59 protein-coding genes (1 of these 59 only partly in view) are annotated in these 55,178 nt (G+C 58.4%); 37 read left to right on the top strand and 22 right to left on the bottom strand.

The window, feature by feature from the left end; all coding sequences use genetic code 11:
• Window positions 1–160 precede the first annotated feature (160 nt).
• From BMZ40_RS12150 to BMZ40_RS12125, 5 genes are all read left to right on the top strand, one after another.
• Window positions 161–1,312, top strand: coding sequence for an ABC transporter substrate-binding protein (locus BMZ40_RS12150; protein WP_092376034.1), 1,152 nt, complete (start codon window positions 161–163; stop codon window positions 1,310–1,312).
• Between the two features lie 496 nt (window positions 1,313–1,808).
• The gene (locus tag BMZ40_RS12140; protein ID WP_092376028.1) at window positions 1,809–2,426 is read left to right on the top strand and encodes a carbonic anhydrase; all 618 of its coding nucleotides are present in this window, start codon (window positions 1,809–1,811) and stop codon (window positions 2,424–2,426) included.
• Window positions 2,427–2,435: 9 nt separating this feature from the next.
• Window positions 2,436–3,191 carry a copper resistance protein NlpE N-terminal domain-containing protein gene (locus BMZ40_RS12135; protein ID WP_092376026.1) on the top strand — a complete coding sequence of 252 codons (756 nt, stop codon included), beginning with the start codon at window positions 2,436–2,438 and terminating at the stop codon, window positions 3,189–3,191.
• A 98-nt stretch (window positions 3,192–3,289) separates the two neighbouring features.
• The gene (locus BMZ40_RS12130) at window positions 3,290–4,042 is read left to right on the top strand and encodes a pseudouridine synthase (RefSeq protein WP_092376075.1); all 753 of its coding nucleotides are present in this window, start codon (window positions 3,290–3,292) and stop codon (window positions 4,040–4,042) included.
• 12 nt (window positions 4,043–4,054) lie between these two features.
• Window positions 4,055–4,621, top strand: coding sequence for a TlpA family protein disulfide reductase (locus BMZ40_RS12125; RefSeq protein ID WP_092376023.1), 567 nt, complete (start codon window positions 4,055–4,057; stop codon window positions 4,619–4,621).
• Here BMZ40_RS12125 and BMZ40_RS12120 read toward each other — a convergent pair.
• A complete protein-coding gene (locus BMZ40_RS12120; RefSeq protein WP_092376020.1) occupies window positions 4,618–5,034 on the bottom strand; it encodes an NUDIX hydrolase in 417 nt (138 codons plus the stop codon). The two genes, BMZ40_RS12125 and BMZ40_RS12120, sit on opposite strands and share 4 nt — an antisense overlap.
• Window positions 5,035–5,105: 71 nt before the next feature.
• Between BMZ40_RS12120 and BMZ40_RS12115 the strand changes: the two genes are divergently transcribed.
• The 4 genes from BMZ40_RS12115 to BMZ40_RS12100 are packed head-to-tail and all read left to right on the top strand — an operon-like array spanning window position 5,106 to window position 7,096.
• The gene (locus BMZ40_RS12115) at window positions 5,106–5,507 is read left to right on the top strand and encodes a hypothetical protein (RefSeq protein WP_092376017.1); all 402 of its coding nucleotides are present in this window, start codon (window positions 5,106–5,108) and stop codon (window positions 5,505–5,507) included.
• The gene (locus BMZ40_RS12110) at window positions 5,500–6,018 is read left to right on the top strand and encodes a hypothetical protein (protein ID WP_092376014.1); all 519 of its coding nucleotides are present in this window, start codon (window positions 5,500–5,502) and stop codon (window positions 6,016–6,018) included. The genes BMZ40_RS12115 and BMZ40_RS12110 overlap by 8 nt, the downstream gene beginning before the upstream one ends.
• Window positions 6,006–6,602 (top strand): hypothetical protein, encoded by a 597-nt coding sequence (locus BMZ40_RS12105; protein ID WP_092376011.1) that lies wholly within the window; start codon window positions 6,006–6,008, stop codon window positions 6,600–6,602. Before BMZ40_RS12110 ends, BMZ40_RS12105 begins: the two co-directional genes overlap by 13 nt.
• Complete coding sequence (locus BMZ40_RS12100) at window positions 6,599–7,096, top strand: ECF transporter S component (RefSeq protein WP_092376008.1); 498 nt, start codon at window positions 6,599–6,601, stop codon at window positions 7,094–7,096. Before BMZ40_RS12105 ends, BMZ40_RS12100 begins: the two co-directional genes overlap by 4 nt.
• 9 nt (window positions 7,097–7,105) lie before the next feature.
• On the opposite strand, the gene BMZ40_RS19610 is transcribed toward BMZ40_RS12100, so the two are convergent.
• Window positions 7,106–7,456, bottom strand: coding sequence for a hypothetical protein (locus tag BMZ40_RS19610; RefSeq protein ID WP_092376004.1), 351 nt, complete (start codon window positions 7,454–7,456; stop codon window positions 7,106–7,108).
• A 384-nt stretch (window positions 7,457–7,840) separates the two neighbouring features.
• Between BMZ40_RS19610 and BMZ40_RS12090 the strand changes: the two genes are divergently transcribed.
• The 4 genes from BMZ40_RS12090 to BMZ40_RS12075 are packed head-to-tail and all read left to right on the top strand — an operon-like array spanning window position 7,841 to window position 10,615.
• Window positions 7,841–8,968 carry a sulfurtransferase gene (locus tag BMZ40_RS12090; RefSeq protein ID WP_092376001.1) on the top strand — a complete coding sequence of 376 codons (1,128 nt, stop codon included), beginning with the start codon at window positions 7,841–7,843 and terminating at the stop codon, window positions 8,966–8,968.
• A gap of 3 nt (window positions 8,969–8,971) precedes the next feature.
• Window positions 8,972–9,502, top strand: coding sequence for a YeeE/YedE thiosulfate transporter family protein (locus tag BMZ40_RS12085; RefSeq protein WP_092375998.1), 531 nt, complete (start codon window positions 8,972–8,974; stop codon window positions 9,500–9,502).
• Window positions 9,499–10,035 (top strand): YeeE/YedE thiosulfate transporter family protein, encoded by a 537-nt coding sequence (locus BMZ40_RS12080; protein WP_092375995.1) that lies wholly within the window; start codon window positions 9,499–9,501, stop codon window positions 10,033–10,035. Before BMZ40_RS12085 ends, BMZ40_RS12080 begins: the two co-directional genes overlap by 4 nt.
• Window positions 10,028–10,615, top strand: a complete 588-nt coding sequence (locus tag BMZ40_RS12075) for a hypothetical protein (RefSeq protein ID WP_092375993.1) — start codon at window positions 10,028–10,030, stop codon at window positions 10,613–10,615. Before BMZ40_RS12080 ends, BMZ40_RS12075 begins: the two co-directional genes overlap by 8 nt.
• 223 nt (window positions 10,616–10,838) lie before the next feature.
• Here BMZ40_RS12075 and BMZ40_RS12070 read toward each other — a convergent pair whose 3' ends face one another.
• Together BMZ40_RS12070 and BMZ40_RS12065 are read right to left on the bottom strand one after the other, a co-directional pair.
• On the bottom strand, window positions 10,839–11,303 hold the full coding sequence (locus BMZ40_RS12070) for a sll1863 family stress response protein (protein ID WP_092375990.1): 465 nt from the start codon (window positions 11,301–11,303) through the stop codon (window positions 10,839–10,841).
• 47 nt (window positions 11,304–11,350) lie between these two features.
• Complete coding sequence (locus BMZ40_RS12065) at window positions 11,351–11,638, bottom strand: sll1863 family stress response protein (RefSeq protein ID WP_092375987.1); 288 nt, start codon at window positions 11,636–11,638, stop codon at window positions 11,351–11,353.
• Window positions 11,639–12,316: 678 nt separating this feature from the next.
• Here BMZ40_RS12065 and BMZ40_RS12060 point away from each other — a divergent pair.
• Window positions 12,317–13,474: a baeRF7 domain-containing protein gene (locus BMZ40_RS12060; RefSeq protein WP_092375985.1), complete on the top strand. Its 1,158-nt coding sequence runs from the start codon at window positions 12,317–12,319 to the stop codon at window positions 13,472–13,474.
• 168 nt (window positions 13,475–13,642) lie between these two features.
• Here BMZ40_RS12060 and BMZ40_RS12055 read toward each other — a convergent pair whose 3' ends face one another.
• The 13 genes from BMZ40_RS12055 to BMZ40_RS12000 all read right to left on the bottom strand — a co-directional run bounded on the left by BMZ40_RS12055 (window position 13,643) and on the right by BMZ40_RS12000 (window position 28,146).
• On the bottom strand, window positions 13,643–14,284 hold the full coding sequence (locus BMZ40_RS12055; RefSeq protein ID WP_092375982.1) for a cytochrome b/b6 domain-containing protein: 642 nt from the start codon (window positions 14,282–14,284) through the stop codon (window positions 13,643–13,645).
• A 4-nt stretch (window positions 14,285–14,288) separates the two neighbouring features.
• Window positions 14,289–15,920, bottom strand: a complete 1,632-nt coding sequence (locus tag BMZ40_RS12050; protein ID WP_092375980.1) for a tetrathionate reductase family octaheme c-type cytochrome — start codon at window positions 15,918–15,920, stop codon at window positions 14,289–14,291.
• A gap of 233 nt (window positions 15,921–16,153) precedes the next feature.
• Window positions 16,154–17,971 carry an excinuclease ABC subunit UvrC gene (uvrC, locus tag BMZ40_RS12045; protein ID WP_092375977.1) on the bottom strand — a complete coding sequence of 606 codons (1,818 nt, stop codon included), beginning with the start codon at window positions 17,969–17,971 and terminating at the stop codon, window positions 16,154–16,156.
• Entirely contained in the window at window positions 17,968–19,242 is a 1,275-nt protein-coding gene (gene pcnB, locus BMZ40_RS12040) for a polynucleotide adenylyltransferase PcnB (protein WP_092191577.1), read from the bottom strand. Before pcnB ends, uvrC begins: the two co-directional genes overlap by 4 nt.
• A 77-nt stretch (window positions 19,243–19,319) precedes the next feature.
• Window positions 19,320–19,517, bottom strand: coding sequence for a dual CXXC motif small (seleno)protein (locus BMZ40_RS20105; RefSeq protein WP_342707893.1), 198 nt, complete (start codon window positions 19,515–19,517; stop codon window positions 19,320–19,322).
• Window positions 19,517–20,365: an HDOD domain-containing protein gene (locus BMZ40_RS12035; protein ID WP_092375974.1), complete on the bottom strand. Its 849-nt coding sequence runs from the start codon at window positions 20,363–20,365 to the stop codon at window positions 19,517–19,519. The genes BMZ40_RS20105 and BMZ40_RS12035 overlap by 1 nt, the downstream gene beginning before the upstream one ends.
• A 14-nt stretch (window positions 20,366–20,379) precedes the next feature.
• Window positions 20,380–20,838 (bottom strand): hypothetical protein, encoded by a 459-nt coding sequence (locus BMZ40_RS12030; RefSeq protein WP_092375971.1) that lies wholly within the window; start codon window positions 20,836–20,838, stop codon window positions 20,380–20,382.
• Window positions 20,838–21,656 (bottom strand): glutamate racemase, encoded by an 819-nt coding sequence (gene murI / locus BMZ40_RS12025; protein WP_092376072.1) that lies wholly within the window; start codon window positions 21,654–21,656, stop codon window positions 20,838–20,840. Before murI ends, BMZ40_RS12030 begins: the two co-directional genes overlap by 1 nt.
• Window position 21,657: 1 nt before the next feature.
• Window positions 21,658–22,287: an NUDIX hydrolase gene (locus BMZ40_RS12020; RefSeq protein WP_092375968.1), complete on the bottom strand. Its 630-nt coding sequence runs from the start codon at window positions 22,285–22,287 to the stop codon at window positions 21,658–21,660.
• A 4-nt stretch (window positions 22,288–22,291) separates the two neighbouring features.
• Entirely contained in the window at window positions 22,292–23,593 is a 1,302-nt protein-coding gene (locus BMZ40_RS12015) for a pyridoxal phosphate-dependent aminotransferase (RefSeq protein ID WP_092375965.1), read from the bottom strand.
• A 169-nt stretch (window positions 23,594–23,762) separates the two neighbouring features.
• Window positions 23,763–25,184 carry a P-loop NTPase gene (locus BMZ40_RS12010; RefSeq protein WP_092375962.1) on the bottom strand — a complete coding sequence of 474 codons (1,422 nt, stop codon included), beginning with the start codon at window positions 25,182–25,184 and terminating at the stop codon, window positions 23,763–23,765.
• A 12-nt stretch (window positions 25,185–25,196) separates the two neighbouring features.
• Window positions 25,197–27,944: an HDOD domain-containing protein gene (locus BMZ40_RS12005; RefSeq protein ID WP_177193149.1), complete on the bottom strand. Its 2,748-nt coding sequence runs from the start codon at window positions 27,942–27,944 to the stop codon at window positions 25,197–25,199.
• Window positions 27,945–27,960: 16 nt separating this feature from the next.
• Window positions 27,961–28,146 (bottom strand): SlyX family protein, encoded by a 186-nt coding sequence (locus tag BMZ40_RS12000; RefSeq protein ID WP_177193148.1) that lies wholly within the window; start codon window positions 28,144–28,146, stop codon window positions 27,961–27,963.
• Window positions 28,147–28,282: 136 nt separating this feature from the next.
• Here BMZ40_RS12000 and BMZ40_RS11995 point away from each other — a divergent pair, with 136 nt between their 5' ends.
• From BMZ40_RS11995 to BMZ40_RS11985, 3 genes are all read left to right on the top strand, one after another.
• On the top strand, window positions 28,283–28,663 hold the full coding sequence (locus tag BMZ40_RS11995) for a pancreas/duodenum homeobox protein 1 (RefSeq protein ID WP_092191561.1): 381 nt from the start codon (window positions 28,283–28,285) through the stop codon (window positions 28,661–28,663).
• Between the two features lie 105 nt (window positions 28,664–28,768).
• Window positions 28,769–29,398 carry a 4Fe-4S dicluster domain-containing protein gene (locus BMZ40_RS11990; RefSeq protein WP_092375954.1) on the top strand — a complete coding sequence of 210 codons (630 nt, stop codon included), beginning with the start codon at window positions 28,769–28,771 and terminating at the stop codon, window positions 29,396–29,398.
• Complete coding sequence (locus BMZ40_RS11985; RefSeq protein ID WP_245751101.1) at window positions 29,395–30,711, top strand: 4Fe-4S binding protein; 1,317 nt, start codon at window positions 29,395–29,397, stop codon at window positions 30,709–30,711. The genes BMZ40_RS11990 and BMZ40_RS11985 overlap by 4 nt, the downstream gene beginning before the upstream one ends.
• 78 nt (window positions 30,712–30,789) lie before the next feature.
• Here the strand turns inward: BMZ40_RS11985 and aroL are convergent, their stop codons facing one another.
• Entirely contained in the window at window positions 30,790–31,446 is a 657-nt protein-coding gene (gene aroL / locus BMZ40_RS11980; RefSeq protein WP_177193147.1) for a shikimate kinase AroL, read from the bottom strand.
• 144 nt (window positions 31,447–31,590) lie between these two features.
• On the opposite strand from aroL, the gene BMZ40_RS11975 reads away from it, so the two are divergent.
• The 10 genes from BMZ40_RS11975 to metC all read left to right on the top strand — a co-directional run bounded on the left by BMZ40_RS11975 (window position 31,591) and on the right by metC (window position 42,000).
• Window positions 31,591–32,058: a TlpA family protein disulfide reductase gene (locus BMZ40_RS11975; RefSeq protein ID WP_092375947.1), complete on the top strand. Its 468-nt coding sequence runs from the start codon at window positions 31,591–31,593 to the stop codon at window positions 32,056–32,058.
• Window positions 32,055–32,429, top strand: a complete 375-nt coding sequence (locus BMZ40_RS11970) for a DnaJ family domain-containing protein (protein WP_092375944.1) — start codon at window positions 32,055–32,057, stop codon at window positions 32,427–32,429. The genes BMZ40_RS11975 and BMZ40_RS11970 overlap by 4 nt, the downstream gene beginning before the upstream one ends.
• Window positions 32,430–32,434: 5 nt before the next feature.
• Window positions 32,435–33,490: a lytic transglycosylase domain-containing protein gene (locus BMZ40_RS11965; protein WP_143075623.1), complete on the top strand. Its 1,056-nt coding sequence runs from the start codon at window positions 32,435–32,437 to the stop codon at window positions 33,488–33,490.
• A gap of 10 nt (window positions 33,491–33,500) precedes the next feature.
• Entirely contained in the window at window positions 33,501–33,794 is a 294-nt protein-coding gene (locus tag BMZ40_RS11960; protein ID WP_092375938.1) for a helix-hairpin-helix domain-containing protein, read from the top strand.
• A gap of 1,106 nt (window positions 33,795–34,900) precedes the next feature.
• On the top strand, window positions 34,901–36,031 hold the full coding sequence (locus tag BMZ40_RS11955) for a class II glutamine amidotransferase domain-containing protein (RefSeq protein ID WP_092375935.1): 1,131 nt from the start codon (window positions 34,901–34,903) through the stop codon (window positions 36,029–36,031).
• Complete coding sequence (locus tag BMZ40_RS11950; RefSeq protein WP_092375932.1) at window positions 35,995–37,629, top strand: glutamate synthase-related protein; 1,635 nt, start codon at window positions 35,995–35,997, stop codon at window positions 37,627–37,629. Before BMZ40_RS11955 ends, BMZ40_RS11950 begins: the two co-directional genes overlap by 37 nt.
• Before the next feature lie 12 nt (window positions 37,630–37,641).
• On the top strand, window positions 37,642–40,026 hold the full coding sequence (locus tag BMZ40_RS11945; RefSeq protein ID WP_092375929.1) for an FAD-dependent oxidoreductase: 2,385 nt from the start codon (window positions 37,642–37,644) through the stop codon (window positions 40,024–40,026).
• Window positions 40,027–40,196: 170 nt separating this feature from the next.
• Entirely contained in the window at window positions 40,197–40,451 is a 255-nt protein-coding gene (locus BMZ40_RS11940; protein WP_092375926.1) for a type II toxin-antitoxin system HicA family toxin, read from the top strand.
• Entirely contained in the window at window positions 40,448–40,786 is a 339-nt protein-coding gene (locus BMZ40_RS11935; protein ID WP_092375924.1) for a type II toxin-antitoxin system HicB family antitoxin, read from the top strand. The genes BMZ40_RS11940 and BMZ40_RS11935 overlap by 4 nt, the downstream gene beginning before the upstream one ends.
• 41 nt (window positions 40,787–40,827) lie before the next feature.
• Window positions 40,828–42,000 carry a cystathionine beta-lyase gene (metC, locus tag BMZ40_RS11930; RefSeq protein WP_092375921.1) on the top strand — a complete coding sequence of 391 codons (1,173 nt, stop codon included), beginning with the start codon at window positions 40,828–40,830 and terminating at the stop codon, window positions 41,998–42,000.
• Window positions 42,001–42,144: 144 nt separating this feature from the next.
• Here the strand turns inward: metC and BMZ40_RS11925 are convergent, their stop codons facing one another.
• Window positions 42,145–43,506 carry a sigma-54 interaction domain-containing protein gene (locus tag BMZ40_RS11925; RefSeq protein WP_092375919.1) on the bottom strand — a complete coding sequence of 454 codons (1,362 nt, stop codon included), beginning with the start codon at window positions 43,504–43,506 and terminating at the stop codon, window positions 42,145–42,147.
• Window positions 43,507–43,754: 248 nt separating this feature from the next.
• Between BMZ40_RS11925 and BMZ40_RS11920 the strand changes: the two genes are divergently transcribed.
• From BMZ40_RS11920 to BMZ40_RS11890, 7 genes are all read left to right on the top strand, one after another.
• The gene (locus tag BMZ40_RS11920) at window positions 43,755–43,979 is read left to right on the top strand and encodes a hypothetical protein (protein ID WP_143075622.1); all 225 of its coding nucleotides are present in this window, start codon (window positions 43,755–43,757) and stop codon (window positions 43,977–43,979) included.
• Window positions 43,980–44,019: 40 nt separating this feature from the next.
• Window positions 44,020–44,241 carry a hypothetical protein gene (locus BMZ40_RS11915; protein ID WP_092375914.1) on the top strand — a complete coding sequence of 74 codons (222 nt, stop codon included), beginning with the start codon at window positions 44,020–44,022 and terminating at the stop codon, window positions 44,239–44,241.
• Window positions 44,242–44,271: 30 nt separating this feature from the next.
• Window positions 44,272–45,276, top strand: a complete 1,005-nt coding sequence (locus tag BMZ40_RS11910; RefSeq protein WP_092375912.1) for an arsenic resistance protein — start codon at window positions 44,272–44,274, stop codon at window positions 45,274–45,276.
• A 4-nt stretch (window positions 45,277–45,280) separates the two neighbouring features.
• Complete coding sequence (locus BMZ40_RS11905; protein ID WP_092375909.1) at window positions 45,281–45,796, top strand: universal stress protein; 516 nt, start codon at window positions 45,281–45,283, stop codon at window positions 45,794–45,796.
• A gap of 62 nt (window positions 45,797–45,858) precedes the next feature.
• Entirely contained in the window at window positions 45,859–46,821 is a 963-nt protein-coding gene (locus tag BMZ40_RS11900; protein ID WP_092375906.1) for a 4Fe-4S dicluster domain-containing protein, read from the top strand.
• Window positions 46,814–47,239: a hypothetical protein gene (locus BMZ40_RS11895; RefSeq protein ID WP_092375903.1), complete on the top strand. Its 426-nt coding sequence runs from the start codon at window positions 46,814–46,816 to the stop codon at window positions 47,237–47,239. Before BMZ40_RS11900 ends, BMZ40_RS11895 begins: the two co-directional genes overlap by 8 nt.
• A 136-nt stretch (window positions 47,240–47,375) precedes the next feature.
• A complete protein-coding gene (locus BMZ40_RS11890) occupies window positions 47,376–49,067 on the top strand; it encodes an FAD-dependent oxidoreductase (RefSeq protein ID WP_092375900.1) in 1,692 nt (563 codons plus the stop codon).
• 352 nt (window positions 49,068–49,419) lie between these two features.
• Here the strand turns inward: BMZ40_RS11890 and BMZ40_RS11885 are convergent, their stop codons facing one another.
• The 3 genes from BMZ40_RS11885 to BMZ40_RS11875 all read right to left on the bottom strand — a co-directional run bounded on the left by BMZ40_RS11885 (window position 49,420) and on the right by BMZ40_RS11875 (window position 51,522).
• On the bottom strand, window positions 49,420–50,265 hold the full coding sequence (locus BMZ40_RS11885; protein ID WP_092375897.1) for a DUF169 domain-containing protein: 846 nt from the start codon (window positions 50,263–50,265) through the stop codon (window positions 49,420–49,422).
• 719 nt (window positions 50,266–50,984) lie between these two features.
• Window positions 50,985–51,236, bottom strand: coding sequence for a hypothetical protein (locus BMZ40_RS11880; RefSeq protein WP_245751100.1), 252 nt, complete (start codon window positions 51,234–51,236; stop codon window positions 50,985–50,987).
• A gap of 31 nt (window positions 51,237–51,267) precedes the next feature.
• Window positions 51,268–51,522 (bottom strand): hypothetical protein, encoded by a 255-nt coding sequence (locus tag BMZ40_RS11875; RefSeq protein WP_143075621.1) that lies wholly within the window; start codon window positions 51,520–51,522, stop codon window positions 51,268–51,270.
• Window positions 51,523–51,621: 99 nt separating this feature from the next.
• On the opposite strand from BMZ40_RS11875, the gene BMZ40_RS11870 reads away from it, so the two are divergent.
• The 3 genes from BMZ40_RS11870 to BMZ40_RS11855 all read left to right on the top strand — a co-directional run.
• A complete protein-coding gene (locus BMZ40_RS11870) occupies window positions 51,622–53,817 on the top strand; it encodes an amino acid permease (protein WP_092375892.1) in 2,196 nt (731 codons plus the stop codon).
• A 401-nt stretch (window positions 53,818–54,218) separates the two neighbouring features.
• The gene (locus BMZ40_RS11865) at window positions 54,219–54,818 is read left to right on the top strand and encodes an iron-sulfur cluster assembly scaffold protein (protein WP_092375890.1); all 600 of its coding nucleotides are present in this window, start codon (window positions 54,219–54,221) and stop codon (window positions 54,816–54,818) included.
• 276 nt (window positions 54,819–55,094) lie between these two features.
• Window positions 55,095–55,178: the beginning of a pyridoxamine 5'-phosphate oxidase family protein gene (locus BMZ40_RS11855; protein WP_092375885.1), read on the top strand. Its footprint extends 375 nt past the window's final position; only the first 84 of its 459 coding nucleotides appear in the window; its start codon is at window positions 55,095–55,097; its stop codon lies off the right edge, out of view.

Below are 55,178 nucleotides of genomic sequence, written 5' to 3'. Positions count from 1 at the left end.
AAGCCAGACCGCTTATGTATGCGCAATACACTGCGCGTCCTAGCTTTTTTCGTTTCCTTGCATCTCACTATTTTTTAAGCGGCCTGCGGATTTGAATTTTCGTCAGTCATTCAAGACCGGGCCATCACGGCCTCAATCAATCTGAAGAGGAGAAAATGACATGCGCAAGATTTTCGGTTTCCTGAGCTGTCTCATGCTGCTGGCTTCCCCGGCCCTGGCCGAGGACACCATCAAGCTGGGCGCATTTTTCGACCTGTCGGGCCGGGCGTCCTTCATCGGCACTCCCAGCAAGCTGGTCGCCGAGATGCTCGTCGACAAGATCAACGCCGAAGGCGGGATAAACGGCAAAATGATCGAGCTGATCATCGCCGACACCGAGGGAGATCCGGCCAAATCCGCCAATATCGCCACCAAGTTCATCTACAAGGACAAGGTCGTGGCCCTGATCGGACCGACCCTGACCGACACGGGCATGAACGTGAAGAAAATCGTACACTCCGCCAAGATCCCCATCGTCATGACCGTCGGCGGTGATCCGGTCATCATGGGCGGCAAGTTCGGCCCCTTCGACTGGGTCTTCAAATCGCCCCAACGCTCCAAGATCGCGGTTGAGCGCCTCTTCACCTATCTCAAAGACAAGGGCCTGACCAAGATCGCCCTGCTCTCGGCCGATGACGGCTTCGGAAAGGACGGCATGCGCTGGATGGAACAACTTGCCCCGGAATTCGGCATCGAGATCCTCATCAAAGAATCCTTCGGCGCCCGCGACACCGACATGACCGCCCAGCTGACCAAGGCCAAGAACGCAGGCCCCCTGGCCCTCGTGGTCTGGACCACCGGTCCGGCCGGCGCCATCAGCGCCAAGAACGTGGCCCAGCTCGGCATCGACCTACCCCTCTTCCAGTGTCACGGCCTGCCTGATCCCAAGTACATCGAGCTGGCCGGTCCGGCGAGCGAAGGCAACCGCATGCCCGCCACCAAGCTCATGGTCGTGGACGAGCTGCCGGACACGGATTCGCAGAAGGCCGGTATCCAGGAATTCGTAAAGCTGTACATCGAGAAGGGGTACGACAAGCAGTTCCCCATCAACACCCATTCGGGCTACGCATGGGACGCCATCATGCTCATCGCCAAGGGCATCGAGAAGGCCGGCACCGAACCCGAGGCCCTGCGCGCGGCCATCGAAAGCACGCAGAATTACGTCGGCATCTCGGGAGTCTACAACCTGACCCCCGAGGATCACAACGGCCTGGACGTGGACTCCATGGTCATGGTCCAGGTCAGGGACGGCAAATTCGTCCTGGCGGACTGATGCGGATGGGCTGAAGGCATCCTGCCGAAGAGAAGGCGCGGTTGAAAGGCGTGGATCCCCGCCTTCGCGGGGATGACATTGTTGTTTCGCGGTCAACGTGCGAAACGTGAACAGCCGTTTCAAGGTTTCACAAAAGGCAGGGGCCACGCTGATCCTGATGGACCCTGTTTCGCGGTATGATGCACAGCTGGCGCGCCTCGCATCAGCGTCATTCCCGCGAAGGCGGGAATCCATGCCTTTTTGACTTCAAATGACAGTCTACCATCGGCATGGCCTCCCGCAGGCACTTGAAGCCTCCTCTTTCCAGGGGAGGCTTTTTTTCGGCCTGACAATAATACCAGATGCTCGAATACTCCGTCGCATCCTCGCCAATGGCGGATGCGATGCGCATGGGTAGGGTCACGGCCACGCATTTCAGCCCCGAGACGAAGCGTTGCGCGTCTGACCCTAAATGGATAGTTACATGTGACACCCAAACCCTTCGACAGGACGAAAAATGAAAGAAATCAGCAAACTGCTCGATAACAACAAGATATGGGCCCAGAACGTCGAAAAGAACATTCCCGGCTTCTTCCGCAAGCTGGAGAACCAGCACAGGCCCAAATTTCTGTGGATAGGCTGTTCCGACAGCCGGGTGCCCGCCGACCAGCTCATCGGCGTCATGCCCGGCGAGGTCTTCGTGCACCGTAACATCTCCAACCAGGTCATAAATACCGACATAAACCTGATGTGCGTCCTGCAGTACGCCATCGACGTACTCAAGGTGAAGCACATCATTGTCTGCGGCCATTACGGCTGCGGCGGTATCGAGGCGGTCATGAAAGACCAGACCCCGGGCCTTTTGGCCCATTGGCTGGAGAACGTGCATGACCTGATGGAACGCAAGGGGCGGCCGAACCTCGACGACATGTGCGAACTCAACGTCAAACTGCAAATCCGCAATCTGGCCTTGAACAGCATCGTGCGCAAGGCGTGGCAACGCGGCCGCAACCTTTATCTGCATGGTTGGATCTATTCCATTTCGAACGGCCTGATCCACGACCTGTGCATCACACGCGGCCCGGACAAGCAGGAAGAGGAAGGCATTGCGACCGCGTTGCCTCCGAAACAATAGGAAAAGACAATGAAAAAACTGATCCTGATGACAATTTTCGCCTGCACGGCGCTGCTCGGCTGCATGCATGCGCACGGTGTCCATTCCAGCCGCGATTCACTGGATTGGGCCGGAATATACGTTGGCACCCTGCCCTGCGCCGATTGCCCCGGCATCCACACCACCATGACCTTGAACCCGGATCAGACCTATGTTCTCGTGACCCGTTACCTGGACAAAAAGGACGGGACCTTTGAACAAAAGGGCGTTTTTTCCTGGAGCCCCGACGGAGCCGCCATCATTCTGGACGACGACAAGTCCTCCTCCTACAAGGTCGGCGAAAACGTCCTGTTCCATCTCGACATGACCGGCCAGGTCATCACCGGCGACCTGGCCGAAAACTACCTGCTGCGCAAACAGACCGCCACCACTTTGGACCTGACGGGCAAGTGCATTCTGGACACCCGCTGGAGATTGGTGGAACTTTTTGGAAAACCCGTGACGGAGAGTGAACGTTTTCCGTTCATCCACCTTCATTCCAAGGAGGGGCGCATCTCGGGCTTCGGCGGTTGCAACAGCATCAGCGGCCCCTATGAACTGAAGGCCGGCAACCGTATCCGCTTCACGAACTTGGCCAGCACCATGATGGCTTGTCCGGACATGGATATGGAGCAGGAGTTCTTCGAGATGCTGGCCATGACGGACAATTTCGCTTGCGATGGAAAAACTCTGGCCCTGCACAAGGCCCGCATGGCGCCTTTGGCCAGATTCGTGGCTGTTCCCTGACACATCGGATACACGGGCTCCGCATGGAGCCCCTGGTTTTTAGCGCCGACGCGCCTTTTTGCTTGCCCTGTGCCCACGATCTTCCTATTTGTTCGCCCATGCCAGAAAACAGCCCCGTTCGTTTGAACAAATACATTGCCGATGCCGGCTTGGCCTCCCGCCGTGGAGCCGACGCCCTGATCCAGAGTGGACGAGTCTGCGTGAATGGACTCATCCAGCGCGAACCCGGAACCAGGGTCATCCCCGGCCAGGACACGGTGCTCCTTGACGGAGCTGTGGTCATGGCCAAGCAGGACGCATCCTGCTCCTACATCATGCTGCACAAGCCCGTGCACACCGTGACCACGGTCAACGATCCCCAGGGTCGCAAGACCGTCGTCGATCTGCTGCCCGAAGAGCTTCGCACGCAGCGGCTCTTTCCCGTGGGACGCCTCGATTACATGTCCGAGGGCCTGCTGCTCCTGACCAATGACGGCGAGGTCACCCTGCGCCTGACACACCCCAGCTACGAGCACGCCAAGAAATACGAGGTGCTGGTGCGCGAGGCGGTGACGGAAAAATCCCTGAACATCATGCGCCAGGGCATGCGCCTGCAGGAAGGGGAACGGCTGGCTCCGGTGGAGGTCGAGACGACCCTGGACGCCAATGGGGCGACGCTCATGCGCATGACCCTGCGCCAGGGAGTGAACCGCCAGATCCGTCGCATGTGCCGCGATCTGGGGCTGACCATCCTGCGCCTGCGCCGCGTCGAACTTGGACCGTTGCACTTGGGGAGCCTTGAACCCGGAAAATGGCGCGCCCTGACCGACGCCGAAATCCAGACCCTCAAATCAAGCCTTGGTCTTGGCTGACCCCGGAGACGCATGAAAAGCATCGCAAGCAAACCCATTGCCGGATTTTTGTGCTCGGTCCTGCTGTTGCTGCTGCTGGAGGCCGGAGCGGCCATGCTGCTGGTGAGTGGCGTCAACTCGGCCGATGAGGCCCCAGCCCTGCCGCGCATGACCCTTCTTGGCGACCTGCGCGGGACTTTTTCCGATCTTGAGGGGAAAAGCTTTGCCCTTGAGGACTTGCGCGACAAGGTCGTGGTCATCAATCTGTGGGCCACCTGGTGCCCGCCGTGCCGGGCGGAGATGCCTTTTCTGGAGAATTTGTGGAAGAAATTTCAGGACAATGACCGGGTTCAAGTGCTCTGCATCAGCAAGGAAACCCTTGAGGAAGTACGCCGGGACCCACTGGCAAAATCCCTGACCATGCCCCTCTACGTCTTCACCTCGCCCGTGCCGCCGGAGCTTGATCCCGAAGGATTGCCGACGACATACATCTTCGACCGCACAGGCCGGGTGGTATTCGGTCATACGGGCATCGCCCAGTGGGATGCACCGGAGATCGTCACGTATCTGGAGGCCCTGTCGAAAGCGAAGGGCAATTAGGAACGGGTGTGGACCAGAACCTGACGAAACGATTCCCGGTTGGAATCCCAGTGCAGATTGGCATCGACATCCCGCGCGTCAAACCAGTAATAACCGATGTGTTCTGCGGAGAGGACCACCTGTTCGATCCTGACGCGAGCCAGATAGATGGGCTTGCGCAACTCGATGCGCGCGTCGGGGATGCAAAAAGAAAATTCCGGAATGACGACTTCAAGCTGCTCCTCGCTCAGCGTAACGCCCGTCTCCTCCAGGACTTCACGCAGGCAGGCCTCGGTGCAGGGCTCGTCGGGGCCACGGCCCCCGGTCACGGGTTGCCAGTATTCGTCGTGGCGATGAGTCACGGGGCAGCGCAGCAGCAGGAACCGGTCTTCCAGATCGTTGTAGAGCCAGCATTCGATACTGTATTTTATCATGGGACAACTCTTTTGCACCACCGCCCGCCCCAGTCAAGCAAAACAAGGCCCGCCTGCCAACGGGAGCACCCATGAGCTTCGCTACCCTTGCGGAATATGGCCGTGACCATTGTGTCATCGACACGCACAATCTCTTTGTGGGCACCACGCTGGAGGATGAAATCCTGCTCCTGGGAGCGGACGACGGACTGTTTTCCGACATCGCCCGGGAGTGTTCGCTTTTTGGTTTGCAACTGGAGCGCGGCCGCAGGCTTTCGTCCTATTCGGGGGGCGAGCAGAGCATCATCTGCTGTCTGCTGCTCATGCACCTGCTGCCAAAAGAAAGGCTCTCCATCCTGCTGGTCCATGTGCTTGAGACCCTGTCCCAACGCAACCGAGAACTGCTTCTGGACAGGTTTGCCGCCCTTATTCCGGACGCCTCGATATTTTTCCTGACCGAAGAAGGACCCAAACCCGTGGTCAATCATGCTTGAACTTGCCGCCCAGACATATCCCGTCCCGCACGCGGGGCTCAGTTTCATCCTGGACCGCCCGCTTGCAGTGCCGAGGCACAGCTGCCTGTATCTGAGCGGCGACAACGGCGCGGGCAAGAGCACCTTTGTGGAACATGTCCTCATCCCGGGGCTGCGCAAAAAGCACAGTCTGCTCTACCTGGCCCAGGACATGGACCTGCAGCAAAACACCATTCGCACCACGCTGGCTCTGCTGGGGCACGACGTCCCCGAAACCCTGGCGGACATGGCCGTGGCCTGGGTCAGGACCAGCGGATGCCGGGAGCTCATCATCCTCGATGAATTCGATAAATACGTCAGCGATGAACAAATGCAGGCCCTGAACCTGCCCGGATTCAACTGGGTCGTGCAGGTCTCGCATCTGCCGCGTCGCGAGAGATGCGCCGAATTTTCCCACGGCTTCGAACTGCATTTTGACAGGCAGCAGGGTACGGACGTCAACCTGAGGATCACGCAGCTATGGCCACGTTGAAACTGCTCGCCATCTTCGGCCTGCTCGGGGCCTATTTCCGCTTTTTCGTCTTCGGCGCCGGATATGAGCAGGTGGATTTGCAGGCTGGGCTGCTGCTTGCCTTCCTGGCTGTCAGCGTCTGGAGGAATGGCCTTAAGGGAACCATGCAGGCCGTGTGGTTCATTCTGCCGTTCGTACTGTCCCTGATCCTTTTCGGCGCGATTTTTCAATGGGCCGAACTGCTTGGCCGCAACGACTGGATTCATGATTCACTCATAAAAGCCGTGGTCTTTCCCAACTCCTTCCTGGCGGTGAAGATCGGCCTTGAGGCCATCACCTTTCGCGACCTCGTCCATCTCCCGCTTGGCGCGGGAGGGCGGCGCAACGCCATCGTCTTGAAGGCCGTGATGGAAAAATGTACTCCCCTCTTGCACCGCTACCGTTTTTTCATGGACCTGACCCCGCACTTCGACGGCCGCCGCTGGAGCAGGTTCCAGCGACTTTGCGCAGTCATCGTGGCCGCCTACATCAGCATTTACGACCAGGCCGAAAAGACCCAGGCCCTGTTTGACCACCGCACCAGATACCTGAGGAAAGAGAAATGAAAAATATCAAGATCGCCGCCCTGTCCATCGTGGCCCTGACCTGTCTGACCACCCTCTTCGTGCGCATCCCGCTGCCAAGCCGGGGGTATTTCAACGTGGGCGATGTGGCCGTGGTCTTCGGCGGACTGGTCCTTGGCTTCATGAACCCGAGACAGGGCGTGATCTGGGCGCTGGCCGCCTGCGGCATCGGTTCGGCCTTGGCCGACATCCTGGGCGGATTCGCGGTCTTCGCCCCACTGACCCTTGTCGCCAAGGGCGCGGAAGGAGCGCTGGCGGCGGTGGCCGCAAGCAGGACGGGAACCGCCCGCTACATCATGCTCGGGCTTGGCGGACTGGCCATGGTCGGAGCCTATTTCATCGGAGAGACGCTGATGCCCAACATCGGCCTGCAGGGCGCGGTGGCGGAGATTTTGCCCAACGTGATCCAGGCCGTGGGCGGCGCGGTGGGCGGCGTGTTCGCGGCCACGGCGCTCAAGAAGACGGGAATGATCTGATTTTTCAGACTAGCGCAGTTTGTAGAGCTTCAATTTCCTGTTGAATTCGTACAGGTCGCTCAACAAACTCTCTATATCGGCCTGATCCTGAAGTGAATTTCTTTGTTGAATTTTCTGCCCATTTCCGGCCATACAGGCAAGGCGGTCGGGATACGTTCTCGTACACAAATTTGCCCCGCCCATTGATAAATACGTACAAAATCGCGGCTGCCACCAAGCAGACCGCGATTTTGCGTTTCGAGGGAGAATTCTATCGTTTTCGTGCTTCTCCCAGTCCGCCATCTCGCCCTCTTCCACTTCTTCCCAGCCGCTGAACATGGCTGAAATATGGATGATCAGGGTGTGGCCGGTGGTGGTCATGGTCGATCCGGCTGATAATTTGATGATTGATTTCGATCACAGCAGCCTGAAGCCTGCGCATATTCGACAAAAATGATCAAATATTTACTTATAATTTTTTGAAGATATCGCAAGACCAGACATTGGAGGATATAAGAATTATTCTATCTACTTAAACATATACTAGATAATAATAAATAATCAAAAAAATTTCAGCCAATACGGATGATATATCGATTTAATGAGCCTATTCCTTCGATAGTTTGCCTTTTCGATGAGCATATGCAATGATAAAATTAAAACTCATCGCGACATATGGGCAAGGCAATATTTTTAATTGAAATTTGATTTAGCTCTGCCTGCCTGTCATGCGAAAAAAAACCTTCTGACTCCAAGGAGGATGTCATGCAGAAACCCCACTCAGTCCGATACCTGCTGATCGCCGTAGTGTTGCTGCTCGGCGTGAGCTGGGCATTTGCCGCAGTGGAGACCACCAAGGCGCCCGCCTATCCAAGCAGCTCGTACCTGATCACCGCAGACCAGTTGCGGCAACGCATCCAGGGCGAACCGGTGGTGATTATCGACGTCCGCAACGACGAGCATTTCGATGGCAAGATGATACCTGGGGCGATCCGTTTGCCCTGGTCATTGTTCCGCCAGGATTATTCGGCGACCAATATCGGCGGCACCTTTATTGGCACTGCGGAGGCACAGAAAATCCTCGGGCAGCATGGAATCTTCCGTAACGACCAGCTCGTGCTGTATGACGCGGCGGCCCGAGATGGCGGGGCCACAGCATCATATCTGTTCTGGATTCTGGACCTTCTCGGCCACAAGAAAATGGCCATCCTCGAACGGGGCATCGATGGCTGGCTGGACGCAGGCGGCGAGGTCGTCAACAGTCCAGCGCAGCGCGAACCACTCCTCTACCAGGCTCCGGCCAAAGAGATAGACACGCGAAAAATCACCGACGAGGCCTTCATTTCCCCGCGCCTTGGCGATCCCTACTACCAACTGATCGACGTTCGCTCCGAAGAAGAATACCTGGGCAAAGCCCTCAATACCGGACTCGACGGGACACCGCTGAAAGCCGGGCATATTCCCGGAGCCTACAATATCAACTACGAAAGCAACTGGGTCGACAAGCAAGGCAAGGCGATCAAAAGCTACGCCGAACTGGCCGAGCTCTACCGCGGTCTTGATCCGGACAAAGCGGTGATCGTCTACTGCCATTCCGGTCGTCGCGGCTCTTTCAGTTACTTCATACTGCGCCTGATGGGCTTTGAAGACGTGCAGTTGTACGACAATTCCTGGTATGGCTGGGGACGGCCGGAGCGCTACTATCCGACGGAAACCAATCCCCGGCAGATGTCCGGACAGGCATTGCCAACGCCCGGCAAAAGGAATCCGTCAGAATCAGCAGGCCGAAAGACGGAGCCCGGGGCTGCGACCGGACAGACTTCGCAAGAGGTTACTCCCGACGCTTCTGCCGACTCCACCGGCGGCAAAAAATATATTTCCTGTGGAGGTTAAGCCATGGAACCCACGAAACAGAGCAACGCTCCTTACTGGCCTATCCTGCCAAGCGCCATTGCCCTGGCCGGAATCATGCTGTTCATCTTCGCCAGCTTCGGCCCGCCTGCTTCCTCCAGCGGATTTGTAACCACCCTCAAAGGATTTTTTATGCAGTTCGCGCCTGAATATGCCGCCGGCAAGGCGCATTACCGGATGATGCCGGGGCCCGGGTCGTGGCTGATGGTCTTTGTTCTGGGCATGGCGCTCGGCGGCTTTATCGGCGGTCGCACCTTCAGCCGTGAAATCGAAGACGTACCGCAAATCTGGCGGGAACGCTTCGGGGCCGGACGATTCAAGCGTTTCGGCAGCGCCTTTCTCGGCGGCTTCCTGATCCTTTTCGGGGCACGCCTGGCGGGCGGCTGTACCCTTGGGCTGTTTCTTTCCGGGGCGACCCAGCTCTCCCTCAGCGGCCTCTATTTCGGCGTTGTCATCTTCGCCGTCGCCATGTTGACCGCACGACTGCTCTACAAACGCAGGAGGACCTCATCATGATGGACATATGGCTCGGACTCTTCGCCGGCACGGCGTTCGGCTTTGTCATTCAGCGCGTTGGGGCGACGAATCCCCAGAAGATGGCGCTGGCGCACCTGATGCAGGAACCGTACATCCCCCAGTTCATGCTCTTGGTGGTAATCTTTTCCGCCACCGGCCTGTTTTTCCTCGATGCAGCAGGTGGCGCCGTCACCCGCGTCTTGCCGATCAGTCTGGTAGGCACCGGCCTTGGGGGCGTCATCTTCGGTATCGGCTGGGGAATCTCCGGGTACTGCCCCGGCACCTGCTGGGCAGCCGCGGGTGAAGGCCGCATGGATGCCATCTTCACCCTTCTCGGTGGACTGGCCGGCGCCGCTGCCTTTGCCCACCTGCACGAAAGCCTCATTCCGATCCTCTACATGCCGACCAACAAGGGCCAGCTGACACTCACAGACTGGTTTGGGCACCCGGCAGCAGCCCTCGGCTTCCTGATCGTCCTTTTCGGCGTCGGTGTCTGGCTGATCGGACGGCTGTGGAGACATCAGGATGCGTAACTTCACGATAAGCGCCTGCCTCCTGCTGATGCTGTCTGTATCCAGCCAGATTCTGGCTGCGGGTCTGACACCACCGCGCGGATACTATGCGCAGCTGGAATTCATCCACCAGGGACAGAGCCTGTCGTTCGGTCCTTTCATCGGCTATTACTTCAAGCCGCAGCAGGGGGATGACGTCACCAGACTGACGTTTGTCTGTTACAACGAGGGGCAATTCTATACCGACCAATTGCCGGATGGCACCCTGCTCTACAGAGGCGAGGCGGTGCTCTCCACCCTGGAGAGAGTTCGCCAGCTACCGCGCAGCGAGCAGCGGATTACACCCCTCTTTTTTGCCGACGCCCCGCCGGCTTGGGTGCAGCAAAGGCCCACCCCGCAGGAGGAGTACCTGCACTTCCACTCCGCCTACGATCAAAGCGGTGCCGTCTATAGCGGCTACTGGCTGCGGCACGAGCCCGTTACGGCGTTCAGTTACAACATGGGAGGCCGACTCAGCGAGGACAGCCCCCTGCTCCACCAGGCAAAACCGGGAGATGCGCAGAATTTTCCGCGCATCATCGAATTTGACAAAGGCCCTTGAGCCATGCTCCGGCAACTGAAATCTTGCCCCCAAGCCACGCTCCCGTTCGCCAGAAGTTTTTGGTCAATCTGGGTGGTATGAAAGGCGTCAACAATCAATACCAATGCATTTTCCCATTTGTATATTCATGACAAATACCAAAAAGAGTACAATCGGCGCATTTCCGGGCCGATTGTACTCACATTATTCAACTGGTATTTTAGGCAAAATACCTCAAGATGGATTACTTCTTCTCTGCATCATATTCGCTTTTGGCTTTTTCCCAAGAATCGCTCAGCGCCTGATAGGCGTCTGAAAATCCATTTTTCATCTGTTCCCAAGCATCTGCAGAACTGTTCTTGAAACTTCCATACCATTCGGACAGCTCGTTTCTCTGCTGGCGCAAAGCCTTCAGATTAGCCCTGGCTTCCTCGCGGGCCGCCTGGGTCATCTTGTCCCAGTTGTTGTCAACACGGCTTTCCAGTTCGTCAATCCGCGCATCAATAGTATCCATTGCCTGTTCGGCCTTTTTCATTGCCTGATCGCGCTGATCGACGGTGTATTGCTGAAGGGTATTGATCATTTCCTTCGTTTCCGCTTTGACATCCTGGGATGTGACCGTGTCATTACCGGCTTTCGCTTGTGAAGTCGGGATAAAACAGAGCATCAACACTGCGATCATAGTGATAATTAATGTGTTTTTTCGCATAACTTGTCTCCTGGCTATGGTTTGAGATTTGTTCGGTTTCATCATTATCAACGAAAATGTGATGCAGCCGACTTGAAGGAACTACTGAGAGAATCCCATGCGTTGTCAACGCCAGCCTTGAGATCTTCCCAGGCGCCATCGCTGGCTTCTTTTAGTTCATCAAGCTTTTGATTTGCATCATTCTGCATCTTCCGCAGCTCTTCAATTTTTTTATAATATTCCAACTGAACATCGGCATCTGCAGAATCAGCCTTGGCTTTGAGCTTGTCGATTTCAGCATTCCACTCGTCCATCTTGCTCTGCAGCTTCTTCACATAGGCTTCTTTCATACTCATGTCTTTCCTCCTTGGTTTTGAGCGACCGATGATGACTCCGTTAATGCATAAATCTACGGACACGCTCTGAAAAATTCTTATAAATAACATTAGTCTATATCATATCAATTAAAAATTAAAAACTCATTTGATGACAACAGATTACGATCGCATTTGGCATCATATCTGATTCAATCATATGCAATTGACGATGAAATGATTTTCTGGAGGAAGATGGGGGCGATTCTGCTCGAGACATGTGAATTCGAAATTCGTCAATAAAGTTAAGGCATAATTAGCGGATAACACAATTTAATCCGTCTTGCAAAGCTACCAGCGCATTGTCGAGAAACTCTTTCTGAATATCGTATTATTCTACACCGCTCTCTTGTTTTTGATTTTTTTCAAGGCTCCGCGAGACTGAGATCATCATGCTGCCCGTGGCTAGGGACAGGATAGCGAGGATGACTAAGCTCCGCATTATGGCAAGGCTGTCCGGGCCTTCGCCGGAAATATTCGATTGATTGAAGCAAATTTAACAAACGAACGTTGCCAAAACAAATAATGACGTGTATTCTGACATTAGTTTTAATATATTTGACATATTCGGCTGATTGAAAAGAGTATTCTTGAGATGGTATTTGAGTGGATATATTTATTTTTATCGAGATATAAACTACAAACTTGAGCGAGGTACTCATGGATAGAATACTGCACGATGATTTGCAGAGTTTATTTTTGAATGAAAATTCAAGCTGGTGTGTTTCTCTTTTCTTGCCGACATTTCGAGCCGGGAGAGAAACAGAACAGAACTCGATCCGTTTCAAAAATCTTTTGCGAAAAGCAGAAAAGATACTCGCCGAAAATGGGGTCGAAAATGCGGAAAGACGGAAGATGCTCGCGGAACCGGAAGCCCTGATTCAGGATCGATCATTTTGGGATCACCAAAGCGATGGCTTGGCCATGTTTTTTTCAGCCGAGAAATTTCGCTTTTTCAGGCTGCCGTTGACTTTTGAAGAGCTGACGGTTGTTTCCAAACGATTTCATGTCAAACCACTCTTGCCCATACAGGCCGCAGACGGTGTTTTTTATGTGCTGACGCTCAGCCGGAACAACGTCCGTCTCCTGGAGTGCACGCAACATAGCATCGATGACGTCGACCTCGGCGACCTGCCGCAAAACCTCGAAGAAACCATCCCGGACGGCGCAACTGACAAGCAATTGCAGTTCCATACGGGCACTCCTTCAGGAACCGGCTCCGACGCACGGTCAGCGGTTTTTCATGGCCAGGACGCTGGCAACGAGACAAAAATCAGGATGTCGCGCTGGTTTCGCATGATCGATGACAGGGTAAAAGAGCTTGTTGTAGACGTGCGCGCCCCTCTCGTGCTGGCCGGAGTTGACTCCCTGTTTTCCATTTACAGGGAAGCAAACACCCTTGAAAATCTGATTGAATCAGGAATTTCGGGCAATGCAGACAAGTTGAAGTCCGAAGAATTGCACGCCCAGGCTTGGGTGTTGGTCGAGCCGTTCTTCAAAAAGAGTCGGGACGAGGCTGTCGCGCGTTTTCGCCAGCTGGAAGGTAGCGGGAAGACATGCACGGATTTGTCCCGGACCCTGGCTTACGCCCATCAAGGACGGATCGAAGTCTTGTTTGTGGCTGTAGGCGTCCAGGTGTGGGGCTCATATGACCCACAGTCGGAACTGGCAGAGATTCACGACTCCCAGACCGGCGACGACGGAGACCTGCTTGATCTCGCGGCGGTCCAGGCATTGACCAAGGGGGCGGTGATATATGCGCTGCCACGGAATGAAATGCCCATGCCAGAGTTACTGGCCGCGATTTTGCGGTATTAAAATCGGCGCCATCCGCTCGTTGCCGTGGCGCAGTGGCATTTATGCCCCTTGCGTGGGAATTGTCGGCAACCGTTTTGAAAACCTGTCATAAGAATCTTCAAAAACAAAAAAGTGCAAAACCGCGGCCGCCATCAGGCAGACCGCGGTTTTGCGTTTGGAGGGAGAACTTTAACGTTTTTCGTGCACTTCCCAGTCCGCCACCTCGCCCTCTTCCACTTCTTCCCAGCCGCTGAACATGGCTGAAATATGGCTGGTCAGGGTGTGGCCGGTGGTAGTCATGTAGACGTGGATGATGATGAAGGCCAGGATTGCGAAAGCGCATGCCAGATGAATGAGCGCCAGCAGACGCAGATCCAGGAAGGTCCAGTTCCAGATGGCCCAGTCGTTGTACAGATAATACAGCAGTCCCGTGCCCATCTGAAGGGTCAAAAGGATCGCGGTGAGCCCCAGGTAAGTCAGGCGTTGCAGCGGATTGTGCTTGGCCTCCTTGGACTTTTTGACCGGATGGGGATGTCCTTTGAAGATGCCCGAGGAGTAGTAGCCGATAACCTCGAAGAGCTTCTTGGTGGTCGGGATGTACTGCCGCCATTCACCCGTGGTCACGACCCAGAAAACGATGAAGATGAACAGGATGACCCAGGTCAGGCCCAGGAAGTTATGGTATTCGACCGCTTTCTGGAAACCGAAGAGGCTGAAGCTGCCGTGGACCTCGAAGCCGGTCAAAAGGAGCAGGAAGATGAGCAGGGACTGCACCCAGTGCCAGAATCGCTCGAACCGCGTGTACAGATAGATTTTCTTTTTTGTGCTCATGTCATTACTCCTTGCGACGTCCGACGCTGCTCAAGAAACGCCCCAGACCGTGCAGGGCGACACCCAGGGCCGATGCCGCGACCAGGGCCCAGCCGCCCATGTTCAGCAGTTGCACCGAATCGCGGCCAGGCATGTAAAAGCCTTCGAGGTGGTCAAGCCGGCCGCCCTTGGAATGACATTCCACGCAGGCCACGGCCTGCTCCTTGGGCGCCACCATGTGAGTAATGGGGAAGACGTATTCCGTATCCACGAAATCGTATTCGCCGCTGTAGGGAAGCTCGTTGTATTCCTGTCCGACCGCGATGGCCTTGTTCCAGTCGAAGTCGGCCCAGTATGCGCCCGATCCCTTGGGCCCGAAGAGCTTGGGAATGACCATGGTCTTGTTGACCTTGTCGTAAGGAGTCTTGCCCGTGTGCACCTTGAAAGGGAAAATGCGCGAGTTGGGGTCGCTTATGTCGCCGATGGGCCAGGAGACGCGCACCGTGGATGACGGATCGATGACATCCCGGGCCGTGGTGCCCCGGATGGAGCCGTTGAACCATTCGTAACGCGGGACCATATTCTTACCCCATATGAAGGAGCCCTTCTTGGGATCATAATCGGGCTTGCCGAACTCGTCCTTCTTCACTTCGCGTTTCTTGTCACCGGCCACGGACCAGTCCCAATGCATCTTGGTCGCGTTGATGCGGGCATACGTCGGGATGTGGCACGCCTGACAGGAGACCTTGTCGGTGTGATCGTTGGCCTTCTGGTTCGTCTTGTGCGGCTGGGTGCCGTGACAGGATTCGCACATGATCTTGGGCATCAGGTCGTCCTCCAGGAGGCTCTTGCGTTCCGTGGAGGCCGGAGTGGCATAGATGCGGCCGGCGATGTTGTGTGCATCGGTGGTATGACAGCGGCTACAGTCAAAGTTCTGCCCGTCCGTGCCCATGTGCACATCGAGCTGCTTGTTGGGCATGGCCATGGACGAGTCCAGATCGCCGTGCTTTACCGCGTCACCGCCGCCCCCGTAAAAATGGCAGGTGCCGCAATTGTCGCGACCCGGACGGCCCACAGACTGCGCCACCGCATTGTAATTCGGAGGCAGGAACTCCGTCTTGCCGTCGAACATGGTCGCGTTGGTGACGGGATATCCGGCCTTGGTCGGAAATTTCTTATAGGTGCCGGTCTGTTCGTGGCAGACAAGACAGTCCACCAGTTCGGCCTTGCTGAAATCGAAGTTCTTGTCTTTCCATCCGTAACCGATGTGGCAGGAGGTGCAGCGCGGCTCGTTGGAACCCACGCTGATGCAGAAATTGTTGACCGAAATGCCGCCCTTGCCCGTGTCTCCGCTGGGATCGGCCGGGTCCTTCCAGGTCCAGTGGATGGTTTTGTGCAGCTGCATGGCGGCCTGGTTGTGACAGGTCAGGCAGGCCTTGGTCACATCCTCGGGACGTGTGAATTCCTGCTTCAGGATGGGAAGCTGGGAGTGATCGGTGGTGATCCATTTCTGGGCGTCATTCTTGACGGTCTGCCGTGCCAGCGCCCGGCCCGGCGCTTCGCTGTCGTCGCTTGCCAACTGGGCGAAAGCTCCCAGGGGCCAGAGACAAACGGCAAGTGCGCCGCAAAGGACTGCCTTCCATAACGTCTGATTCATAGTCCCTCCATGAAGTCTGAAGTGCTAATCCAACAAGAAATCCATTTCTGACAATTCTGTACCATAAAATACATTCCAGGCAACCACATGATTCATTGTGGAAAATAAATCGGACTTATAAAGTCTGAAATATGCCATAAAGTACGCCAGGCAGATAGATATTGTGAAAAGAATGCAAAGCGAAGGAGATGGATGCAGACGTGACGGGCGGTTTAGGAAAGAAAAAGAGAATTCTAGTCCGTTTTGATCAGAGACTTCAGAGCGGCATGCAACGCCTCGGCCTTCTTGGGACCAAGGCCGGGCAAGGCAGCCAGCTCTTCGACCCCGGCCTTGGTCATGGCAAGGGCCGAGTCGAAATGCTCCCACAGCAGGCGGGCGGTTTTGGGACCGACTCCCGGGAGCTTGTCAAGTTCCGAGGAGAGCTGCGCGGCGCGCTTGTGTCGGCGCAGGCGGGAGATGATATAACGATGGGCGGTGTCGCGGACGTGCTGCAAAAGCAGCATCTCCGGGCTTCCGGGGCGAATGGCCAAGGGATTCTTGCGACCCGGGCGGAATATGACGTCACCCAGCTCCCCGGCCCGGCGGCTCTCGCCCTTGGCGATGGCGGCCAGGGGAATGTCCACCGTCCCGTTTTCGGTCAGGGCCCTCTCCACGCTGGCAAGCTGGCCCTTGCCCCCATCGATCAGAAGCAGGTCCGGCCAGGGCGGGCCGGACTTGAGACGACGGGCGACAAACGAGGCCAGGGCCAGATAGTCATCGGCGGTGCCTTCCAGTTCCGGAAAGGAGTACGTGCGGTAGGCGCTCTTCTCCTCGCGGCCGTCAACAAAGACGACCATGCCCACGCGCATGCCCTCGCCCTGGATGTGCGAGGCATCCACGCATTCGATCCGTTCCACCTCCCCTTCCATGCCCAGGGCGCGGGCCAGCTCGGCCGGGGTCGTCGTGGTGCGTCGTTGCCGGATCGCCTGGGCCTTGGCGTTGGCCGTGGCAATGTCGATGAGCCGCCGTTCCTGGTCCCCGCGCGCCTTGGCCAGACCGACCTTGCCTCCACGCATGTCGGCCAGGGCGTCTTCCAGGGCCGGGTCCTGGCTGCCAAAGGCGGTGATGATACGGGCCGGAATGAAGCGCTCCGGGGTGTAGTACTGCATGACAAACGAATCCGTCAGGCGGGTCTGATCTTCCGGCGTCTCCACCGACGTGTCCGCAAACCAGAAGCTCTGGCCGTCGATGATGCGGCCCTGGCGCACGAAGACAATGGCCAACCCCGCGCCGTTTTCGTTGCCGTGCACGCCGATGACGTCCAGATCACGCCCGTCGGAGAGCACCGCCGCCTGGCGTTCCACGGTTTCGCGTAGGGCGCGGATGCTGTCGCGCAGTCGGGCCGCGCCCTCGAAATCAAGGGCGTCGGACAGGCGCATCATCTGGGCGTGCAGACCGGCCATCAGCTCATCGGACTTTCCGGACAGGAAAAGTTCGACCCTGCGCACGACCTGCCGGTAGTCCTCTTCGGAAACAGGCAGGCAGCACGGCCCAAGACAACGCCCAATGTGGTACTGCAGGCAGGGCCGGGTGCGATTGGCAAAGACCGTGTCCCGACATTTGCGCAGCGGAAAAAGGCGATCGATGACCCGCTTGGTCTCACGCGCGCCAAGGGCCGAAGTGAACGGACCGAAAAACACGGACCCGTCGCGCAGCACCTTGCGGGTCAAACGCAGGGCTGGAAACGGATGATTCCGGGACAGGCAGAAAAGGACGTAATCCTTGTCGTCGCGCAGAACGATGTTGTATTTGGGACGGTGCTTCTTAATCAGGCTCGCCTCAAGCAGCAACGCCTCCTTTTCCGTGGCCGTGCACAAAAAATCGATGCTCTCGACTTTCGGCATCATGATCCGCACCTTGGGCGGCAGACGGTGCTCGGGCTGAAAATAGGAGGCCAGGCGGCGACGCAGGTGCTTGGCCTTGCCCACATAAACGATTCTGCCCGCGGCGTTCTTCATCAGATACACGCCCGGGCAGGTGGGAAAGGTCGGCAGGATTTCGCGGGAGATCATCTGCGGCGTCTGCGCGGCGGTCGCTTGCGCGGCGGACGGCCCTGCTGACCCCGGGGATCCGTGCGCAAGGCCTGGGGATTTTCGGCTTCCATTTCGCTGCGCAGGCTGCTCCACATTTCCGCCGGTCCAAGATCCGCACCGGATACCAGCAGGCCAAGCTGATAAAGGGCCAGGGTTTCGGGGAAACACTCATGAGCCACGAATCCGCGCTTGGAAAAGCGCTTGCGCTTGTCGGGCTCGAAACGGGTCTGGTTGGCCATGATCTGGATCATGCGCGCGCACATCCATTTGGGCATGCTCATGCGCGTGCAGATGGGCTGCAAAAGATCCTCCAGCAGCGCGCCATGAATCACCCGCTCGCCCTCGGCCGCGTATCTGGCCATGATGCGCTGCACCGGGGCGGAGAAAAGGGCCGCGAAGACCAGCACCGGCTCGACCTTGCCCACAGTCCGGATACGGCTGTCCATGTGTTCCAGCCAGGCCCAGAGCGAGGAGTCCTGACCGTGGTCGTGATCGAGAAAATCCGCGATCTCGGGCAACAGGTTGTGCAGAAGGCCGGTCTTGTAGAGCAGGCGAAAGGCCTTCTCTCCGGCTCCGTAGGCAAAGAGCTTCTGCAATTCCTCGAAGACCCGGGGCGGCGAGGCTTTGAGGATCTCCTCATGGTGGCGCATGATGGCGTTGTAGGTCGCGGGCTCGATGTGGAAATCAAGGCGCGCGGCAAAGCGCACGGCCCGGATCATGCGTACCGGATCTTCCCGGAAGCGGATATTGGGATCGCCGATGCAGCGGATGAGCCGGTTCTCGATGTCGCTTAGGCCCCCGACGTGGTCGATGATGGAGAAACGCTCGACCTCGTAGAACAGGCCGTTAATGGTGAAATCGCGGCGCAGGGCGTCCTCTTCGGGCGTGCCGTAGCAATTGTCGCGAAACATGTACAAATCTTCATCGCCGTTCTCCTCTTCCTGATCCGGACAACGCCGGAAGGTCGAGGTCTCGATGACGTGATCGTCGAACCGGATGTGGGCCAGTCGAAAGCGCCGCCCGATCAGAAAGCAGTTCTGGAAGATCTTCTTGATCTGGCTCGGCGTTGCGTTGGTGCTGACGTCAAAATCCTTGGGCGTGCGTCCCAGCAGCAGGTCGCGGACCCCGCCGCCCACCAGATAGGCGGTAAAACCCTTGCGCACCAGACGGTACATGACCTTGAGCGCATCGGGATGGATGTTTTGGCGGGAAACGGAATGTTCTGATCGGGGAATGATAACTGAAGTCATGTGGTTTAAAAAAATCCTGTGCGCAAAATGTTGTTCCCGGCCCCTGCGCGGGAGCCGGTTCGTTACGGATGAAGGGCCTAGACCCTGTCGCAGGGAAAATTGGACAGATACTCTTCCAGGAGATCGTCAAGATTGGTTCCGAACTCCTGCAATCCAAAGGTGGCGCCGCAAGACCTGCAGCGCAATTCCACGGCCCGTCAAGTGCGGCGGACCTGCAGCGTGCCGTGGCAATTTCTGCAACGCAGCCGTGTCCTGAATTCATTCTGACCGGGCATCATGTCAGTGCCCCCTCGATGCTCTGGACACACTGGCGCACGTCTTCGATGATCTGCTCGTAATCGACTTCCGTCGCTGGCAGTTCCGTTCCGTTCAACCAAAAATCAGCGGGCTTCCTGGGATGGAAATTGGATTCCGTCATCATGATCACGTGCCTGGACAAACGAAGCAGGCTGTGCAGCTCGGGATACCGGCCACTGAACGCCTCGTTCGGGAGAGCGTACTCGGCGACGACCTCGCGGATGGATTGCGGAAAGCCCCAGGCTTCAAGCACTGCGTGCCCGGCCGAAAAATGGTCGAAACCGTCAAACCAGTCACGCTCTTTCTCGAAAAAAACGGGCAGCTCCAGTTCGGCGTCGCGACTGAAAAACTCAAGGAAGCGATCCTGAAAATTGACCAGCAGCACCACATACCCGATGTTGTGGATGAGCCCGAGACATTCCAGGCATTCCAGCCCCTCGGCATCGAGGGCATAGGCTCCTGGAACGGAGGATACGAATTTCTGCATGAACACGTTGGCGGTCAGGCTCTGCTGCCAGATCCGATGCAGAATGGCGTTGAGCTCCGCGGATTCATGGAAAAAAGCCGATCTGAGCACGACCTGGTACACGATACGCTTGATCTCCCGGTGTCCCAGCCGGACCAGTGAGGTCAGGATGTCGACGGAATTGTTGGCATCGTGATACACGGGCGAGTTTGCGCAGGCGATGATATTGCCGAAAATGACCGGGTCAAGCTTGGCCTGGCCCGCGATCTGTTTGACCGTGGTCTGCGGCTTGTTCAGCAGTGAAATAAGGTCAAGACCTACCGGGCTGATCCCGGGAAGATCAAAACTGAGTTTGTCCATGTTGTCCGTCTGAATTATTTGAGCGCGGGCATTGCCCGCCACCCGAGTTGAACCGCAGCCCACAGTCCGACGAGCGCGGCTTCTGCGGCATCGTGACCTGGAGTTGTCGGCGAAGACCAGCCTTCGCGGCGTAAAATCGTGCTCACCAGCGCGCAGGCCGCCGCCTTTGCCTTTTGTCCGCTGACACGTTGCCGGGGAAGCAGAAACTGCTCCCGCCAATCCTGCGCCTGGACGATCCGGCAGGGCAGGTTTCTTTTGGTCGCCGCGTGCTCCCAGATCCCTGCCGTCTGCCCGCCCCCTTCCACTACCAGAAACTGCAATTGGGGCAATTCAAAAAGCACGCGGGCGGCGGCTTTTTTGAGCCTCGCCGTGGAACCCAGATTGTGCGAGCGGCACCACTGCAGGCGCCCTTCACGGTCCAGAAGAGCCAAACCCGTACGCACTCCGGCGTCCACTGCCAGCAGGGCGCACATCAGAGATCCACGATCTCAACGTCTGCCGGGTTTAGAGGATGGTGCATGAACACCCCGCCGACCCTGGCGAAGCGTCTGGCCCCGTCCGTGGCCAGAAAAGTCAGGCTGCGTTCCTTGGTGGTGGAACAGATGTCCCGTCTCTCAAGCATCTCCTGCACGAATTCCGCCGTGGTCCGGGCGGAGTCGACCAGGCGCACGTTGTCTCCCACCACGCTCTGGATTGCATCGGCCAGAACAGGGAAATGAGTACAGCCCAGAACCAGCGTGTCAATACCCGTGTCCCTGACCATGGTGCCAAGGTAACGCTCGGCCACGAGGCTTGCGATCTGGCCTTCGCACCATCCCTCTTCGGCCAGCGGCACAAAAAGCGGACAGGGCTGGGCAAAAACCTTCGCATCGGGGCGGATGCGCAGGATTTCACGATCATAGCCACGGGCGTTGATGGTGCTCTCCGTGCCGATGACACCGATCCTGCCGTTTCGGCTCGATCGGCAGGCCGCTTCCGCGCCGGGGCGGATGACACCGACGACCGGGAGCTCCGGATACGCTTCCTGCAATGCCTCCAGGGACACGCCCGTGGCCGTATTGCAGGCGATGACCAGCAGCTTGACGCCCCGGGCCTTCAAGAGGGCCGTGGTCTGCAGCACGTAGCGAATCACGGACTTGGCGCTCTTGGTGCCGTAAGGCAGGCGCGCCGTGTCGCCCAGGTAGAGAAAACTCTCTCGTGGCAGGGCCTCGGTCAGGGCCCGCAAAACGGTCAGGCCTCCGATACCGGAATCGAAAACGCCTATGGGCAATGTGCAATCGGATTCGTACATATCAATCAAAAGCGGCCAGCCGCAGGGGATCACGCAGGTGGGCGCGGATCTCCTCGAGATGGCGTTGGTTGGTGCGTTGTTCGGACAGGGGCGGCAGATTGTCGAATTCGAAGAAATCGACCTCAAGGGTTTCCATGCTGCCCCTGGCCTCGCCCCCGAGAAGCTCACAGAGAAAGATCAGCTTCACGGCGTGAAAAAACATGCTCGCCTTCTTGCCCCGGTTGGCGTCGAACGCGGCGACAAGTTTCGTGGCCCGCACCACGAATCCGCTCTCTTCGAGGGTCTCTCGCTCGGCCGTCTGTGAAGGACGATCGCCCACATCGGCCCATCCTCCGGGCATGGCCCACCTGCCATCCGCGCTTTCCTGCACAAGCAGGATGCGCCCGTCACGGATCACCGCCGCGCGCACGTCGACCTTGGGAGTGGCATACCCGGGCTCCAGGGAGAAGGCGCGTTTGACCGCTGAAGCTTCAAGCTGCGAATGTTCCGACAGAATTTCGGCCGCGATGTCCGACAGGCGGCCGAAACTCAGCTGATCGTAATGGCTTTTGGTAAAGGCCAGCCCTGTCTGGGCCAAGGATTGAATCTCCCGGGCCCAGTCCAACCAGCGCGGATTGGAATCGTCGGTCATGAGATCAGGCCGAGGCCAGGTAACGGGTGATGGCATCGACGATAGTCCGCCACGTGCGCAGCCTCTTGGCATCGTCGGTTTCCAGCAGCGTGACGCGGAAACCCTTGCGATTGCAGCAGAATCCCGTCAACGGCACGACGCAGATGCCGGTGGCGCCAAGCAGATAGTAGACGAAGCGCTTGTCCACCTGCACGCCCTGCACGATCTCCTCGATGTGCGCTTTTATCTTGGGATTTTCGATTTCAAGGGCCTGCCTGCCGTTCAGGACCCCGTCCTCGAACATGACCGACATGTAAAAAGCGCCCTGAGGCTTGATGACGCGCACGCCGGCAACGCCCTGAAAGGTCTGCCAGGCTTCCTGCGCGCGGTGCTCGAACATCCTGCGCCGGGCATCCAGATGGGCCCTGTAGCGCGGATCGCCCATGACCGGGGGAATGGAGAGCTGGGGCAGGCTGGTGGAGCAGACTTCAAGCATCTTGGCGTTGAGCAGACTCTTGATGTAGGCGTTGAAATCGGGATTCTTGTCTTTGTTGTAGACTTCCATCCAGCCGCAACGGCCGCCCGGCCAGGGGTATTCCTTGGAGATGCCACGCAGGGCCATGCCCGGAACCTCGCCGATGACCTCGGACAGGCTGCACGTCGGATGGCCGCTGTAAACGATGTTGGCATAGATCTCGTCAGCCAGGACGAAAATATTGTAACGCCGAGCGATATCCACAATTTTCTCAATCAGTTCGCATGGATACACCGCACCCGTCGGGTTGTCGGGATTGATAAACAGAATGCCCGCGATGGAGTCGTTGTAGCGGACCTTGTTCTCCAGATCGACCAGATCCGGCATCCAGCCGTTGCTGGGGTCGAGCTCGTAGGTCAGGTGCTCGTACCCGGAGTGGGCGGCCTCGGCCGAGGAATGCGTGGAATAGGCCGGTGAGGGTCCGATGACCCGGGCTTCGCGTTTCAGGAAGCCGAATATCTTGGCCACGGCGTCGCCGAGGCCGTTGAAAAATATGATGTCGTCGGCCGTGACCTGATAGCTGCCCCGCTGATTGACAAGCTTGGCCACGAACTCGCGGGTCTCAAGCACGCCCTGGGTGGCGCAGTAGCCGTAGGTCTTGTCCTTCATGGCCAGGTCGGCGATGATTTCCTTGATCCAGACCGGCACCTGCTCGCCCTTCTCGATGGGGTCGCCGATGTTTTCCCAGATAATTTCAAGGCCCAGATTGCGAAGATCCTGAGCCACGCCCACTATCGCCCTGATTTCGTAGGTCAGTTTTCCCCAACCCACATGTTCGATGTCTCTGCGCATATGCATTCCCGAATGCTGCGAAATCCGCGCGGACGGAGTTCACAGGATGATGACTGCTCCCAAAGATTGGGAAAGAAAGGCATTTTGCTTATGCCAGGGGGCGGGGATTGTAAATAGGGGCTAAACAGGCCGATGAAAAACGGCCTGCGTGTTTTGAACTTTTCGACAATTAACGCAGCGCGGATTGAAGGATGTCACGCAATTCGTTGACATGAAAGGGCCTTGGCACCACCGCCACAGTCCGGTGGCGAAATTCCCGCTCCAGGGACGAACTGCCAAATCCCGTCAGAAGGACAAGCGGGACTTCAGGAATCTGGAGCAGACAGGACCTGATCAGGGCCTCGGGACGATCGCAGGAGACCAGGATCAGGTTGCAGGTGTCCCGGAACTTGAGAAAATCCCCGTGTCCGGGCGCAAAGGCCTCGCCTTCGTAGCCGACCTCCGCCACGATTTCGCGCAACATGGTGCGCATCTGTTCGTGATTGCTGAGCACCAGGATGCGTGGCTTCATGGTTCCGCGCGGCTTGCGCAGACGGTCGAGGGGAAGCAGAAAATTGTCCAGAGCCAGACGGACCAGCCCGAAACGATCCCGGACAAAGGAATAGGCCGGGTTTTCGAGCAGCTTCTCGCAGAGGCGCGAGGCCTTGTCGAGCACGGCCACCAGCTCCATGTACACGTCGGGCTGGGTGGTGTCGTCCGTGGGGGCGCTGGAGTTGGCAGCGATCTGGCTCAGGCCGAAATCCGGACGCTGCTTCATGCGCACCACGACGTTCTCAAAAAATTCCGAGGGCTTGTTCTTGGCCCAATCCTTGTTCAGGCGCTCGGCCAGGACCTTGGCGATGGACATGATGGCCTGACTCGCGGGCAGATCGTCGCGCAGGGTCACAAAGGGCTTGCCCAGGGCCGAAATCTTCCGGGCGGCGTCATCCTGGGGGATCGCCCCCAAAAAAAGGGGCTTGAGGCCCAAAAACTGCTCCACCGTCTCCTGAAAACGGGTGAAGACCTGCCTGGCCTGCACTCCCGATTCACAGCGGTTGACCAGGATCAGCGGCGGCCACCACAGCCCGTTTTCTTTCAATACCTTGATGAGCGCATAGGCGTCGACCAGGGCGCTGGCCTCGGGATTGACCACCAGAATGATCTCACGCGTGGCCAGACACAGGGACACGACCTGGGCGGAGATGCCCGGCGAGTTGTCGAGGATCAAAAAATCGTACCCGGAGAGCGCGGAAAATTCCGCGACCAGACGCTTGCGGTTGGCCACGTCAAGCTCGGCCATGCGGGCCACGCCGTTGCTGCCGGAAAGAAGATCGAATCCGGGCCGAACGGGGACAAGGCATTCCTCAAGGGGCAGGGAGTCGAAGAGAACGTTTTCGAGCGTGTTCGCAGGAGACGGCAATCCCAGATGCACTTCCGCGTTGGACAGGCCGAAATCCGCGTCGAGCAGGCAGACCGTGTACCCGGCACGATTGAGCGCCAGGGCCAGGTTGACGGCCACGGTGGTCTTGCCCGTCCCGCCCTTGCCGCTGGCCAGGGCCAGAATGCGGGTGTGACGGGTCCTGGACGTTGCGATTGACGGCGAGTGCTGCATTGAAGCCGAGGGTTAATTGTTCGTGGGGCAGCCCGAATGCAAGATGCCGGAGATATCGGACAACAAGGTCTTCAAATGAAAGGGCTTGCGTATACACTTGGCCGCTCCCAGGCGCAAGGCTTCATCCAGCTCGTCGGAAGATGCCAGGCCCGTGATGATCATTACGGGCGGAGCGCCGCCGTTGCGACGCAAAAGCTTGAGCACGTCGAGTCCGGAATGGATGGGCATGCGGATGTCGAGCAGAATCAGATCGAAGGAAGCGGAGCGCAGTTTGAGCACGCCCTCCTCGCCGTTGGGTGCCGTTTCGACCACATAACCAGCTTCGCGCAGGGTCTCGGAGAGGATGTCGCGAATATGCTGCTCGTCATCGACGACCAGGATCCTGTGCCCAAGCGCCGGAGTCGGCATGGCGCACTCGGTCGCCTGGCGCACGACAGGCTTTTCGGGCTTGGTCACCGGCGTGGAGACCGGCAGGATGACAATCATCTCCGCGCCCTCTCCTGGAGCGCTGACCACCTTGATCTCGCCGTAGTGGTTGGTGACGATACCGTAAGCCGTGGAAAGCCCGAGTCCAGTGCCCTTGCCTTCGGACTTGGTGGAAAAGAAGGGATCGAAGATGCGTGAAAGATTCTCGGGCGAAATGCCCGTGCCCGTGTCCTTGACGGAGATGCTGATACGCTTGCCGTCGGGCAGGAAGGCCGAGCTGACGGTCAACACCCCGCCCTCTTTTTCCATTGCGTGCTGGGCATTTATGACCAGATTCAGAAAAACCTGCTCCAGTTGGTTGGCATCGGCCAGGATGAGCGGCAGATCCGGTGTGAGTTTCTGAACGATGGGAATGCGATGCGTTTGGAAGATCGATTCCACAAGGCCGATGATTTTGAGCAGCAGCGAGTTTATGTCCAGCTTGGTGACCTGGGGCGCGTTGGGTCTGGCAAAACCCATGAGGCTCTGCAGGATGGATGAGATGCGCTCGATCTGCTCGGAGATCTGATGCAGGTCCCTGCGCTTCTTCTCGTCGTTTTCACGGCTTTCCAGCAGCTGGGTGCGGGCCGAAATGATAGCCAGCGGATTGTTTATCTCATGGGCCGCGCCTGCCGCGAGCTGACCGACCGCCGCCAGTCGCTCGGTCTGGAGCAGCTGCAGGTTGATCTGCTGGTTCTTCCAGAGGGCCAGGGACAGCTCGTCGGCGCGAACCTGCAGGCTGTCGAAGAGCCGCACCCGATCAAGCGAGGCCGAAGCCACGCAGGAGACCTGGGAATAGCCCATGTATTCCTGGGGAGTCATCTTCGGGGGCCGTTCGCTGGAGCGCAAAATGCAAATTTCGCCGGTGAAATCGCTGCCCACCAGGGGAAAGAGGCAATATCCCCGCACCACGAAAAACTGCTTGAGCCGCAGTTCCCGATCCATGAGAGACGCGCCTTCGTGGCGTTCGTGATGCGTCAGCAAAATGGCCTTCAGGTTGTCCGGCAGCGTGGCTCCGCCATCGAGCGCCGGCAGGCCGTCACCGTCCAGGGAATAGGAAATGACACGTCGGTTGCCGTTGCCGTTCCAGATCAGGCCCTGCATGACGCGCTCGGCAGGGACGACCCAGTACACGAAGCCGCCCCGCACACCGACGCTCTCATGCATGCACATGGCCGCCGATTCGAAAACTTCGTCCGAAGTCCTGGCCTTGCTCATCTTGAGGCCCACCGTGGAGCCCATGCTCGTAAAGCGGTGGGCGTCCTCCAAGCGGCCGTTGGCCTGCTCCAGATCCAGGCTCATGCGCATGAGATGCTGGTTGGCCTTTTGCAGGGAAGAAAGAAAAAGACCGACCTGATCGCCGTCGAGCTCGAAAGGCTCGGCTCTCTCGGCAAAAGCCGGGGCAAAGGCACCCAGAATCGACTGCAACTCCTTTTCGCCGAGACCGAGCATTTTCTGCAGGCCGAGCTGGCGCTGCTTTTCGTGGGTCATGACCCGCGGGGAGTCCATGAGAGTCGAATGCGCCAGAATGTTGGCCAGGGCCACGATGGCCACCAGACGTGCGTTGTCCTTGAAGGCTTCCAGGGCCGAGGCCGAATGGTGGTGCAGCCAAATGGCATCGGTCATGGACGCCGGAAGCTTCCATTTTTCGGCGATCCAGCGCCCCACCGCAGTGTGATCCGTCTTGAAGACCTCCTGCTCCGCCGTGAGGACGGGCTCGTAAAGTTCCTCCATGCGTTCCATGACCTGATCGTACTGCTCCTGAAGATGCAGCTGCAGGAAGATGCCGCCGATATCGTGCATGATGCCCGCGCCAAAAGCCTCGCCAGTCAGGGCGGGGGCAATCTTGGCCGCGATGAGGGAGGCAAAGACGGCCGTGGCCAGGCTGTGCTTCCAGTGCGCGGTCTGGATCGCTTCGGACTTCTTGTCGCCCTTGATCAGGGAATCCTTGATGAGCATGGAGAGCATGAGCGTCTGAACCACCTTGCTGCCCAGGCGATTGAGCCCTTGTTCCACCTGCGCCACCTGTCCGCGAGTGACGTAGGTTGCGCTGTTGGCGTGCTCAAGAACCTTCACGGTCATGGCGGGATCTGTCTCGATGATGCGAGCCAGCTTTGAATGCTCGAAATCCCGGGTCAGGACCTGCCCGAGGATGGTGTTGGCGACGGCAGGAAGCGAAGGGAGCGCCTCGATCTGTTGCAGGATTACGCGCAGGGAACGGTCCTCTACGGGTACGGAAGCGCTTTTCTCTGAATGCCCGGGATCGGGCCCGTGATGGGAAAAAGAGGTATCCACATGAATCTCCGGGCAATCAGTAGTGAGGTGGTTTTTCATCGGGATCGAAGGGCTCCATGGACGATAGGTCCTGGAGCTTTTTGCCCAAAAGCACGAGCGTGGCCCTCAGTTCCCGAATTTCCTTTTGTTGTTCTATGACAACCGCATTCAGATCATCAACCGTTTTTTGCAAATATATATACTTTATTTCAATATCTTCCATTCGCTTTTGCATGAGTTCCCCCGGGAATGATTTCAAAAAAAACACGGCTTCCGCCCGAAGGCCATTCTTGTCCTTGACCCAAAAGAACGGTCATGAAAAATACACCGCTAACAATTAGGATGCAAAGGAGAAAACCATGACCAATGCCGACCAGATTTTCACCCCGGCCAGCCTGGACGAGATATTTCCGCCCTCGATCACCGACGCTTTTTTCGAGGCGCTGTTCGGCGATGCCGAGGACGGAGCCTACGACATCAGGCTCAGATTCGAGGGACACGGCCCGGAAGAGCTGCGCTTTGCATTTCATCTCCAGCAGCGTCCGGGCATGTGTCTGGCCTGCAACCTGACTTACGGACTGCCGCAGGTTTTCACCCGGCATCCACTGCTTGGCGTGGGCAAGCTGGCTCAAAATCTGGCTGACCGCATCAACGCGAGCATGTCTTCCTGGGCGCTGGGCGCGACGCGCGAAATCTCCAGAAGCCTGCATGTCATCCCCTTTACCATCAAGGTCGCGTGACGAACAGCGCTTCGCCTCTCCAAAATTCTCAAAAATAGTGAAACGTCGGGAATTTTTGACCCAGGTCAAGGATTCCCGATTCCGTTTCATGGCATAGGTTGCCTCATGAAAGACCTGCACAAGCTCCCCGCTCATACGCTCAAAGTCTGCCGTGGCGCGGCCCAGTGCCCGCATGCGGTGCTGGGTACGGACCTGACCGCCGAACTCGAAGACGTGCTCATCCGTTCCGGCTGGCCTGAATTTCTGGCCGGCATGACCCGCCCCATCCGTCATCACCATCAGTTCAGAATGGCCGTGGCCTCCTGTCCCAACGGCTGCTCCCAGCCGCATATCGCGGATTTCGGGCTCATCGCCTTTGCCCGCATCGGCCTTGAGTCCGAGCGGTGTTCGGGTTGCGGGCACTGTGTCTCGATCTGCGCGGAGAAGGCCCTGCATCTGGAGGACGGCATCCACCTGGATCGTTCGCGCTGCCTGGGGTGCGCGGCCTGTGCGCGGGTCTGCCCCGAAAAAGCCCTGCAAGTGGATGAGACCGGATATCGCGTGCTCCTCGGCGGCAAGCTCGGACGCCATCCGCGCCTGGCGCATGAGCTGGGTTTTTATAGCCTACCCGAATCTCTTGATGTCCTACGCAAGGTCTTGAGCGTGTTCATGGACCACCACCGATCCGGTCTGCGCCTGGGGGATCTTGTCGAGAAGCTGGGCCGGAAGGAATTCGACAAACTGGTGCGGCCATGACCTCCATGGCCCTGCTGACACGAGTCCTCATCGTGTTATGCAGCCTGACCACGGCCGCGCACTTCCTGCGTTTCGGCACCCTCTGGGAGGCGGCTCCGGCTCTTTTCCCGGCCCTGGCCGCCTTTTTTCCGCGTCTCTTGCCCAGACCGCTGCTCATTCTGGCCGCCCTAGGCGGCGCGCTGCTGTGGGCGAACCAGGGCGTCGAGCTGGCTGCGTGGCGAATGAATTTCGGCCTGCCGTGGATGCGCCTCGCCCTGATCCTGGGCGCGGTCTGCCTGGCCCATCTGGGCGTCATGGCGCTCATGATCGGCCGCGCCGGGAAGAAACTCTTCGGACCCATGGGCGGCACCGACGCGGTCAAGACCGCCACCGCCCTGCTGGTGGGCGGCACCCTCATTCTGGCCCAGAACAAGGCGCCCATGACCCTGCTCCTTGGAGATCGCTTTTTCCCCGGTTCCGGGATTTTCTGGATCTGCCTTTTTGCCGTCCACGGGTCACTGGTCAGCGGCTGGCTGCTGAGCGACCGCAAAGGCAGGACGCGTGGCAGGATCTGGACCCTGTTTTCGGCCGTGTTCTTCGCCCAGCTCCTGCTCGGTCTGGCCGGTTGGAGCATTTTTCTGATGACCGGAAAACTGCACCTGCCCGTCCCGGCCCTGATCCTGGCCGGGCCGCTGTTCCGGGGTGAAGGGTTTTTCATGCCGATCCTGCTCGGTGTGTCCCTCCTGCTGGTGGGACCGGCCTGGTGCAGCCACCTGTGCTATATCGGCGCCTGGGATGACCGCCTGGCCCGCCTCGGTCCGGCAAAGCCCGCGCCCCTGCCCTCCTGGGCGCCGTGCCTGCGCGCCGGGCTGCTTGTCGCAACGATCGTCATGCCGCTTGTGTTGCGCGCCCTGGACATTTCCTGGCCCTGGGCGCTGGGTCTGGCCGCAATCTTCGGCCTGGTCGGGATCATGATCATGGCCCTGGCGTCGCGCAGCAGCGGAACCATGGTCCATTGCACGGCCTATTGCCCCATCGGCCTGGTCAACAACCTTATCGGACGCATGCTGCCCTGGCGCGTAAGCATCGGCAGCGGATGCACCCAGTGCGGTGCGTGCTCCACGGCCTGCCGCTACAACGCCCTGACGACCATCGATCTGGCAAAAGGGCGTCCAGGCCTGACCTGCTCCCTGTGCGGCGACTGCCTGCCCCGCTGTCCCCACGGGCATCTCGGATACAGCTTCCCGGGACTGACACGGGCGCGTGCACGCCAGGTCTTCGTGACCCTGGTGGCCAGCCTGCATGTGGTGTTTCTGGCGGTGGCCCGGATTTAGAAACCGGACGCCCGCTCCCGTACGCAAAAACCAATTTCCACTCCCGACAAGCCCGGCTGGAGCCAAAGGCCCGAAGCGCTAATACCGATCCAGAACCCGCTCTTTCTCGGAATAGTCCCACTCCTTGAGCCCCAGGGCCACGAGCACGTCATCGACCAGTTCCTCGACGCTCCTGTGGGCCTGGAGCATGTGGTCCATGCCAGCCATGTAGAGGGCTTCGCGTTCGCTCATGACCGCCGCGACCTCGTCGTGCAGGGCCAATGGAGTCAGGGCCGGGCGCTGGGCGACGTTGGGATCGCGCAGCATTCTGGCGATGAGCAGCCCCGCGTCGGCCGCCAGATAGAAGCTGACCCCTGAGCGGTACATGAGGTCTCGATTGGCCTGTGAGAGGACAATGCCGCCGCCCGTGGAGACGACCTTGCCCGGAAGCGCCGCCGCCTTGACCAGGGCCGCCTCTTCCAGGGCGCGAAAGGCATCCCAGCCCCGCTCGGCCACGATGGCATTGATGCTCTGCCCGGCCTCGGCCACGACCATGGCGTCAGTGTCGACGCAAGGGCACTTGAGGACCTCGGCCAGCGCCGTGCCCACGGTGGTCTTGCCGCTGGCGCGCATGCCCAGCAGGAAAATATTTTTCTTTTGCAGGGAAAAAGGTTCACGCTTGAACTGTCCCGGCCGGAAGGTCATGCTGGCCGCGTCGTCCTCGATTTCCACTTTTTTCTTGATGAAATTGGTCATTTGCATCCTCCTTCTGTGGTGCGGCCACAGGAATGGGCGAAAAGCATGCAAATTGCAATGCCTCGGCCGCCAGGTTCGCTGCATTGACTGGCAAATGGCAAACAGCTAGCACTTCAAAAATACGACATCCAAAAGAGGACCTCCATGAATTTCCTGAAGACTTCCGTCCTGATTCTGCTGCTCGCCCTCCTGCCTTCCACCGCCATGTCCCAGGACATCCAGAAAGCCGGAATCCATGATTTCAAAAACATCATTGAATCAAGCAAGGGCAAGGTTCTGATCATAAATTTCTGGGCGACCTGGTGTTCCCCTTGCGTCAAGGAATTTCCAGGGCTCATGAACCTGCGACGGGAATTCACGGAGGACGACCTGACCATCGTCGGCATCTCCATGGATTACGGAGCGCGGCCGGTGGAAAATTTCGTCAAACTGAACAAGGTCAATTTCCCGATCCTCATCGACGACGAATCCATAGGCTCCATGCTCGACATCAAGTCCATCCCCCGCACCCTGATCTACAACCGCGCCGGAGAACAGATCCTCGATCATTTGGGATTCATTTCCGAGGAAAGCTTTCGCCACATTGTCGAGCGATTACTGCAAAAGCCATGAACATTCTCGCCGAACTGGCTGAAAGGGCGATCCAGGAGGCCCAGCAGCGCGGCGAATTCGATGATTTGAGCGGCCAGGGCCAGCCCCTGCCCGAGACAAACGACCCCTTCATGCCCGAAACGCTGCGCATGGCCTACAAGATGCTGAAAAATGCCGGTTACGTACCCCGGGAAGTTCAGTCCCAAAGGGAAATCCGGTCGCTCATCGAGTGCCTTGAGCGGGAAACGGACGAAGCTTTGAAAATGCGCCAGATACAAAAGGTCCAGCTCTTCATCGCCAAGGCCAGGATCGAGCATGGCGGCCTACTGCAGGAAGAAAACGAAAACTATTTCCAAAAAGTCGTGGCTCGCGTCACGCTCAATAAAGCCTGATTCCCATGAATAATCAAAGACGTTCGCTTTTGAAGGCCGCCCTGGCCCCCCTGCTGCTGCCGTTCTTTGGCCACGAGGCCCTGGCCGCGCAACCACCCCTTTCCGAAATTTCGGAGATCCGGATCATCCAGGCCAAGGACCCGGCACGCATCCTTGACCGAGTTTCAACTTCGGGCTTTGCGCACTCCATGGCCCAATCGGTGCTGGCGTACATCATCGAGAGCTACCCCAAGGGCAACCTGCCGGTCTGGAAAAAGCCCCTGTCCGAGATTGACCTGCATTCGCGCATTCCCGTGATCTGCACGCATGTGGTGCAGGGCGTCCTGCGTCACGCATCCATCTATCCCGTGGACCCCTGCTGGATCATGGGCCAGATGATGGCCGAGTCCTTTTTCTACGAATTCGCCGTGTCTTCGGCCCTGGCCGTCGGCCCATGCCAGTTCATGGCCGCCACGGCCAGAGGATACAATCTGGTCTGCGCCGACCGGCACGGACAGCCGGCCGGTTTTGCGCTGCGCGAGGATCTGGAGCCCGAATTCAAGCAGGCCGCGACATACCGCGACCAGATGCGGGCCCTGCGCCGCGAGCAGCCCGACCTGTTCGGTAATCCGGCCAAGCTGCTGCGTACCCTCGTCAATGCCCAGGCTGCGGGCAAACCGCTGAGCGCCGCCGGAACCTACGCCCTGGCTCTTGACCGCATGGATCTTTTGCAGGCCAGTTACACCGCATCGCGGGACAATTGCCGCCTGTTTCTGAGTGAAAACTTCCAGAACCGCTCCATTTTTTCGCCTCAGGATGTGGCCTTCCTCGAAAAATTCGATCAGCGCGTCCTCTATTCCCATTCCATAAACGCCATGGTCAAAATGATGGCCGAAAACCTGCGCGCCCGCGGCGGCAACATCCTGGCCGCCACGGCTGGATACAATGCCGGGCTTGGCAACACCGACTCCAAGTACGGGGTCTACAGCACCTACGGACGCATCCCCAACTTCGGCGAGACCGTGGATTACGTCAGCAAGATCCTCGTCAACCATCACGAGATAACCCGCCGCATCGTGTAGGAGAAAGGCCGTGAACCCAGCCAAAGTCAGGCGCGATCATCTCCAAAATCTGACCGACCTGCCCAACATCGGCCCGGCCATGGCCCGGGACCTGCGGCTGCTCGGCTTCGAGCGCCCTGAACAGCTTGTCGCCCAGAACCCGCAAGCCCTATACGAGCGCCTCTGTGAACTGACCGGGGCACGCCAGGACCCATGCGTGCTGGACGTCTTCGTGTCCGTGACCAGATTCATGGATGGGGAAGAGCCGAGGCCGTGGTGGTTTTACACGCCGGAGCGAAAGCAAAATCCGCTTTCCGAAAAATAATTCCCCCTCGATCCATTCCTGACGACCTTGCCCACCAAATTCAAAGGGCACGTAAAATCCGCGACACACATGACCCGAAGTTCGGAAACCCGTAGTTCCACAATGTCATTCCCGCGCAGGCGGGAATCCATTCCTGACGTCCTTGCCCGCCAATCCAGCAAGCACGTAAAATCCGCGACACTCATGACTCGAAGTTCGGAAACCCGTAGTTCCACCATGTCATTCCCGCGCAGGCGGGAATCCATTCCTGACCTCCTTGCCCGCCAATTCCAAAGGGCACGTAAAATCCGCGACACACATGACCCGAAGTTCGGAAAGCCGTAAGTTCCACCATGTCATTCCCGTGCAGGCGGGAATTCATTCCTGACGACCTTGCTCGCCAATCCAGCAAGCACGTGAAATCCGCGACACTCATGACTCGAAGTTCGGAAACCCGTAGTTCCACCATGCCATTCCCGCGCAGGCGGGAATCCATTCCTGACGTCCTTGCCCGCCAATTCCAAAGGGCACGTAAAATCCGCGACACTCATGACTCGAAGTTCGGAAACCCCTAAGTTCCACCATGTCATTCCCGCGCAGGCGGGAATCCTGCCTTGAACAGACAAACCTTGAAAATCGGGGATAGATCCCCGCCTGCGCGGGGATGACGCTCGGTGAGACGGCAATCTACTATCACGACCTCATGAAGATGGATCCCCGCCTGCGCGGGGATGACGCTCGGTGAGACGGCAATCTACTATCACGATCTCAGGAAGATGGATCCCCACCTGCGCGGGGTTGACGTATGCCTCGGATGATGCCTGTCTGCTAATATTCCACGCCGAATCCCACGCGACGACTGACAGTCGGCAGGGTTGAATTCCCGACTATTTGGGAATAGTGTTCTATATGAGCGGGAAATATTCCCAAACGACAGTTTTTCTTCCTTGGCCCGATAATCGATTTTGGCCCTTTCCTTGCTCAAGTCAGCGTCCTTGACTTTTCACGAGTCGGGGCCGTTTTTTTATACAAATTTGTCATTAATCACCTGTTTGCGCCGAAAAAATATGACAATTATGTCACATTTCCAGGAGCCAGGTTTTGAACAGCAAAGGGAGTAGCGCGCTATGTGTCGATTGTTTGCGCTGACCAGCAGCGAACCCGTCTCCCCCATGGATGCCATCCGGGCCTTGGATGTCATGCGCGAGGGGCACGACGGATCAGGAGTCGGCCTTTATTTGTCGGATCTGGGCGGCCCGTTCGAGTCCATGAAGGGTTGCCCCATCCTGTCGGGAATCTTCACCGACGCCGGTGTCGAACGTCTGGACGCCTTCATGGGCGCCAAGGGGTTCACCCTGAAGCACGACCTCGCCCTCACGCCAAAGGGCCCCATGCCCACATGGACGCCCAGGCGTGACCGCTACATCGTGCGGACCTATGACATCCCCGCCGCCTGGAATGACCTGAGCGAAGAGGAAAAGGGCCTCGGGTACCTGAAAACCCGTCTTGAACTCAAGCACATGGGTCTGGCCGACGAAAGCATCACCGTCTTCTCCTTCTGGCCGGACACGGTCATGATCAAGGAAATAGGGGATCCGTTGCAGGTCGGCGAGTATCTGAGCCTGGACCGGCCCGAGATAATGAGCCGCCTCATCCTGGCCCAGGGTCGCCAGAACACGAACTACGCCATCAATCTCTACGCCTGCCACCCCTTCTTCGTCGAAGGGATCAGCACCATGACCAATGGCGAAAACACGGCCTTCATCCCCATCCGCGACTACCTCGCCGCCCAGGGAATTCCCGGCTATGAAGGTTACAACTCCGATTCGGAAGTTTTCACCCACATCCTGCACTACACGATCAAGAAGCTGGGCCTGCCCTTTGAAGCCTACAAGCACATCATCACGCCCCTCAAGGACCACGAGATGAGTGCCCATCCGGACAAGGAATTCCTGTCCAAGCTGAAGCAGATCTGCCGCCGACTCATCATCGACGGCCCCAACTGCGTCATCGGCTGCCTGCCGGACAGGTCCATGTTCATGGTCCAGGACAGCAAGAAGCTGCGCCCCGGCGTGGTCGGAGGTCGTCCCGGCCTCTACGCGTTCTCCTCGGAGATCTGCGGCCTGGACCTGGCCATCCCCGATCGCGACAAGTCCCAGGATTTTCAACCCATGCATCTTGATTCGGCCATTGTCGGCCCGGACCGCCAGGAGATCAAAGTATGTCGGCAAACACAGCCATTAGCCCTTCCCAACTGAGCATCAAGGATCTGCCCTGGCAGATCGAGTGGAACAAGGACCGCTGCACCCTGTGCGGTCAGTGCTGCGCGGTGTGCCCCATGCAGTCCCTGGAGCTCGGCACCTTCCGCAAGCGCAGCATCAAGGTCCCGGCCGGGTTCAAGAACAAGCCCGAGAACGAGCACACCATCTATTACGGCATCCGCCAGCGCACGGCCCCGCACCAGGCCTGCGTGGGCTGCGGAACGTGCAGCATGGTCTGTCCCAACGACGCCATCCTACCCATGCACTCCGATGAAAAGGACAAGCTGCGCTACCACGTCAATCTCGGCGGCCAGCCCCGAACCCGTGGCGGCCGACGCAACGACAACAATTCGCTGCTGGACCAGATCAAGTTCATCCGCATCTCCATGCTGACCGACCCGGCCCTTGATTCGGGCCGTCATGAATTCGACCTGCGCACCCTGATCGGCCGCATCCAGAATCCCATGGAAGGACTGGCCACCATCAAGGAACACGGCTGGGCCCCGCCCGTGCGCGAGATCTACCCGCTCATGATCGGCAGCATGTCTTTCGGAGCCCTCTCGCCCAACATGTGGGAAGGCCTGCAGATGGGCGTCGCCTACCTGAACGAGGAGCTGGGCATGCCCGTGCGCATGTGCACTGGCGAGGGCGGATGTCCGCCGCGCCTGCTCAGATCGCGTTTTCTCAAATATGTCATTCTGCAGATCGCATCGGGCTACTTCGGCTGGGACGAGATCATCCACGCCATCCCGCAGATGAAGGAAGATCCCTGCGCCATCGAGATCAAGTACGGCCAGGGCGCCAAGCCCGGCGACGGCGGGCTACTCATGTGGCACAAGGTCAACAAGCTCATCGCGGCCATCCGCGGCGTGCCCACCGGCGTCAGCCTGCCCAGCCCCCCGACGCATCAGACCCAGTATTCCATCGAGGAATCCGTGGCCAAGATGATTCAGTCCATGTCCATGGCCTGGGGATTCCGGGTGCCGGTCTATCCCAAGATCTCGGCCACGACCACGACCAACGCGGTCCTGAACAACCTCTGCCGCAACCCCTACGCGGCCGGATTGGCCGTTGACGGCGAGGACGGCGGCACGGGCGCGGCCTACAACGTGTCCATGAACCACATGGGCAGCCCCATCGCCTCCAACATCCGCGACGCCTACCTGACCCTGTGCAAGCTGGGCAAACAGAACGAGGTTCCGCTCATCGCCGGTGGCGGCATCGGCAAGAACGGCAATCTGGCGGCCAACGCGGCCTCGCTGATCATGCTCGGCGCCTCGGCCGTGCAGATCGGCAAGTACGCCATGCAGGCCGCCGCCGGATGCGTGGGCTCGGAGTCCGATCGCTGCAACGTGTGCAACATCGGCGTCTGCCCCAAGGGCATCACTTCCCAGGATCCGCGCGTGTACCGCAGGCTCGATCCGGAGAAGGTGGCCGAGAGGCTGGTCGAGCTCTACGTCAGCTTCGACATGGAAATGAAGAAGATCTTCGCCCCCCTGGGCAGGTCCACGTCTCTGCCCATCGGCATGTCCGATGCGCTGGGGATCGCCGACAAGGACGCGGCGGACAGACTGGCCATCAAATACGTGGTCTGATGAGGGAGAGATATGCAAAGCACCATTCATATTGACGGAAAGGAAAACGGCGTGCGCCTGGAATCGCGCATCCTGGAGGAACGCATCCAGGACGCGGTCAAGGCCGGAGCCAGGGAGCTGACCATCGACGCCTGCGGCCAGCACGGTATCGGCGGGCGGTTGTGGGTATCCAAGGAGGAGTCCGTCAGCGTCAAGGTCACTGGCGCGTCCGGACAGCGCCTTGGTTCCCTGGGCTTCCCCGGCACGACCATTGAAGTCATGGGGCCCGGCTCCGACGACATCGGCTGGCTCAACGCCGGAGCGGAAATCATCGTTCACGGCAACGCGGGCAACGGCATCTGCAACGCCATGGCCCAGGGCAAGGTCTATGTCGGCGGCAACGTCGGCTCGCGCTGCATGACCATGACCAAGCAGAACCCGCGCTTCGCGCCCCCGGAACTTTGGGTTCTGGGCGACACGGGCGATTATTTCGCCGAGTTCATGGCCGGCGGCACGGCTGTGGTCTGCGGTGTCAACGCCCACGATCAAGCCAACGTCCTGGGCTACCGCCCTTGCGTAGGCATGGTCGGCGGGCGCATTTTCTACCGTGGCCAGGAACAGGTCATAAGCAACGCCGACGCCAAGCACGTGCCCGTCGGCGACGACGACTGGGCCTGGCTTCAGGAAAATCTAAAGCAATACCTTAAGAAAATCGACAAGGCCGAGCTCTTCGACATTCTGGCCACCCGCGACCAGTGGCATCTGGCCACGGCCAAGTCGCCCTACGAGAAGGTCACCAAGAAACGCAAAAGCATGTCCGACTTCCGTTCCCAGGTCTGGGACATGGAGCTTGGGCGCGGGGGCCTGGTCGGCGATCTGACCTCCCTGGACCGTTCGCCCATCGGACTCATCACCAGCGGAGAATTGCGCCGCTTCGCCCCTGTCTGGGAAAACTGCAAGTACATGCCCCCCTGTCAGGCCAGCTGCCCGTCTGGAATTCCGGTGCAGAAGCGCTGGCAGCTGGTACGCGAAGGCCGCCTGGCCGAGGCCGTGGATCTGTCCCTTGAATACACGCCCTTCCCGGCCACGGTCTGCGGCTATCTCTGCCCCAACCTGTGCATGGAGGGCTGCACGCGCGGCCTTGGCAGCCTGAAGCCCGTGGACGCCAAGATGCTCGGCAAGGAGGGCATCAACGCCCATCCGCCCATGCTGCCCCTGTCCTCGGACAAGAAAGTAGCAGTCATCGGCGGCGGCCCGGCCGGCATCTCCGTGGCCTGGCAGCTGCGCCTCAAAGGTCACAAGGCCTCCGTGTTCGACATGGACGAGAAGCTCGGCGGCAAGCTGCAGGCCTCCATTCCTGCCAACCGCATCCCGCCCGAGGTGCTGGCGGCGGAGCTGGACCGGGCGCGGGAGATCATTCCCCATGTGCGGCTTGAAAAGAAACTCAACCGCGACGACTTCGAGGCCATAAAAAGCGACTACGACTTCATCGTCCTGGCCACCGGAGCCCAGCGCCCGCGCACCCTGCCCGTGCCCGGCAACGAACGCCTCATCACGGCCACGGATTTCCTGAAGGCCTGCAAGCACGGCGACGCCAAGGTCGGAGAACGCGTGGTCATCATCGGCGCGGGCAATGTCGGCTGCGACGTGGCCACGGAAGCAGCCCGCCTGGGCGCCAAGAGCATGACCCTCATCGACGTGCAGAAGCCCATGAGCTTCGGCAAGGAACGCGAGGAAGCGGAAAAGGCCGGAGCCCAGTTCCTGTGGCCCTGCTTCACCAAGGAAATCACACCGGAAGGCGTGCTCCTGACCGACGGCCGCGTGATTCCGGCCGAGACGGTCATCATCTCCATCGGCGACACCCCGGATCTGGAGGCCTTCCCCGAGAACATCGCCCGTGAGCGCGGCTTCATCACCGTCAACGACGTCAACCAGACCACGGACCCGAAGGTCTTCGCCATCGGCGATCTGGTCAAACTTGGCCTTCTGACCCAGGCCATCGGCGACGGACGACGCGCGGCCCAGGCCATCGACGAGATCATCAGCGGCCGCCGCCCCCTCTCGGTCACCGAGGACATGCACGAGGGGCTCAAGATGCGGCTGGAATACATGGACCCGGGCAACCACATGTCCGAAACCATAGACTACTCGCGCATGAACCTGGCCTACTTCGACCCGCGCCTGGGCGCATTCGACAGCCTGGACCAGTGCGCCGAGGAGTGTTCGTCCTGCGGCGTGTGTCGCGACTGCGGCATCTGCGAGGCCATCTGTCCACGCGGAGCCATCAGTCGCGAAGCCCTGCCGGACAACGAATTCGCCATGGTCTGCGACAGCGAGAAATGCATCGGCTGCGGCTTCTGCGCCGGAGCCTGCCCCTGCGGCATCTGGACGCTCATTCCGAATACGCCGCTGGAATAGCGGTCTGAAAAAATAGACGAAACAATGGGGGGAAGGCGACTTTCCCCCTTTTTTGTTGCGAACTTTTTTTGATACGAGTTCCGATATCAACAGCGGATGTCGACTGCTTCTTCTGCTCGACAGCACCAAGGCCGTCTTGACTTGATATCAAAAAATAATATCATGAACACATGAAACGCAAACACGAATCCACTCTCCACAGGATTTTTGACCATCCGACTTCCGGCGGAATCAAATGGGCAGATATCGAAGCCCTGTTTGCGGAGCTTGGAGCAGAAATAGCGGAGCGTGAAGGTTCGCGTATCAGCGTGTTTCTTTTCGGAGAAATCAGAATCTTCCATCGCCCGCATCCTTCGCCGGACACGGACAAGGACGCGGTGGCAAGCATCAGGAAGTGGCTCGAAAAAAATGGGGTGAAGCCATGAAGAACGTACTTGATTTTCCCGGCGGTTACTCTGCCGTCATTGGCTACGATTCCGAACTGGAAATGTTCCGAGGTGAATTTGTCGGTTTGAACGGTGGGGCTGACTTCTACGCCACGGACCTGGAAGGATTGAAGCGGGAAGGCGCGCTGTCACTCAAGATATTTCTGGACGATTGCGCCACACGCGGCATCGAGCCCAAAAAGGCAAAAGGCAAATTCGCCCTGCGCCTGGATCAGGACATCTACCGGCAGGCCACTATCGCCGCAGCAGCCAGTGGAAAAAGCCTGAACCAGTTTATCACCGAAGCAGTGCGAGAAGCCGTGACTCGCGCGTGAGCTCAATATCTAGCCGCAGCACCAGGAGCAGGAGGGATTTCATGAACGCACGCACCCGTCTCATGCAGACGCCGGATCTGGGACTTCCGCCGACCAGAACCGTCAATCCGGAACTTCATCGCGGCTCAACCGTATATTTTGACTCGTATGCCGATCTGCGCAGTGCCGGCCATGGAGAGTATCGCGGGATCACCTATGGCACCGACAGGCTGCCGCAGCAGCGCATTCTCGAACAGGCCATCGGCGAACTCGAGGGCGCGGCCCTGACCCGCGTCTTTCCTTCGGGCATCAGCGCCATAAGCGAAACCCTGCTGGCTTTTGTACAGGGTGGGGACCATCTGCTCGTCTGCGACAATGTCTATGGACCGACCTTACGCTTCTGCCGTGAGGTCCTGGGCAAATTCGGCGTTCAGACCGATACCGTGCCGGGCAACGCAGGGGCGGACATCGCAGACTACCTGCGTCCGAACACCCGGCTCATTTTCCTGGAATCGCCCGGCTCGAACACTTTCGAGATCCAGGACATACCAGCCATCACCGGCATTGCCCGCGAACGCGGCATCGTCACCGTCCTCGACAACACCTGGGCCACGCCCCTGTTCCTCGATCCATTCGCCCTTGGCGTGGACATCTCCATCCATTCGGTGACCAAATATCTTTCCGGCCACTCGGACGTCCTGATGGGCTCGGTCTCGACCACCGCCGAGTACGCCGAAACCCTGGCCAAGGCCTACGCCTGCCGGGAAATCTACGGTTCCCCCGAAGACTGCCTGCTGACCCTGCGCGGCCTAAGGACCCTGCATGTCCGCATGAAGGAGCACTTCGCCTCGGCCCTTAAGGTGGCGCAGTGCCTGCAAGACCATCCGCTGGTCGGCGACGTGCTCTATCCGCCCCTGCCCTCGCACCCGGAACACCACATCTGGAAGCGCGACTTCAGCGGCGCGTCCGGCCTTTTCGGCATGACCCTGCGTCACGAACATGCGCCGGAAGACCTGGGCGCGTTTCTGGACTCTCTTAGTCTGTTTGGGATGGGATTCAGCTGGGGAGGATACAAGAGCCTGATCACGGCCGGGATGCCTGCAAGGAATCTGGCCGGTCGCTACCATGGGCGGACGATCATCCGCCTGCATATCGGGCTGGAAGACCCGGAGGATCTGATGGAAGATCTGCGGCACGGGCTGTCGCTGCTTGAAAAGCGGACGCCAATTACATGATGCGCCCACCATGCGCCTAGCTTCCCGCTGCCGCGTCCGCCGGAACCGGCGAATGGCCATGACGTGACGCCATAGGCTCCGCATGTCCGGGCCTTTCGTCAGGCCCGGCAAAAAGCCCGTCGTCCGTCCGCCCTCACACCTGCTTCAAGCCCCTACATTGTAGCGTTTCATCTGGCTCCACACGCTGGTGCGGGAGATTCCCAGAATCCGCGCCGCCTCGGACTGGTTTCCGTTTGCCTCGCGCAGGGCCTGCACCAGACGCTCCTTCTTGATCTCGTCCAGGCTTCTGGCCGCAACATCGGCAGGGACACACACGACCGCTTCGCTCATGAGCTCCGTCGGCAGGTCACGGGGTTCGATCATGTCCGTCTTGCAGGCCACGAAGGCGTATTCGAAGGCGCTCCTGAGCTCGCGCACGTTGCCCGGCCATGGGTGGCGCAGGAGCAGATCCATGGCTTCACGCGAAATGCCCTGCACCTTCTTGCCGGACTTGAGCTGCATGCGCAGAAAAAACGAGGAGGCCAGCAGCGGAATGTCCTCGCGGCGTTCGCGCAGCGGGGGGATGCGGATGGGGATGACGTTGATGCGATAGTACAGGTCCTGACGAAACAGGTTCCTGGCGATCAGGTCCGGCAGGTCACGGTTGGTGGCGGTCAGAATCCGGGCCTGGACCGGGATGGGCTTGTGGTCGCCCACGCGTTCGATGACCTTCTCCTCAAGCACGCGCAGAAGTTTGACCTGAGTGCTGGCGGGCAGGTCGCCGATCTCGTCCAGAAAGATGTCGCCGTCACCCGCGCTCTCGAAACGCCCCATGCGGTCCTTGTGCGCCCCGGTGTAGGCCCCTTTGACATGCCCGAACAGCTCGCTTTCAAGGAGCGACTCGTTGAGCGCCGCGCAATTGACCTTGATGAACGGCTTGTCCCGACGCGGACCGGCTTCATGGATGGCCTTGGCCACCAGCTCCTTGCCGGTGCCGCTCTCGCCGTGGATGATGACCGGGGAATCGATCTGCGCCACGCCGTCGATGAAGTCGAAGACCTGCTGCATGTTCGCGGCCCGGCCCACGATGCCGTGAAAGGAGTCTTCGCGTGAGATCTCGCGCCGGAAGGTCTCAAGCTGCTGCTCCTTGTCCACAAGGTCGGAGATGTCCGTCATGGTCTCCACCGCCCCGATGATCTCGCCGTCCCTGTCTTTGAGCACAGAGGCATTCTTGACCACGGGCACGCGCGAACCGTCCTTGCGCATCAGGGCGCACTGCTGCTTGCGCAGCTCGCCCTTCTTGAACATCACGCACCAGTGACACTCCGGAATCCCGCGTGCCAGCTCGCAGGACGAGCAGCCGAGGATCGTGCACGAAGCCCCGATAAGCTCATCGCGGGAATACCCCGTCATGCTCACCAGCCCCTCGTTGACGGATACGATCTTGCCGTCCGGCGTGACGATCATGATCCCGTCTTGAATGGTGTTGACCACGGTCTTCCAATATTGATTCAGATCCTCGTCCATCCCCTTCGCTCCATGCCACCTGTTTTGTTTATGAACAAACCACCTGTTAAGATGTTTAATTAATGAACATGCAAAACGCAACAGCGAAACGGAAATCAATCATTCCGGATCTCCCGCACTCATATTTAAAATAACTATTTCGGCACGATAAGCACAATTATATGCTCAAGCGTACCAACAGGGAATTCTGGCACGCCGCTGGCTATTGGGGAAATGTCGGCACGGCCCGGCGCATGAGGATGAATGCCATGACCAAACTAGACATGCGGAACACGATGGATTTTTTCGGGATGCTGACAGCGTACGCACTGATCAAAAGGCTTGAAGCCGGTGAGTCCATGCTGATCCTGGCCAATGACAGGGCTTTTTTGCCCGATCTGCGCAGAGTGCATCCTGATTGCAGTTTTCAGTTGGTCCCGCCTCATGAATTGAAGGAAGGAGACGATTATCTGTTTCAGGTCAGAAAAATCTGAACCAGGCAGACTTCTCAACCCAAATCGCAAGGAGCAAGCCATGTCTACAGTAACAGTCAATTGCCCGTATTGTCAGGAAAGCATGACCGTAAATCAGGGAGACGACTATGCCCCGCGGTTTCATGAGTGCTGCAAGTGCGGGCAGAAGTTCATCGTCGAGCGAGGTTTGAGCAAGGTGAAGGTCATGAAGGAAAAGGACGCTCCGTGCATGAGCAACCCCGAATGCCGGGAAATTGAAACCAGCGCCACGTGTGAAGAATAGCAACGCAAGCATGAACAAGGAAAAACGGTGATGTGGAAGATATTGCAGACGATATCCAAGAATCTGGTCCTGGCCATCCCCACGGTCATGATCCTGGGCTTTGTGAGTGGGCTCCTGGGTGATGCGGCATGGCTCAAGAATCTCATCGTGCCTTTCACCTTTCTGATGGTCTACCCGATGATGGTCACGCTGAAAATCAACCAGGTCTTTTCCGGCGGCGATCTGAAGGCCCAGATCATCACCCAGCTTGTCAATTTCGCCATTGTGCCCTTTCTGGCTTTTGGCGTTGCCTGGGTCTTCTTTCGTGACCAGCCTTACATGATGCTCGGCATCGTGCTCGCCGGTCTGGTGCCCACCAGCGGCATGACCATCTCCTGGACCGGTTTTGCGGGGGGCAATGTCGCCGCCGCTGTAAAGATGACGGTCATCGGGCTCACGCTCGGTTCCCTGGCCACGCCGTTTTACGTGCGCTCCCTGCTCGGTGCCAGTATCGAGATGGATGTCAGCGCCGTCTTTTCCCAGATCGCGCTCATCGTCTTCCTGCCCATGGCTCTTGGCTACGCCACGCAGCGCCTGCTGATCCGCGTTTATGGCCAGAAAACATTCGCCGAACGTCTGGGACCGCGCTTTCCCGCCCTGTCCACCCTCGGCGTGCTCGGCATCGTGTTCATCGCCCTGGCGCTCAAGGCCAGGACCATCATGGGCGCGCCCGCCATGCTGCTGCAGATCCTCGCGCCCCTGGCGATCATCTATGGAGTGAATTTCGCCCTGAGCACCGTCCTGGGACGAATCATCCTGCCACGAGGCGACGCCATCGCCATGGTTTACGGCACCGTCATGCGCAACCTTTCCATCGCGTTGGCAGTGGCCATCAACGCCTTTGGCTCCCAGGGTTCCGACGCGGCCCTGGTCGTGGCCATGGCCTATATCATCCAGGTCCAGAGCGCCGCCTGGTACGTGAAGCTGACCGATCGCCTCTTCGGACCGGCACAGCCAAAGGGTATTTTTACTCCCCAAACCGCAAGCAGGAGCTGACACCATGCTGCCCGAATACAAACGCATTCTCTACGCAACGGACCTCTCCGAAAGCGCGCGCATGGCCCTGCGGCACGCCATTTCCCTGGCCAACTGCCATGGAGCGGCCATGACAATCCTGCACGTCGTTCCGGATCTGGTCGAGCTCATGAGCGGGGACGCGGGTTTTGACATCGAAAGCCATTTCAGCCGCGCCGAGTGGGAAACGATCAATGCCACGGCCACAACCAGGGCCAAGAAAAAAGCGCGCGAAAGGGTGCGCGAGATGACCGCCGAATGCGCCACGGACAATCCCCGCTGCCCGGTGTCCGGGGCCGAACTCAAGATCCAGACCAGAGATCCGGCCGAGCGCCTCCTGGCCGAAATACAGACCGGAAACTACGATCTGGTGGTCATGGGAGCGCATGGCCGAGGAGCATTCATGGACATGCTGCTTGGATCCGTGGCAAACAAGGTCGTAAGACTCAGTTCGGTGCCGGTGCTGACGGTGAGGCTCCCCGTGGAGAGCGCGGCAGGGTGAACCTACAGCGAAACGGGAGCCATGCCTTTGAACATCAGACAATGAATACTTTGGAGAAACGCATGAAAATCAACCGCAGATCCTTCCTCGCCTCCGGCCTGGCCGTTGCCACGGGGGCCACCCTGGGCCCGACGAAGGCGCGCGCCCAAGAGGGCCGGGCCGAAGAGGTCGAACTGGCCACGCTGCTGGACCTGTCCAAATGCATCGCCTGCGGCGCGTGCGTGGAAGCCTGCCGCGAGACCAACGGCCACAAGTTCCCCCAGCCGAAAAAACCCTTCCCCAAGATGTATCCGGCCAAGGTCAAGGCCGCGGACTGGTCGGACCGGCAGGATGTGGACGACCGCCTGACTCCCTACAACTGGCTCTACATCCAGACGGCCACGGGTGAATACAACGGCCGGCCCTTTGAGCTCAACATCCCAAGGCGCTGTCTGCACTGCCAGAATCCACCTTGCGCCAACCTGTGCCCGTGGGGTTCCGCTTCCAAGGACAGCCGGGGCATCGTCAGCATCAACGACGAAATTTGCCTTGGCGGCTCCAAGTGCAAGGATGTCTGCCCCTGGCACATCCCCGAGCGCCAGACCGGTGTGGGCCTTTACCTCAAGCTCGCTCCGAGCTTCGCGGGCAACGGCGTCATGTACAAATGCGACCGCTGCCGGGACCGGGTGGCCCTGGGTGAAACCCCGGCCTGCATCGAAGCCTGCCCCGAAGGGGTGCAGACCATCGGCCCGCGCGACGAAATCCTGGCCCAGGCCCGCGAACTGGCCCGGCGCACCGGAGGCTTCATCTACGGCGACACGGAAAACGGCGGAACCAATACCTTTTACGTCTCCCCCGTACCCTTCGACGTTCTGGATCAGGCCATTGAAACGGGCCCGGGCAAACCGCATCTGGCTTCGGTCGGCAACCCGTTCGAAAAAGAGGAACTGCTGGCACGCGCCGTCTATGCGGCGCCCGTCGTCGGACTCATGGCCGGCGTGCTGCATCTGGTACGCGGCGCCACCTCGGAGGACGACAATGAATAAGCTCACCCTTGTCTTTCGCCTGACCGTGGTCGCGCTGCTGTTCACGGGCTTCGCCCAGATGCCCATCTTCGCCCGCTATTATCTGGCGGACGTGCCGGGCTTCGCCTGGACGGCGGACTACTATTTCAACCATGTGCTGCACTATGTCCTGGCCATCGTGCTGCTGGCCATTCTTGGCTGGCGACTGCCGCGCATCCTGCGCCGCAAGTCATGGACGGCAATGGATGTCATTGTCGGCCTGTGCTGGGCAGGCATCGTCCTGACCGGCATCATCCGGGTCATGAAGAACCAGCCGGAGGCCTATTTCTCTCCCACGCTGGTCATGTGGGTGGACTGGAGCCATCTGGGATTTGTCATGCTCCTCGGAGCGGCGAGCCTGATCCGTTCAAGGGCCCGGCCCGCATCCCTGAAAAGGTGATTCGGACAAAACCTAACAAATCACTTTAAGTTTTCGGCGGATTCATTCCCATCATCATGACGCGCACCTGGCAACCGGGTGCGTGCTGGGGCTCTTGTTTCAAAAATTCAACCAATTTGACCAAAAGGAGACGAATATGATTGCCAAGCGCATTGTCGTGATCGGAGGAACCGCCGCCGGGCCAAAGGCAGCGGCCAGGGCCAGCCGCCTGGATCAGAACGCGGAGGTCATCCTCCTGCAGAAGGCCCCGGAGCTGTCCATGGCATCCTGCGGATACCCCTACTATGTGTCGGGAATGTTCAAGGATCGCGAGAAGCTGCTGTGTACCCCGTCCGGCGTGGTGCGCGATCCGGCCTTCTTTGCCGGTGCCAAGGGCATCACCGCCATGGTCGAGACCGAGGCCGTGAGCATCGATCGTGAGAGCAAGGTCGTAAGCTGGATCAATGCCGCCGGAAACAATGGCCTCCTGGCCTACGACAAGCTCATCCTGTGCACCGGCTCCGTGCCCAAGATGCCCCCCATCCAGGGACGCGACCTCAAGGGCGTGACGACCCTGCACTCCATGGCCGACGCCGACGCCATGCGCACCTGGGCCGAGCATTCCAGCGGCAAAAAGGCCGTGGTCATCGGCGGCGGACTCATCGGCATGGAAGCTTGCGAGGCCCTCTGCCATGCAGGCGTTGACGTGACCGTGGTCGAGGCCCTGCCGCAAATTCTCGGCTTTTTGGACACGGAGTTGGCACTACTGGTGGAGAATCATGCCCGCGCCAAGGGTGCAAAGATCATCACCGGCGTCGGCCTGTCGGCCCTTGAAGGCGAAAATGGACAGATCGGCGCCGCACGGCTGGCAGATGGACGGGTGCTGCCCTGCGATCTGGTGGTCATGGCCATCGGCGTGGCCCCCAACACTGCCCTGGCCAAGGCTGCGGGCCTTGAAATCGGTGCATTCGGCGGCATCGCCGTCAACGACTTCATGGCCACCTCGGACCCAAGCATCTACGCTGCCGGAGACTGCGTCGAGATCACCAACCGTCTCACCGGCAAGAAGATGCTGGCGCCCTACGGCGACCTGGCCAATCTCGAAGGCCGCGTGGCCGGAGAGAACGCGGTGCTCGGCGACTCGGTGCGCTTTCCCGGGACCATCGGCAGCGGTATCTGCAAGGTCTTCGACTTCACCGCCGCGTCCACAGGCCTCTCCGAGCGCCGTGCCAGGGAGGCGGGCTTCGACGTGGTCACGGCCATCAACGCCAGCCCCGACAAGCCCGGCTTCATGGGCGCAAAACCCCTGGTCTCCAAGATGGTGGCGGACCGCGCCACGGGCCGCATCCTCGGATTTGCCTGCGTGGGCCCCGGCGACGTGAACCGTCAGGCCTCCGAAATGGCCGTGGCCGTGGCCGCAGGCTGGACCGTGGACGAGATGGCCATGGCCGACCTGCCCTACGCGCCGCCCTATTCCCAGGCCATCGACCATGCCATCGCCACCGCGCACATCCTGCAGAACAAGATGCGCGGACTGATGACCGGCATCTCCAGCGTCGAGGCCAAGGCCCTGTTCGATGCGGGCGGTCCGCTCTACGTCCTGGACGTGCGCGGCCAAGATGAATTCAAGGAAAATCAGCTCGGCCGGGGTGAAACGCTCATCCCGCTCGGCCAGTTGCGCGGACGCGTAAGCGAGCTGCCCCAGGACAAAAACGCGACCATCCTCTCTTTCTGCAAGGTCTCCATGCGCGGCTACGAAGCCCAGCGCATTCTCGAAAGCGCGGGATATACCGACGTACGAGTCATGGAAGGCGGCCTCATGGCCTGGCCCTACACTACGGAACAATAGTTTCTCGTCCCTTTAACTGATTGAAAATTCAAAATTCGTAGACCGTTCAAAAATGATGAGATGCAAGGAAGCGAAAAAATTCAGGGCGCGCGGTGTATTGCGCATACATGAGCGGTCTGGATTTTTTCGCTGACGCAGCAGATCGCCCGTTTTGAGGCGGCCTGTTAAAGAAGGCGAAAGCCCCCGGACAGATTGGCTGTCCGGGGGCTTTTGCCTTGTGATTCACAGGGCTTTTGCCGCGTTCACGCAATTTTCACGCGGCAGGACATTGTTTGACTGTTGAAAAAGTCAAAATTTGCAGGCTGTTGTTACCGCGTACGGGCTCCAGAATCGGGAGCAGCGCCCTGTCCTGCTATTCCACTTCTCCCCACGCTTTGGCGCTGCGCTCAACCTTCTTGCGCACGCCCGTCCAGTCCGTTTCGTGCGTGAACATGGATTCCGGCAGGGCGACCAGCATTTTTTTGTACAGACTCAAGGGGACCGTGAACGTCAGTTCGTCGGTTTTCATGAATTTTCTCGCAGAGGGATCCATCCCGCCGAGCACGGCCTTTTCCTGCCCCTGCGTCTGGTAGTACAGCGGCCAGCCGATTATGTTGGTGCAGCCTGCGCCAAAGGGCGATGCTACGCAGTCCATGTCGCCCGTGGTGAACACCGCCTGTATGAAAAGGCCTGTCAGCACTTCCGGCCGAGCGAAAAAGATGACGAACTCGGGCTCGTCGCCGTCCGTAAACTGCGACAGGGGCTTGAAAATACAGAATTTGCCCGGAGCCTTGCGCGGATTCACCTTCTCCATGAAGGCCCGCATGGCGTCGGGACCGGGCATGTACCGCTCGCCGTGCAGGGGCGTACCCGCAAAGCCCGTGGATACGTAATGTTCGATGAAGCGCAGATGCGGCTTCATCATCGAACAGTAGTACACGCCGCCCGGACATCCGTATTCCTCGGCGGAAATGAACGCCGCCCCCTTCTTTTTGCGAGCCAGCCAGATATTGCCCATGACACAGGAAAAGGTCTTCATGACCTCCTGCATGTCCAGCTTTCTTAGATCCTCCAGTTCACGCGAGATGGGCGTGCCCGGCTTCGGGCCGTATGCGTTGTCCGGCTTCGTGTCCGAATAGTAGACGCCGAAGGGCTCCTCGTTCAGTCCGAGATGCTCCATGAAGGTTGCGGTGCCATCGAGTATGAATTCCATTGCCATGTCATCCTCCTGGTTGTCAGAAATTCGCTGCGATACGGAAGAGTTGCTCCATGCCGTGCCTGTTCATGCGATGCTAACAGCTAAACTAGACGGAATAAATAACGAATCCGGGGCAGATCTTGAATTATCCTATTTTCCGAAGAATTTACTCACTCATGAATTATGCAATATGGTGAATGGCTCCCGGAAATTTCAAGCGGAGCGCGCGGACCGTGGAGAGGAGGCAATCCAGAAAAATTCAAAATCTCCCTCCCCTCCCCCGCGCGGTGTCGCGGCCGGACCTACGCGGCAGTGCGGTGCGTCGGTCAAGACGCGAGACGCGGCCTGAAATGTATGCAGGCCGTTGCCTAGGGCTGGCGGATGCGATACGTTTTCCGTAAAATTCCGGATCAACTTCGTGGCTCAGGAAGTTGATCCGGAAGCAAGCAACGCATCCGGCCGGACTCCATTCACCGGGCAAGGGGAAGACATGAAGACAGTGAACGTGGAGGCCATGATGTCTGAAAGGAATCTGCTACCCTTTTTACGGTTGTTTCCTGCGGTCTTGGCGGCAGAAAAAGTCAAAAGTAGGCTTGTCCCCATTTCCACAAAGAAAAAAGGGACTTCAGCGCGCAAACTGAAATCCCTTGTCTTGTTTTGGAGTGAACTGGTCTGGTCTGGAGGCGGGGAGTATTTGATAAAATTCAAGATTCAAGATCTAACCCCAGCCCCCATAGTCTTCAAAAGAATTTTCTGTATGGAATCATCCAGCAAAGACAGGATACGAGCCAGACAACACTGCCCGAAACAGTCAGAAAGTCACCACTTTGCACTCCGGATACGATAAATATGACGCCGGACACGCAAAAGCCGGATAACGCGAGTAACTCCAGCTTCCAGTCTTTGGCGTATTTCTTGTTTACTGCTTCCATTTCACTCGTGAAGGTACTTTCCTTGGGATTAATTTTTTTATTATCTGATGCGTTGTTCATAAAATCACCTTACAGGAGATACTCCCAAAAGTCATTCCCCTGGTGATGCGTCGGATAAAAGCAACAATTCTGCGACATACATAACCACGAACTGATTATTATTGAAATCTCCCAGCATAAAAGCCAAAATCAGATTTGCCAACTTTTCATCTATAACCTCATCTTTATCCAGATCGATGGACCCATATCTCCGAAAAATCCATGCAACAGCCACATTCGTTCCCCAATCGAAACCAATCAAAAAATTTACTGCCCCTTGCCTTTCGCGTATACTCTTGGCTCTCATTAGTGACTCACCTGTGAAACATATGATATATATCCAACCTGATTTACCTGTATTTTCCGTAACCACGGCGATCAAAAGCCGCAGCCATCCAGAGGCCATATGAGCGAAACCTCTCAATCTACCACCTTATCGAGTAAATTCGGTACGTTCGGCGGTGTTTTCACTCCAAGCCTCTTGACCATCCTGGGCGTCATCATGTTCCTGCGTTTCGCAGCCGTGGTGGGTTATGCTGGCCTCTGGAATGCCTTGGCGATCCTGGCGGCAGCCAAGGCCATCTCCCTCGTTACCGGCATGTCCATCAGCTCTGTGGCAACCAACATGCGCGTGCAAGGCGGGGGGGCGTATTATCTTATCAGCCGCAGCCTTGGTGTTGAATTCGGTGGCGTCATCGCGGTCTTCTTCTATATAGCGCAGGCCGTGGCAGTTACCCTTTACGTAGTGGGTTTCACAGAAGCCTTTTGCTCCGCTTTTCCTGATGCGGGCCTGCCTTTCCGCACCGTGGCCACGATCACGAACCTCGTGGTCTTCGCCAGCGTCTACATCGGTGCAGGTTGGACCATCCGGTTGCAGTACGTGATTCTGACGGTACTCCTGTTCGCCATTGCATCTTTTTTTGCTGGAGCCTTGGAAACATCCTCCTTTCAGACCCTCCAATCGAATCTGGGGCCGAACTGGCAGGCAGGATATACATTTTTTCCCGTTTTTGCCCTCTTCTTCCCCGCTGTGACGGGCATCATGGCCGGGGTGAACATGTCCGGGGACCTGAAGGCCCCCAGTCAGTCCATTCCACGCGGAACGTTCCTGAGCATCGCGGTATCGGGCGGCATCTACGTCGGTATCGCCATCCTGCTAGCGGCCAGCACGCCGCGTCAGGAATTGGTGGGTACAGGGTTCGTGATGCAGGAGCGCGCCCTGTGGCCGATGTTGGTATACGCGGGCGTTATCTGCGCCACCCTGTCCTCGGCTTTGGGCAGCATGATGGGTGCCCCGCGTATCCTTCAAGCTTTTGCCCGAGACAACATCTTTCGCCGCCTGCGCTGGTTCGGCCAGGGAAGCGGACCATCGAGCGAACCGCGTCGGGCGATTGTCCTGACTTTTTTTATCGCCCAAGCCGGCATCCTCGCCGGGGATCTCGATACCGTGGCCCCGGTAATCACCATGTTTTTCCTGCTCACCTACGGGACCATGAATCTGGCCTGTTTTTTTGAAGGGTTCGTCAAGAATCCGAGTTTCAGGCCCACTTTTCGTTATAACCATTGGTCCGTATCCCTTATGGGTGCAGTGGGTTGCCTCGGGGTGATGTTTCTCATCTCCCCTTTATGGGCAACAATTTCCATCGCTCTGGCGGGAATCCTTTACTACGTGATCGCCCGCGCCGAAATCCAGGTCAAATGGGGAGACGTGGACAGCGGTTTCGCATTTCATCGGGCCCGCAAGGCGCTCCTTAAGCTGGAAAGCGAGCGCTATCACCCCAAGAACTGGAGACCGTCGATTCTTGTCTTGGCCGGTGCCGGAAAGACTCGACTGCACCTGTGTGAGTACGCCTGTTGGATGACCGCCGGCCGCGGAGTGGTGTCCGTCGGCCAGGTCATCCACGGAGATCTGGATGAATTTCTCGAACGCAGAACCGAGGCTGAGGCCGTGATGCGAAAGTTTCTACAGAAAGAAGAATTTCCCGCCTTCCCCGTTGTCGTTGTGGAAGAAACTTTCTACGTGGCGGTCAAGGCTCTCTTGCAATGTCACGGACTGGGCGGCATGCGCCCCAACACGGTCATGCTCGGCTGGAGTTCCGAACCGGAAAACGCAGGCGTATTCGCAGCAACCCTGGACATTGCCAAACGCATGAAGCGCAGCCTGGTAGTCGTGGCCAGCGGCCAGGAAGAACGCACCGAAGCCGTCGAGGGATTCGTGAACATCTGGTGGAGTGACAAAGATAGCGGTGCGCTCATGCTCCTGCTGGCCTACCTCCTGAAAACCAACGACATCTGGAAAGAACAGCCCCTTCGCATCATACGCCCGGTTCCCCCAAAAGCCGACGTGGAGAACATGAAAAAGGAAATGCAGGACTTGCTTGCCCATGCCCGGATTTCCTCCGAAATCGTGATCACGGCCACAGAGAACCCTCTTGAAACCATTCGCGAAACCATGGAGCCCTCAGCCGTCCTATTCGCCGGTTTCGAACCTCCGGACGGTGACATGGCCAGGGAGATTAACACGCAACTCCAGCCAGTGATCGATCTGCCCGGAGATGTTGTTCTGGTCTATAACGCAGGGGATGTTTCACTCGGCGCGTAACAACAACTCCGTTCCTATTTAGTTTGATGACTGGCCTTCACCCGGTACTTTCTAGGTTTTGCAAAAACTGGAACAGTACTACCTGCGTCATACCAATGGACCGGAACTGATGCGGCGCCTGCTGATCCAAGCAGTAAGCGGACAACTGGGTAAAGACATGATCGAATGTGACAGCGGATAAAGACGATATTACAAATCAAGCCGATATCTTAAAATTTCCGTAAGCAGATACCACCGGCTAACCGGTTTGCGGTTGCTTCCCGCAGTCTTGGCGGCAGAGAAGTCAAATGCAGACTTCCCGCCTTTTCTTTCTCCGGGAAGGTATTTCTGACCATTTTGGTATATGTTCAAGTCTTTGGTGACTGGTGTTGCCGATTTCCGGAGGGGGTGCTAGCAGGCAGTTGAAAAACGGCGATCTGCTGCGTCAGCGAAAAAATCCAGACCACTCATGTATGCGCAATACACCGCGCGCCCTGAATTTTTTCGCTTCCTTGCATCTCACCATTTTTGAACGACCTGCGAATTTTGAATTTTTCTACAGCCAGCTAGAAGCCCGCTTTGGTCTGTTCCCAGCGGGAACACATGGAATCACTCAGCAAACGGACGAAACAATGCCAAGTTTTGACGACATCGTGAATGAACTTCAGGATAAAATTTTTGATGAAACGCGTCAGGCCTACGGTCAAGCCGGGTTTGAACGCTGGCGCAACAAGCCGTATCGCGGCCGACCGGCCAAGGCCGAGTACATGGGCGCATCTACCGGCACATGCGGCGATACCATCCGCATCTTTCTGCACATCGAAAACGACCGGGTCCTTGACGCGGGATTCGGCACCGACGGCTGCGGTTCCAGCCTGATCAGCGGATCCATGGCTGCGGAACTGGCAGTGAACAAGACCTGCGAAGAGGTGGCTGCCATCATGTTTTTGTTAAGAAGACCGCCATTGCACCCGACTGGCCGCCAACGCGCTGCACGAGGCGCTGGGAGATTACTACTTTAAAACGCTGGGGACGCGAGAAAGTTGAAAATTCCGCGTGGTTTACGGCGGGTTTTGGAAAATGGCTTGAGACTGTTGAATCTCAAGCCATTGCTTTCAAATGTTGGGGCCGGATACTATATTGAAATTCAGCGATAATTACGTGTTTAATCTATATTTACTCTTGGTCTCAGAGACCCCGTCCGAAGAGCCGAATTTTGGGTTTGATCAAGGCCAGAAGTACGGGCAAGGCATGAGGCACATGAAACAACACGAACCCGCTTTTCCCGGAGAACCCAAATGAGAAGAAAGGATCGCGAGATCACCGACCAGTCCTTCATGCACGACGTGCTGCGGGAAGCGGACGTCGTCTCCCTGGCGTTC

This window comes from Desulfomicrobium apsheronum (assembly GCF_900114115.1).
Classification (GTDB): Bacteria; Desulfobacterota; Desulfovibrionia; order Desulfovibrionales; family Desulfomicrobiaceae; genus Desulfomicrobium; species Desulfomicrobium apsheronum.
Note: the sequence above shows the minus strand (reverse complement) of the source record. Positions and strands in the feature narration are given on the sequence as shown.

Excerpts from the sequence above, each read along its gene's own strand:
- BMZ40_RS12150 (WP_092376034.1), top strand. The coding sequence starts at position 161 with ATGCGCAAGATTTTCGGTTTCCTGAGCTGTCTCATGCTGCTGGCTTCC.
- BMZ40_RS12140 (WP_092376028.1), top strand. The coding sequence starts at position 1,809 with ATGAAAGAAATCAGCAAACTGCTCGATAACAACAAGATATGGGCCCAG.
- BMZ40_RS12135 (WP_092376026.1), top strand. The coding sequence starts at position 2,436 with ATGAAAAAACTGATCCTGATGACAATTTTCGCCTGCACGGCGCTGCTC.
- BMZ40_RS12130 (WP_092376075.1), top strand. The coding sequence starts at position 3,290 with ATGCCAGAAAACAGCCCCGTTCGTTTGAACAAATACATTGCCGATGCC.
- BMZ40_RS12125 (WP_092376023.1), top strand. The coding sequence starts at position 4,055 with ATGAAAAGCATCGCAAGCAAACCCATTGCCGGATTTTTGTGCTCGGTC.
- BMZ40_RS12120 (WP_092376020.1), bottom strand. The coding sequence starts at position 5,034 with ATGATAAAATACAGTATCGAATGCTGGCTCTACAACGATCTGGAAGAC.
- BMZ40_RS12115 (WP_092376017.1), top strand. The coding sequence starts at position 5,106 with ATGAGCTTCGCTACCCTTGCGGAATATGGCCGTGACCATTGTGTCATC.
- BMZ40_RS12110 (WP_092376014.1), top strand. The coding sequence starts at position 5,500 with ATGCTTGAACTTGCCGCCCAGACATATCCCGTCCCGCACGCGGGGCTC.
- BMZ40_RS12105 (WP_092376011.1), top strand. The coding sequence starts at position 6,006 with ATGGCCACGTTGAAACTGCTCGCCATCTTCGGCCTGCTCGGGGCCTAT.
- BMZ40_RS12100 (WP_092376008.1), top strand. The coding sequence starts at position 6,599 with ATGAAAAATATCAAGATCGCCGCCCTGTCCATCGTGGCCCTGACCTGT.
- BMZ40_RS19610 (WP_092376004.1), bottom strand. The coding sequence starts at position 7,456 with ATGACCACCACCGGCCACACCCTGATCATCCATATTTCAGCCATGTTC.
- BMZ40_RS12090 (WP_092376001.1), top strand. The coding sequence starts at position 7,841 with ATGCAGAAACCCCACTCAGTCCGATACCTGCTGATCGCCGTAGTGTTG.
- BMZ40_RS12085 (WP_092375998.1), top strand. The coding sequence starts at position 8,972 with ATGGAACCCACGAAACAGAGCAACGCTCCTTACTGGCCTATCCTGCCA.
- BMZ40_RS12080 (WP_092375995.1), top strand. The coding sequence starts at position 9,499 with ATGATGGACATATGGCTCGGACTCTTCGCCGGCACGGCGTTCGGCTTT.
- BMZ40_RS12075 (WP_092375993.1), top strand. The coding sequence starts at position 10,028 with ATGCGTAACTTCACGATAAGCGCCTGCCTCCTGCTGATGCTGTCTGTA.
- BMZ40_RS12070 (WP_092375990.1), bottom strand. The coding sequence starts at position 11,303 with ATGCGAAAAAACACATTAATTATCACTATGATCGCAGTGTTGATGCTC.
- BMZ40_RS12065 (WP_092375987.1), bottom strand. The coding sequence starts at position 11,638 with ATGAGTATGAAAGAAGCCTATGTGAAGAAGCTGCAGAGCAAGATGGAC.
- BMZ40_RS12060 (WP_092375985.1), top strand. The coding sequence starts at position 12,317 with ATGGATAGAATACTGCACGATGATTTGCAGAGTTTATTTTTGAATGAA.
- BMZ40_RS12055 (WP_092375982.1), bottom strand. The coding sequence starts at position 14,284 with ATGAGCACAAAAAAGAAAATCTATCTGTACACGCGGTTCGAGCGATTC.
- BMZ40_RS12050 (WP_092375980.1), bottom strand. The coding sequence starts at position 15,920 with ATGAATCAGACGTTATGGAAGGCAGTCCTTTGCGGCGCACTTGCCGTT.
- uvrC (WP_092375977.1), bottom strand. The coding sequence starts at position 17,971 with ATGATCTCCCGCGAAATCCTGCCGACCTTTCCCACCTGCCCGGGCGTG.
- pcnB (WP_092191577.1), bottom strand. The coding sequence starts at position 19,242 with ATGACTTCAGTTATCATTCCCCGATCAGAACATTCCGTTTCCCGCCAA.
- BMZ40_RS12035 (WP_092375974.1), bottom strand. The coding sequence starts at position 20,365 with ATGGACAAACTCAGTTTTGATCTTCCCGGGATCAGCCCGGTAGGTCTT.
- BMZ40_RS12030 (WP_092375971.1), bottom strand. The coding sequence starts at position 20,838 with ATGTGCGCCCTGCTGGCAGTGGACGCCGGAGTGCGTACGGGTTTGGCT.
- murI (WP_092376072.1), bottom strand. The coding sequence starts at position 21,656 with ATGTACGAATCCGATTGCACATTGCCCATAGGCGTTTTCGATTCCGGT.
- BMZ40_RS12020 (WP_092375968.1), bottom strand. The coding sequence starts at position 22,287 with ATGACCGACGATTCCAATCCGCGCTGGTTGGACTGGGCCCGGGAGATT.
- BMZ40_RS12015 (WP_092375965.1), bottom strand. The coding sequence starts at position 23,593 with ATGCGCAGAGACATCGAACATGTGGGTTGGGGAAAACTGACCTACGAA.
- BMZ40_RS12010 (WP_092375962.1), bottom strand. The coding sequence starts at position 25,184 with ATGCAGCACTCGCCGTCAATCGCAACGTCCAGGACCCGTCACACCCGC.
- BMZ40_RS12000 (WP_177193148.1), bottom strand. The coding sequence starts at position 28,146 with ATGGAAGATATTGAAATAAAGTATATATATTTGCAAAAAACGGTTGAT.
- BMZ40_RS11995 (WP_092191561.1), top strand. The coding sequence starts at position 28,283 with ATGACCAATGCCGACCAGATTTTCACCCCGGCCAGCCTGGACGAGATA.
- BMZ40_RS11990 (WP_092375954.1), top strand. The coding sequence starts at position 28,769 with ATGAAAGACCTGCACAAGCTCCCCGCTCATACGCTCAAAGTCTGCCGT.
- BMZ40_RS11985 (WP_245751101.1), top strand. The coding sequence starts at position 29,395 with ATGACCTCCATGGCCCTGCTGACACGAGTCCTCATCGTGTTATGCAGC.
- aroL (WP_177193147.1), bottom strand. The coding sequence starts at position 31,446 with ATGACCAATTTCATCAAGAAAAAAGTGGAAATCGAGGACGACGCGGCC.
- BMZ40_RS11975 (WP_092375947.1), top strand. The coding sequence starts at position 31,591 with ATGAATTTCCTGAAGACTTCCGTCCTGATTCTGCTGCTCGCCCTCCTG.
- BMZ40_RS11970 (WP_092375944.1), top strand. The coding sequence starts at position 32,055 with ATGAACATTCTCGCCGAACTGGCTGAAAGGGCGATCCAGGAGGCCCAG.
- BMZ40_RS11965 (WP_143075623.1), top strand. The coding sequence starts at position 32,435 with ATGAATAATCAAAGACGTTCGCTTTTGAAGGCCGCCCTGGCCCCCCTG.
- BMZ40_RS11955 (WP_092375935.1), top strand. The coding sequence starts at position 34,901 with ATGTGTCGATTGTTTGCGCTGACCAGCAGCGAACCCGTCTCCCCCATG.
- BMZ40_RS11950 (WP_092375932.1), top strand. The coding sequence starts at position 35,995 with ATGTCGGCAAACACAGCCATTAGCCCTTCCCAACTGAGCATCAAGGAT.
- BMZ40_RS11945 (WP_092375929.1), top strand. The coding sequence starts at position 37,642 with ATGCAAAGCACCATTCATATTGACGGAAAGGAAAACGGCGTGCGCCTG.
- BMZ40_RS11940 (WP_092375926.1), top strand. The coding sequence starts at position 40,197 with ATGAAACGCAAACACGAATCCACTCTCCACAGGATTTTTGACCATCCG.
- BMZ40_RS11935 (WP_092375924.1), top strand. The coding sequence starts at position 40,448 with ATGAAGAACGTACTTGATTTTCCCGGCGGTTACTCTGCCGTCATTGGC.
- metC (WP_092375921.1), top strand. The coding sequence starts at position 40,828 with ATGAACGCACGCACCCGTCTCATGCAGACGCCGGATCTGGGACTTCCG.
- BMZ40_RS11925 (WP_092375919.1), bottom strand. The coding sequence starts at position 43,506 with ATGGACGAGGATCTGAATCAATATTGGAAGACCGTGGTCAACACCATT.
- BMZ40_RS11920 (WP_143075622.1), top strand. The coding sequence starts at position 43,755 with ATGACCAAACTAGACATGCGGAACACGATGGATTTTTTCGGGATGCTG.
- BMZ40_RS11915 (WP_092375914.1), top strand. The coding sequence starts at position 44,020 with ATGTCTACAGTAACAGTCAATTGCCCGTATTGTCAGGAAAGCATGACC.
- BMZ40_RS11910 (WP_092375912.1), top strand. The coding sequence starts at position 44,272 with ATGTGGAAGATATTGCAGACGATATCCAAGAATCTGGTCCTGGCCATC.
- BMZ40_RS11905 (WP_092375909.1), top strand. The coding sequence starts at position 45,281 with ATGCTGCCCGAATACAAACGCATTCTCTACGCAACGGACCTCTCCGAA.
- BMZ40_RS11900 (WP_092375906.1), top strand. The coding sequence starts at position 45,859 with ATGAAAATCAACCGCAGATCCTTCCTCGCCTCCGGCCTGGCCGTTGCC.
- BMZ40_RS11895 (WP_092375903.1), top strand. The coding sequence starts at position 46,814 with ATGAATAAGCTCACCCTTGTCTTTCGCCTGACCGTGGTCGCGCTGCTG.
- BMZ40_RS11890 (WP_092375900.1), top strand. The coding sequence starts at position 47,376 with ATGATTGCCAAGCGCATTGTCGTGATCGGAGGAACCGCCGCCGGGCCA.
- BMZ40_RS11885 (WP_092375897.1), bottom strand. The coding sequence starts at position 50,265 with ATGGCAATGGAATTCATACTCGATGGCACCGCAACCTTCATGGAGCAT.
- BMZ40_RS11880 (WP_245751100.1), bottom strand. The coding sequence starts at position 51,236 with ATGAACAACGCATCAGATAATAAAAAAATTAATCCCAAGGAAAGTACC.
- BMZ40_RS11875 (WP_143075621.1), bottom strand. The coding sequence starts at position 51,522 with ATGAGAGCCAAGAGTATACGCGAAAGGCAAGGGGCAGTAAATTTTTTG.
- BMZ40_RS11870 (WP_092375892.1), top strand. The coding sequence starts at position 51,622 with ATGAGCGAAACCTCTCAATCTACCACCTTATCGAGTAAATTCGGTACG.